The sequence below is a fragment of the Paenibacillus sp. NPDC055715 genome (assembly GCF_053617595.1).
In genome coordinates, this window is record NZ_JBSHGA010000001.1 from 288,358 (window position 1) to 346,028 (window position 57,671).

Here is a 57,671-nt window from a genome sequence, read left to right on the forward strand (position 1 = left end):
TGCCGGATCTTATTGTTCGTCTGGAATCCTTCAATACATTCGGCTAGATACAAGTAAGGTGTGGCATCTTCATAAAAGAGCTTCGTTTGATCCAACTTCTCCACCGTCTGTCTGCAAATCTCCGCCCAGTGCGGCGGAAGCTTGGCATTGTCCATAAAGTTTAAGACGTAGCTTGGATCCCCGAACAGTTGACGATATAACAACGGAATATTGACGTAACGGAATTGTGTAATTTCTTTTCTGAGCGGCTTGAAATACAAGTCCACGATCTTTTTGGCAAGAATCGTTCTTTCGGTTTGAAAATCATCGAACGTATTGCCTGCATTGCGCTCTCGCTTTTGAAGCTCCTTGAAGGCCCAGTTGTATTCATCCTTGTCAAGCAGCTCAATTTCCTCTTCCACCCATAATTTAGCCATCTCTTGATCAGCCTTTTTCTTCAGCTCCTTTAGGAGCCATTCCGACAGAAGTCCCAATCGGTTGGGCATCCGAAGGCTGGAATCATACCCGTAGAACTGCTCATGGATCTGAGCAGCAGAGATCAGAACCTTGTCACGAAACGTAATATCCTTAAATATCATATCTTTGCTGCCCAAGAAAGACACGTACTGCTCAATCCAATCCATGAACTCTCCCGAAGCTTTGAATTGAATCCCCTCAATCCGCTCGGTATATCTCTCTTTCCCCATCGCCGACAGAATGAACTCCATTTGGCTGAATGGATCTTCAACCTGGAACACCTCTCCCAAACGATGCTCCAAATATTCCTGGAAAGTGGTTTGTTCCATATTTTCTTCACCTAACTCAGGTAGGACGGTAGCAACATAACTGTTGAACATTGCATTTGGAGAGAACAATACGATCTGGTCTGCACTCAGCGTGTCCCGGAAACGGTACAGCAAGTAAGCCACCCGCTGCAAGGCGGCTGAAGTTTTACCGCTGCCTGCAGCCCCCTGAACAACAAGCATTTGACTTTTCACATTGCGTATAATCAAGTTTTGTTCCTTTTGAATGGTCGCCACGATGCTTTTCATTTGCGAATTGGACTGCTTGCCAAGAACCTCTTGCAGCAATTCGTCGCCTATGGTCACACTGGCATCAAACATGCTTTCAATCACGGCATCCCGAATCATGTACTGTCTTTTTAGGGTCATTTCCCCAGTAATGGTACCGCTGGGCGTATTGTACTGGGCTGGTCCGGGAGAAAAATCGTAGTACAGATTGGATACAGGCGCACGCCAATCATAGACAAGAAAATTGATGCCGTCTTCATCGACCAAAGAAGCAATCCCCAAATAAATTTCCTGAACCTGTTTATCGTACTCATCATAAAAATCAATGCGCCCGAAATAAGGAGATTGCTTCAAGCGAGACAAGGTTTTCATTTTCTTTTTCGCATGCTGATAAGTACGCTCGTTCTCGGACAAAACCTCGGCCTGCTGTTTCAGGCTCGCATAGGTGCCTGCGTCTTCAAAATTTAAAGACACATCCTCCCAGAAGTTTTTCCGGAATTCCAAGATATCCGTTTTTTTGTCGTCGATGTCTCCCGCAATCCCTGCGAGCTGTCGGTCAATCTCGGACACGACAAGGTTTACTCGTTGCTGCTCTTCTTCCCAGATCTCAAATTTAATACTCATTTCAACACTCCCCATCCAGACTGTAGTTCAGCTTCTAAACCCAATATCAATCACTGGAATCTGAGGCCTCATGCGGCCTCATGCGGACGATAAATTTATGTGAGACAGTAATTGACAACGAGATAATATTGTGATACAATCAAATTGTAAAGCTGTAATATGTTTTTTATTTTATAAAATATTAACTCGTCGATGATTTTAGCATATAAGTATTCACATATCAAGCTTTATTCCCCAATGCTTTCTACGCTTGTAGAGGTTATTGGTTATTTTCGTTGTAGAGATAACATTTAGAGCAAACAGAAGTACAGACTAAAGAACAAATAATGTTAAAACAAGCCGGCTTTGGTTAAATCCAAAAGTGGCATTATCCCCTGCGAGAAAACACTCAAGAAACTAGCCAAACTAGAACAACGCGCACCGATTGAGCATCGATGCGCGTTGGCAGTTTAGCTTTTTTTATTTGTCTGCTTGACAGGGGTATGACCACCAAAGCCGGCTTTTTTGGGCATCTCTTATGCTCGCGATACGACCCTCATCTGAACACCGTTTTTAGGTCGAAGGGTAATTAAAGGCATAGGAATCAAAGGCTCATTATCCAGCATTTCCAGACGGTAATGTTGACCGATGGTGGCAAGCACCAGGGTCACTTCCATCATTCCCATATGATTTCCTATGCAGGAACGCGCTCCGCCTCCGAAAGGAAAATAAGCAAATTGCGGGAGTTGCTGAATAAATTCCTCTGTCCAGCGCTCCGGAATAAACTCCTCTACCCGATCAAAATATTTGGGATTCCGATGCATCAGATACTGACTCATAAGAAATCCATCGCCAGGCTCGAACTCCCACTTTCCGATTTGCACCTTATTTACGGCATCATACCCAATGGTCCAAGCAGCAGGGAATTTGCGCATCGACTCCATAATAATTTGCCGCAAATATGTCAAAGACGATATGTCGGACAATTCCGGATCTCGCCCTTGCAGCACCCTGTCCAGTTCTTCATGAAACTTCGCTTCGACCTCGGGATGGGTCGCCAGCAAATACCAAGTCCATCCTAAGGTGCTCGCCGTTGTTCCCTGGCCTGATACAAATATATTCATGACTTGATTACGCAATTGTTCGTCCGTTACTCCCTTACCGCTTGTATCATGGTTCGCCTTCATCAGAATGGAAAGCAAATCCCCGCGCCGGTCATCCCCATGTTGTGCGCGCCGGGTGTCAATGATCCGATATACGATTTCATCGAGCACGCCCTTGGCTTCATGGAATATTTTTTTTCTGCGCGTTGGAATGAATGCCGGTACGAAAGAGGTCATACGATACGTAATGTACTCCAGCAACTGCTCAATAGATTTGCCGATCTTTTCCGTATCCTCCACCCTCTCATAACCAAACATCGTTTCGGAAATGATGCCTAGTGCTAGCCCCATCATATCGCTCGAGATCATGCGTGTTTCTCCGTTTGACCAATTGGCTATTAAACGATGCGTGTGCCGAACCATGGTGCCGGCATGTTCATCCACGCTGTCTTTGCGGAATGCAGGCTGCATGGTGCGCCGATGCTGCAGGTGCAGCTGGCCTTCGCTTGTCAGCAGTCCGTCGCCCAACACGGATCTGGATAACTGCAACGCCTTTCCTTTATGAAAATTGTCGGCCTTCTCCACAAGAATCTCCCGAATATATTCCGGCTGATTGGTCAAATACATATTTTTTCTTCCGAACCGCATTCGGGCAACATCCCCGTATTCATGGACAACAGACTGCAAATATCCAAGCGGGTTTTCGCCAAATTGTTTGATATTCCCAAAAAACAAATCCCCCCGTGGACCGGGTATCGTTTTAGCACTTACCATGCTTTCCCTCCGTTCAATGGGTGAAATAGACTTCAGAAATCATATTTTGATCGACTAAAAAATCGGCCAAATCTCGCAGCGTTCTGTTATTCATGATCATAAGCGGATCTATGTTTTGGCCAAACAACTCTTGCAGCTTGTGATGCAAAAACATGATATTGATCGAATTTAATCCGTAATCGCTAATATCCGCATCCGGATCAATAACGACCGGCTCTGTTCCCATAATTTCTGATACGATGCCTAAGATTTTCTCAAGAACCTCGCCTTTGGGAGAGTTACCGCCTGCTTGATCCAACTGCAGCCCATCCCCACCGGACAAATGAACTTGTTCACCAGCACAAGCGGTCTTCAATGATCCCAGATATACGGTAAGTTCATGGATCGTTTTGTGGTTCAAAATGACGAGCGGATCTACTTCTTGTCCGAACTCGTGCGTTGCCTTCATAATCAGTTTCATACTGTCGAAGTGATCCAGCTCCAACTGTTGGTCTGTTAGCATCTGATCCGGACTTTTTCGTAAAATGTCAGCCAATATCAGAGTGATTCTGCTCTCGATATCGGCGATGGCGTCGATGTTGTCATCCCGAACCTCTGCCATCGCCGAGTTTGCTTCGGTCGTACTTTTTGCTTCCTTCCGTTGAACCGTCTTCATCCAGTACCTGTTTTTGGCATAGGGGTACGTCGGTGCCGGAATAACCGTTCTCGGCTTTTCTTTGTGCAGCAGTTCCCAGTCCACTGCTTCTCCCGCAACCCATAGCTGCGCCAACATATCCAGATTTCCGGCCTGTAATGCATGGACGACGGCTTCTCTGTTGTCTCCATTCCGAGTTGACAACGGTGCCTGATCCCTGCCGGCTTTTCTGATGTTCCCCGTGAACACCCGGTCTATCGTCAGGTTTCCCTGGATAAACATATTGATCTTATGCAAAAGTTCATCCGCATTCTTTGCAATAACCGCCAGACGCTCAGCCATGTTTTCCCGCCCTGTCTGCAATGTGTATGCAAGGTTGGCCATCGACAGCGAGCTGTCCGAGTCCATATGCTTCTTCAGATATAAGGCCAATTTCCCTGCATATTCCTTGAGTCTGTCCTTATCCATGGCGGATAGGATGAATAGATCCTCGCTTCGCCCTATCGTTTCCGTTTCCGTACCTGCTGGCATTACTATAGGAGCGTCATATTCCTCAATGAGCACATGAGCATTTGCACCGCCGGCGCCAAAAGAACTGATCCCCGCCCTCCTTGGATAACGGGTCTCCTTGCCATTCTCCGAAACGACGGGCTGAGTCCATTCTTTCAATTGATGCTGTACATAAAATGGCGTATCTTCAAACGCGATCTTCGGATTTAAGACGTCGGAATGCAGGGAAGGAACGATTTGTTTATGCTTCATTTGCAAAATAACTTTGGTTAATCCGGCAATGCCCGCGGCCGATTCCAAATGTCCGATATTGGATTTGACCGAGCCTACCGAACAATAACCCGTATCTTGGGTATATGCCCGATACGCCTTGGTCAATCCTGCTATCTCGATCGGATCACCGAGGGAAGTTCCCGTCCCATGAGCCTCCACATAACTGATCGTGCGAGGATGTATTCCCGACTTCTCCATGACCTTGGCGACTACCTTGGCCTGCGCAGTTGGATTTGGGACCGTGAATCCGCTTGTTTTGCCGCCTGCATTCACGGCCGAGCCTTTAATAACGGCATGGATATGATCCTGATCCGCTATAGCCTGGCGAAGTGGCTTCAGGATCACCGCGCCTGCGCCTTCGCCGTCGACAAATCCATCTGCTTCGTCGCCAAAGCTCTTGCAGGCATCCCCTTTGGTTATCATGTTCATGGATGCCAATCTGTGGTAATGCATCGGGTGCAAAATCAAATTCACGCCGCCGGCAACGGCCATCTTGCACTCTCCCCGCTTCAAGCTTTCACAAGCCAGATGTATGACCGTAAGAGAAGAAGAACATGCCGTATCAACCGTCAGACTTGGACCGAACAGATTAAAGCGGTATGAAATCCGATTCGCAATCGACCAATGGGAGGCATGGGCCAAGGTCATACGCCCTTCGCCATATGCTTCACCGCTCATAAATTCATAGTCAGCGTTCATAACGCCGACAAACACACCAACCTCGTTGTCCATTCTTTCGAACTTATCGCTCGTATAACTCGCATCCTCGAAAGCGCTCCAGGCCGTCTCCATGAATAACCGGGCCTGAGGGTCCATATTTTCCGAGTCTTCCGGCGTCATGTGGAAGAATAATGGATCGAATGTATCGACATCATCAATAAAGCCGCCCCATCTGCTCTGTCCTTCCGCAGTTTGCGCTTTCCAGTCCCAGCGGTCATCCGGAACTTGACCAATGCAGTTTTTCCCGTTTATCAGATTGTCCCAGAACTCGTCCAGTTGCTCCGCTCCCGGATAGCGTCCGCTCATTCCGATAATCGCAATGTCTTCCGCACAAGCGGTTTCTGCATCCGCTTTTACAGGGTCTATGGACAACGCATGGTGCAATGTTCTGTCATTCGAAGGAGCGACCAGGTTAAACAGTGTGTTCAACTGACTTGATTTTTCCGCAGTAAAATAATCCGTCAGCTTGCCCGCGGTCATATATTCAAACAGCAGCGTCGATGACAGGTTGCCCAAATCATCTTCGAATCGTTTCACGATCTGCAGGCTGATCAGCGAATCCACGCCGTATCGTTCAAACGTTTCCTGTTCCGTCATTTGCGATGGATCGATGTTCAGAATCTCCGCAAAGACCTGTTTGACATAGTCCACCGTTCGTTCCCGCAGCTCCTCTTGAGAAGCGGATGCTCCCTCCACCTCCGCCTTCGTCTCCTCTTCTTTGCCGGCTGCAACAAAAGCATTCTTCGGCCGGAATGCCAGCGGCTGATGGACCCGGCCGGGCTCGATTACGGCAGTCCTCGCCCGAGTGACTCCATTGCTTTCCCCAATGATCAGGCATTGGGTGGACTCAGGATCTGTATCCGGAGAACCAAGCGTCTGCACGCTGCGCATTCCGCTCTGCTGCATAGCTTTCCTCCATAACGAAGCGCTCAACAAAGGGGAAGATGGCAGTCTCTTGTGTCCATCATCAAACCGCCACCAGCCTTCCGTTAATCCAAAAGTGAAGTTGGCAAAATTCATCACCCGCGCAGCTTCGTTTGCAAGAAACACGCCATTTGTTTTTAAAAGGCGTTTCAGTTGATTTAGCGTGGCAGCAATATCTTTGGTTGCATGGATGACGTTGGCACTGATGACCATGTCGATACTCGCCGGCGCAAATCCCTGCTCCTCAACGGGCTGCTCAATATCGAGCGTCTGAAAGTGGACAAATGGATAATCGCTTCCGTACACCTTTTCACCGTATCGGATAAATCCGGAAGAAATGTCCGTGTATACATACCGGATATGCTCTTTGAAATCTTTTACAGCCTCGAGAACAGGCCCGCTCGTCCCGCCAGTACCGGCCCCAAGCTCAAGGATGCATATCTTGTCATCGGGGCTGCGTTCAAGCCGCTGCTGCACATAATGCCTGACACTCTGTGCAGTTAACAAGTTGAAGTAATCCCCTATCGGAAATCCGTGATATACACCCTCAACCAGAGACATGGAGCCGCCCGGAAACATAACTTCCATGACATTTTTCCGTCCCGTAAGCAATGCAGGATAATGAGTCTTGCAGGCCCACACCAGGTTCACATGCGGCATGATCGAAGGAAAATCGTTAACCAGCCGGTCTTTGCTTGCCTCGAGAGATTGAAGCTCCAGTCTCAGTTCTTCCGTGTCCAATACGAGAGCAGCTTTAAGCATCGTCGTGTGATCCATAGTCTCCACTTCAATAAATCCTGCTTCGTCCAGCGCATGGATCAGCACTTCAAACAATCCGAGATGCTGGTCGGAGACTCCCGTCCGCTTCAGGAGGACATCATACGTGTAGCGCTCTGTTCCGCTCTGAAATACACCCATGCTGCGGAAAATATCCAGAACGGCATACTGCACCCATCGCTCCAACTGACGGAAAGCCTCCAAATTACGTGCAAGCTCCTGCCGGTCAACATGCGGGACTTCCAAGGGCGCTTGTAGAAGCCCCTCGGGCAGCGCCTCCCTGAAAATCTCTATTTGATGCGTCGAATCGATCGGAAGCATGGCCCTAAGATCCCGTCTCTCCCCTTTTACAACGAAGAACTGGTTCAGTGAATGATCCAAAGCCAACACCTGTTCTACGGCCTGCATTCCTTCATGAGGCTCGATGGAATGAACGCCCATTTTGACCATTCGCTCTCTGTACTCTTCCTCGGCTACGATGCCTACGCTTCCCCAATATCCCCAGTTAATGACGCTGACCGGGTAAGGAACATGCTGACGGACATAGCCGGCATAGGCGTCCATAAATGTCGATGCCGCAGCGTAATTGCTCTGGCCTGCCTGGCACAGCAACGATTCCGCCGATGAGAAATACAACATAAAGTCCAAAGGCTCCTGTCGCAGCACTTCATGCAATACGACGCTCCCCTTCACTTTTGGTCCAAGAACGTCTCTAAGCATGCTCTCATCCATATTGGCAACGGTTTTATCTTGAAGAATCATCGCAGAATGAATCGCGCCGTTAATTTCGCCGAATCGCGCCGTGGCCTGCTCAACCGCATGCCGCATACTGTTGTAATCGCAAATATCCGCCTGGAGATAAAGCACTTCCGCTCCAAGAGCTTCCACCCGGGAAATTCTCTGCTTGCGCTTGTCATCAAGCATCCTTCGTCCAATCAGCACCAATCGTGCCTTTGCCGTCCTGGCGAGATATTCGCATAATTCCATCCCGATTCCGCCGGTTCCCCCTGCAATCAGGTACACGCCGCGATGCTTGAAGCGGCTGGCCGGCAATGAAACAGCAGGGCTGATGACCTGTTCCAAACGGCGTTCATATCGCTTTCCATTCCGAATCGCAACATCCTTATCGCATCCTGAAGTCTCCATTGCAATCTGACGAACGAGGGTAGAGGAAGAGTTATGCTGAAGGTCATGTTCAGAAACATCCAGACAATTGACCTTCCAATGACGGAACTCCTTCGCAAGAGATCTGGCAAAACCATGCAAGCTTGCTCCGGCGGGCTGAATGGCTTCTCCGGGAACGACTTCACAGGCGTTGCATGTAACGACGCTTAGCTTCAACGATTGATCGCCAAAGCCGCGCTGTTGCAGCGCTTGTACAAGCCGGAACAGCGACAGCACGCCTGTCTCCTCGCTATCCTCCAGGAAACGCAGCCGATGTTGGACCGTCGTGTTTTCTTCAGGCGCAACAGCAAAACGAGCCAGGAAATAAATTTGATCAATCATCTCGAACTGCTGGATACAATGGAAAAGCTCCGTCGTTTTACGGATATCAACGTTCCAATCCGTATCGGAAAGCTTCTCGCTCTCCGTTCCCAATTCGATGCAGACGACATGATCTCCTGACTCCGCATGCGCCTTCAGAAGCGCCTCTTTCAGATTTGCAGATTGCTGAGAATGAATAACAAGCACCCTGTCCTTGCAGGTTTTTGCAACAGCCGGCGTTAACTGTGACTCCTCGATCGGGCGCTGATCCCAAAAAGGTACGTATACCAGCGGCCCCTCAGGGTCTTCCATCGGCCGGAGAGTAACATCATGCAGGCGTGCGGCAACATGCCCGTCTTCATTCATGACAGTGATGTGGAACCGTTCCTGATCGGCGTCCTTGCGTGTCACATAGGCATATCCTTTGCACGGCATCGGCCCTGATACCTCCGCTTTTCCCACCGCGTACGGAATACGTCTGATACGCTTTTGTTCAGACCAGACAAGTGCAGCTATACATTGCAGCGCATTATCGAGTACAGCGGGATGAAGCCTGTTCGAGTATGACGCTTCATCTGTGATGGATAAGTCTATGCGTCCGAGAGCCTCACCAGTCCCCGCCCATGCTTCCTGCACGCCGCGAAAATATGGCCCGTAATGGATGCCCAGCATCTCACTATGATCGTATATTTCGTCTTGACCAAGATAACCGCTGCAGCGCCGCTGAATCTCTCCGATGGACATGCGCTCTGGGTCTGCGGATGATCCCGCCTGCGACTTAACGACAGCACATTCGCCTTGAGCATGAACAATATATTGTTCTCCGTGCTCGTCCAGACGCTGAATGCTGAAATCCAGACCTTCCTCTTGTAAACGAACAAGAACCCTCAAGTCTGCGTTGTTCTGATTTACCCACAACGGCTGCTGCCATACCATCCGCTGCAATTGCATATCTGCGCCCGCAGCTTTCGAGCATATCTCCATCACAAGGCTCATGAGACCCATTCCCGGAAAGAGCGGGAGGCCAGCAATCCGATGATGCTGAAAGAGGGCAGCCTGTTCATGAATCCTGATAGCATACACAAGCCCGTGCTCAGCAATGTTGAGCGCAGGAGTCGTGTCCAGGCTCCATGGCTTTAATGAACCTGCCCCGTTTGCCTTTCCGCTTCTGACCCAGCAGCGTTGTCTGTGGAAGGGATACGTCGGCAGGGACAGACGCTTGAATAAGCCGGGAGGACGCTGATGATACAGCGGCGCCCAATCGATCGTTTCCCCACGTACCCACAAGGCCGCGATTTCCTCATAGTTTCGCGCTTGCAGTAATCTTTCCGTATATTCGCTGTTTTCTTGTGCAAAGGCTTGGCCGTGCCCATCGGCAGATTCACGGAATAAGCCAGGTTCATGGTCTCCAGCAGTACCTTCACAGAATGAGATTAATCTGTCTCTAAGCTGCTTGACGGATGAAGCCACGATGGCCAGACGTTTTTCGAACGCGGTTCGTCCCAACTGTAATGTATATGCCACATCGTCCAGAGAAAGCTCTTCATTTTGATTCAGGTAAGCAACAAGCTGTTCCGCCACCGCCCGAAGTTGTTCGCTGCTTCGTGCCGACAAAGGAACCAGATGTGAAGAGAATCGCAATCTGTCTTGCCGATGATCTTGGATAGGGGCGTACTCTTCCACCACCAGATGTGCGTTCGTCCCGCCGAATCCGAATGAGCTTATGGCTGCGCGGCGCAGTGTATCGCTCGTCCATGGAGTAAGCCTGGTGTTCACATAAAAAGGAGTGAGACCAAACCCGATAAGCTCATTCTCCTTCGCAAAATGCAAGGAAGGCGGTATCTGCCGATGTTTAAAGGACAAGAGCACCTTGATCAGACTTGCTACGCCAGCCGCTGCCGAGGTATGCCCAATGTTTGTTTTGACTGAACCGATGCCGCAGAACTGATCTTTATCCGTATAAACACGGAAGGCGTCCGTTAACGCCTGCACTTCGATCGGATCTCCTAGCTTGGTACCTGTACCATGCGCTTCAATGTAACTGATGCTCTCCGGGTGAATCCCGTATTTTTGATAAATGCCAAGCTCCAGCGATTTTTGTGACTCGATGCTTGGCGCCGTAATGCCGTTCGTTTTGCCGTCCTGATTGATCCCTGAACCTTTGATAACCCCATATATATGGTCGTTGTCTCTGATGGCGTGTTCCAGCAGCTTGAGCACAACCACGCCTACGCCTTCGCCTGGAACAAAACCATCCGCCTCTTGGTCAAAAGCTTTGCATTTGCCTTCGGCAGACAGCATTCCCGCATTGCTCATTTGGATATATGGGTTTTCCGTAATATAAAGCGTCACTCCGCCTGCAAGCATCATTTCCGCTTCTCCGTTAATGAGGCTTTGGCAAGCCATATGAATGGCAACCAGAGCGGAGGAACAGGCAGTATCGAGTTGGATTGCCGGACCTTTCAGATTCAGCAAGTAGGCAATCCGGGAGGCCAATATGGAGTGGGCATTGCCCGTCATGGCCTGTGCATGCCGGGATGATATTCCAGCGTTTTCCAATATGTCTTGATAATCATGGTTCATCGCACCGACATATACGCCGCATTTTACGCAATCTAATGCTTCCGCCGAATAACCTGCCTCTTCTAGCGCGCACCAAGCCTGTTCCAAGAATAAGCGTTGCTGCGGGTCCATGACCTCCGCTTCGCTTGGGGAAATATTGAAAAATAACGGATCAAATTGATCAATATCTTCCAGGAAACCTCCCCATTTGGAATGAGTTTTATCCTGCTGACTCGGATCGGCATCATAAAAATCATTCATGCTCCAGCGGTCTGCCGGAATTTCTGTTATCGAAGAAACACCTGTTTTCAAGTTCTCCCAAAATTTCGTCAGGTCCGCTGCCCCCGGAAACCTCCCCGACATGCCTATGATCGCTACGTCGCTGCTCCAGCCTTCGCTCACGGGATTCCCGACCCGGTCCGAAGAAGATGACCTCACTTCGGAGTCAGGGCAGGAAATAAGCTTTTTTTCTTCAATCTCCTCCTGAACCATGTGTTCCTCAGGCGGAATAATCGTGGCCAAATATTCGCTGAGCGAATGGACGCTGGCGTAATCATAAATTTTGACCGCTTTGATATCCGTGCGAAACGCCCTGTTTATTTTCTTGACGAGCTCTATCACAAGAATCGAGTCAAGCCCCATATCCGTGAAGGTTTGCTTATCCTGAATCGTATCCTCTTCCACATGTAGTGTGTCGGCAAGCATAGCTCTCAGCTTCAATTGAACTTCTTTTTTGTCAGGTAAATGGATTGTTCCTCTTTGAGCTGATGTTTCCGCAGGCTTCAAGGTATCTTGCTCCCGAGAGGTTGCAGGCTGATAAACCGCTCCTTGTGACGGAGACGCTGCTGCAGCTAGATCTATCGAACCCGTGTTATCTACAGGCGGCATGTCCAGCTTGATTGGCGCTTGAGAACGCTGCCTGCTTGGATGCGCTTTTGTAAGTGGGGATTCCACTTCGGAAAGAGGTAAACGGTTCTCCATTCCCCTCTGTTTGAGCTTAAGCTTCGGGATGTCGGGCTGCTGGAGATGGAGCTGATTGACTTTGTCGTTTTCACGACGGCTTCCAATTTCCACATTAGGGCGCACTCCTGCGATATCTGCTTGTTCTGTTTCCTGAGCATTCGCTTCCAAAGCTTTGGTATTGCTCTCGATCTCCCTGTGCCCAGCAGGTTCAGAGCTACCTCGCGAATCCAGCCAGTACCTAGTTCTCTCAAAAGGATATCCCGGCAACGAAACAAGCCGCGGGGCATTCCTTCCCTCATAAAGCAAACGCCAATCCACCTGGATACCTAAGGTCCATAATTGACCAAGCTTCTCTAGCTTAACATTCCGAATAAGCATATCCACAAATTGTTGACCTTCCGGCCCCTCAACCAACAACGAGGCACCTTGCCGTTCCTGAGAGGAATAACTGTTCCACAGCCCTTCGACGTTATCTTCACCTGACTCACCTGACAGGTATTCCCGCAGCTTGGTCATCATGTCCTGCAGGCTGTCTGCTGCAAAAGCGAGTCTCGCTTCCATTGACTCACGCCCCACCTGCAAGGTATACGCAATCTGTGCCAGCATTTCTTGTGTAGTGTGCGTATCCAAAGCAGTTGCAAACTTCAGCAATTGTTCGGCTCTGGCTCTCAGGCTCTCTTCTGTTTTGGCTGACAGAACGATAAGCTGCGGGCCGCTGCTGACTGAAGACAAAGACTCCGGTGTCATGTATTCCTCAATCACAACATGCGCATTAACGCCTCCGAAGCCGAAGGAGCTTACTCCTGCCACCCGCGGCAGTTCCGCGCCATTCTGATCTTGCATCGGCTTCCATGCTTGCAGCTCACTGGCAATATAAAAAGGCGAGCCCTCCAGCTTAATGAACGGATTCAGCTTCTTGAAGTTGGCATTTCCGGGGATCTTTTTATGCTCCATCATTAGCAGCACCTTAATCATGCCTGCTATGCCGGCCGCAGCCTCCAGATGTCCAATATTGGTCTTCACGGATCCAATGGCACAGCTTGGCCGCTGATCAACAGGCATGTCGCCTGCGCTGTAAAGCTCCTCAAATGCTTTTTTCAATCCGTTGATTTCTACCGGATCCCCAAGGCTTGTTCCTGTTCCATGAGCTTCGATATATCCAACTCGCGAAGGCAGCATGTTTGCAATCGTGTATGCGTCCACCAGCAGCTCGGCCTGCGAATTCGGATTGGGAGCTGTCAATGAATTGGAGCGGCCCTGATGATTTATCGAACTTCCCTTGATAACCCCGTATATGCGATTCTTGTCGGCTATCGCCTTGCTCAAAGGCTTAAGCAGCAGGGCACCGCAGCCCTCTCCCCGAACATAGCCGTCCGCTCTTTCATCAAACGTCTTACAGCTTCCGTCCGGGCTGAGCATACCCGCCTTGTTAAAAGAAATATACAAGGAAGGGCTTAGCAGCACATTGACCCCGCCAACGATGGCCTGTTCGCATGAGCCATTGCGAATCGCCTCCATCGCCCTGTGAACAGCTACCAATGAGCTGGAGCATGCGGTATCAACAGGCTCGCTTGGACCACGAAGATTAAACAAATACGAAATACGGTTGGCAAGCATGGAATGGGATAAGCCAGTTGATGTATGAGCATCTATAGCCACGCCTTCATCCCGGATTACCTCTCCGTAATCCGATGTAGAGACTCCTACAAACAACCCTGTTTTACTTCCCCACAAATCGGATGTTTTGTAGCCTGCATCTTCGATCGTATTCCAGACGATCTCCAAAAATATTCTGGCTTGCGGGTCCATCATTTCCGCTTCTCGCGGGGAAATGCCAAAGAAGGAAGCGTCAAACTTGTCCACTTCTTTCATGAATCCGCCCCACTTGATATTGGTTTTGCCGGGTTCCAGCAGCGGATCTCCATAAATTTTGCTAAAGTCCCAGCGATCTGCCGGTATTTCCCGAATCAATTCACGGCCATTTTCTAAATTATCCCAAAACTCTCCGATATCTTCGGATTCGGGGAATTTTGCGCTTAAGCCTATCACCGCAATGGGCTCTTGTTGTCCAGATTTATCATAATGCGTGGATTCCTCATGTCTCTGTCCAGTTTCTTGCCTGTTCGTCACATCGCCAGAGGACGGCTTCACCTCACTGGCTTGCTGACTGCCCGATAACTGTTCCTGCCGAATATGCGTTACAGGTGCTTCTTTTGCTTCCCGCAGCTCCACGGAAGGCGTTTGCACAGCATGCTGTGCAGCAGCAAGTGAAGGCACTTCCGCCTTTAGAGGCGGCTGCTGCTGGTAGCTCGCCGCAATATGCCCGGCAAATTCCCGGATCAAATACCGGGAGAAGGAGCTGATGCTTGAATGCTCAAAAAAGATGGGCGGCAAAATGTCCAAATCATACTTCGCATTGATCCGGTTCGCCAATTCCGTCAACAGAACGGAATCGAATCCATAATCCCGCATGTCATCCTCCATGTTGATTTCGGACTGACTAATTCTTAGCACATCCGCAATTTCAAGGGTGAGCCAGCCTTCCAGCTTCTTGCGTGCTGCTTCGCTCCCGTGCCCTTCACGAATCGAACCAATCTGCGCCGCAGGCTGAATTTCACTGCGCCGATTCAAGAATAAATGAATATCCCTTCCATGCTCATCTACAAGAATCTGATGCCCGCCATACTTCAGCGCAGCGGAAAAAGCCTCTATGCCTGTTGCGCTGTCAATCGCCTTCATGCCAAGCCTTTGTTCCAATTTTTCCTGAGCTTTCTGATCCACCTTCATTCCCCCACCCTTCCATAATGGCCAGTTGATCGACAAGGTTTTACCGCGACGTAGCCCTTCCTTACGCAGCCGCTCCCTGTATGAAGCAAAATGATCCATATAACTGTTGGCATAAGCATAATCGCACTGCCCCGCATTGCCGGTAAGCGCCACGATGGAAGAAAATAAAACAAAAAAGTCCAGATTCTCCGTCTGCGTCGCCGTATCCAGCAAGGACAATCCATAAATTTTAGCGGAGAACACCTCTTCCATGTCCTCGCGCTGCTTGCCTGGAATATAGCCATCCCTGAGCGAACCGGCACTGTGAATTACTCCGTTAATCGTTCCAAATGCATGATGGATGTTTGCAAGGAGCCCTGTAACGTTCTCCTGATTCGACACATCGCAAGGGACAAACATAAGGTCCCCGTCGAGTGACTGCAGTTCACGAATTTGATCTTCATTTAATTCTGAACGGCCGGCGAGTACAACTCGCGCCTGATACCGCTGCAGCAAGTAACGGGCGAATACCATGCCGAGCCCCCCGGTGCCGCCAGTAATGAGATACACGCCACCTTGTTTAGGTTCGATTCCATCGGCATCAAAGTCATGGCTCCTGCAAGGAGTTAACATGCGGGCAAAACGGCTGTTGCCCTGAAGGAGCAGCTCGTCTTCCTCGGCGGAGTCGTTTACATTCAGCTCATTGTACACATGCTCCAGCAAAAAACCGATTTGGAATGAATCCAGACCGATGCTTTTACCTGTGAGATGCCGGCTTTCTTGCTTCAACGTCTTCAGAAAGGCCGCTACTGCTCCGTATACTGGATGAATCATGTTAGATTCCAAAGGATAAAAGTACAGAAGCTTGGTATTCGCAGCCAGCTTTTCGTTCATCCACGCTTTACTTATATAGAACAGGGAATCGTAGCTATGCACCATTTGCTCCCGAACGGCTGTGACACGGGAATCATAGTCCTCCGTTGACCATAAATGTACAATATGGCTCGGCTTAATGCCGTCACGGCGCCATAGGCTCAACAAATCGCTGTAGCTTTCTTCCGAACCAGGCAAAACCTCATAGATGCGGTCGTGAACGCGCCTGCATTTCTCCCCCTGCCGCACCCTAATTACACGGCCGTCGTGACTTGTTGTCCGCGATTCAAGCTTCTCTTCCAAGCCTTCATCGTTACTGAAAATGACAATATCTTCGAAAACGCTTTGATTTTCGCCTGCATATGCTGCCGATTCTCGCCATTCATGATGCCAGTATAAGATATCCGTCGACTTGGGCTCAGTCAGACTCCCCCCTGTTCCAGCTATCGTAAAATCCTTTATTTTGACGAGAGGCTGGCCCCATTCATCCGTAATATCAATATCAAAAGCTCTTAAATTTCCGCCCTCTGCTACTCGTGCATACGCGTATCCTGTCTCCGTCATAGGAGCGAGCAGCTCCACTTCCCCCATCGAGAACGGAAGATACGCTTGCTTGCTCCCGTTTCCGCCAACTAGCGCCAATACACTTTGCAAAGCGCCATCCATATGGGAAGGGAACAGGACATAGCCGGCAAAAACGCCTTGCAGCGCTGCCGGAAGTCTCAGGGCAGACAATGCTTCCCGGGAATTATAGTGCATCATTTCGATCGTTTGAAAGCTAGGTCCGTAATTAAGGCCATATTCCTGAAACTCCTGATAACAGGCTTCTCCGTGTTTATAGCTGTTACAGCGCTGCCTGATGGCTTCAATATCCCAGGCTGCCAGGCCGGACGGGACGTCTGTTGCCTCTGTTAACATTAGCGTGCCCTGCGAATGAATGACGTTCTCCTGCAATGGATCATCGGATACCGATACAACCTGGTAATTCACGCCTTGCTGGGCCATTGATAAAAGAACATTGATCTTTTTGACTTCGCCGCCTGCGACGACCGGTTTCATCCACACGATATTTTTTATTTTTTGCACCTGTTTTGCGGGAAGAGACAACGCTCCGGCTGCTCTTGACATCTCCAAATAGACCACAGCTGGCAAGACGTGATCCTGACCTACCATATGATCCCGCAAATAAAATGCCTCGGGATATATTAGCTTGCTAAAACGTTGCTGTTCTAGTGTCGACACATTGCTGTCGATCAGAGGATGAAGCACATCTTGCTGTTTGACAGAGGCTGCGTCTGCCGCCTGGTCGCCGCTTGTTCCTTTAAACCAATGTGGTTTGCGGTCAAAGGCATAGGTCGGCAGCATCACGGAACAATAATGCGCTTTATTGTACAACTCACTCCATTCGAGCTCACAGCCCTTCACAAATAACTCGGCTAGTTCCTTCAGCTTTTCGACGTACTGAGCCTCGGACTCATTCGTACCTTCTCGCAGTTCTCCAAGCATCTGATTGCCGAATTGTTTATAGAACGCTTTCATGTCCTTCTGCCTTTTATCCACCTGATTTGAAAAGACGCCCTCAGATACACCTCTGTCCAGCAAAGATTGCAGTCTTTGCTGCAGCTCTTGCTTGCTCCCGGCGATTACGGCTTGGCGGATATCAAAATGAGTTTTTCGGACAAGTAGCGTATGAGCGATATCTCCCAATGCCGCTTGTTTTCCGTCATCGGATGACAGCCATCGCATAAATTTTGCAATGTACTTCCTCAGCGAAATTTCGGTCTGGGCAGTAAAAGCGAACAAATACGCAGGTTGTGCAGGTGCGGATGCTCCCTTTTCAGACACGGGATATTCCTCGATGACAACGTGGGCGTTAACTCCGCCTACGCCAAAAGAGCTGACTCCGGCAACCCGGGGATGGACGGTGCCTGTCTCATCCTGAGATGCAACCCACTCGCTGGTCTCGGTTGCCAGGCGAAACGGACTGTTTTCCAGGTGAATGTATGGATTCACTCGGTTAAAATGCAGGTTGGACGGGATTTTTTGATGCTTCAGACACATTAGCACCTTCAGAAGTCCCGCCATGCCGGCAGCCGCTTCAAGATGCCCGATGTTTGTTTTGACCGCTCCCAGCACACAATGCGCTTCTTCCACGCTTTTGATACCCGCAAGATCATTTAATTCTTGAAACGCTTTTTTCAGACTATTGATCTCAATCGGATCGCCCAGGCTTGTTCCCGTTCCATGCGTCTCGATATATCTGACTCGTCCCGGGTGTATATCGGCCATCCGATATGCAGAAACGATTAGATCAGTCTGGGCATTCGGATTGGGGGCAGTCAGCGAATTCGAACGCCCTCCATGATTCACGCTGTATCCGCGGATCACGCCATAGATACGGTCTTTGTCCTGTAACGCCTTGCGAAGCGGTTTCAGCAAAACTGCTCCGCTCCCTTCGCCACGGACGTAACCATTAGCCTGGTCGTCAAACGTTCTGCATCTTCCTTCTGGGCTAAGCATACCCGCCTTGTTAAAGGAAATGTATAAGGTAGGGCTTAATAGTACATTGACACCACCTGCTATAGCCAGGTCACATCTCCCATTTTTCAGAGATTCAACCGCGCGCGAAACGGCGACAAGCGATGCAGAACAGGCAGTATCCACCGGTTCGCTTGGTCCATGGAAGTTGAAGTAGTAAGAAATACGGTTCGCAAGAATGGAGTGGAACAGCCCCGTGGAGGTATGCGCCTCGACAGGAACCCTGTTTTCCTTGAGCAGCTCAATATAATCCGAAGTTGTTGCTCCTACAAATACCCCTGTTTTGCTTCCCCATAACTCTGACGGTTTGTATCCCGAGTCTTCTATCGTCTCCCATACCGTCTCCATAAACAGTCGCTGCTGCGGGTCCATCAATTCTGCCTCACGAGGAGAAATGCCAAAAAAGGCAGCATCAAAATGATGCACGTCTTTTATAAATCCGCCCCATTTGATATTCGTTTTCCCTGTTTCCTTAACCGGATCGCCGTACAGCTTCCTCCAGTCCCAACGATCCTCTGGTATTTGGCTGATCATGTCTTTGCCTGCCAGAAGGTTATCCCAATATTCCTGCAAATTCTCGGACTCGGGGAACCTGCAGCTCATGCCAATGATGGCGACTGCGTCTTCGTCCCTTCCAGCTATACCATCAGAAGTAGAATTATCCGGGCCTTTAACCCGATAAAGCTGAAGATTCGCCTGACTTACGCTGTCAGTAGCGGGAACAGATGTTATGGCAATCCCTTCGCCTCGATCGGTCGTTACCGGAGCCTCGTCGTTAAAGTCCAACTTGTCTCCGTATTCACGGCATACATAACAAGCGAAGCTGTGAATAGACGGATGCTCGAAAAATACGGTAGGCGTCAAACTCAGTTGATACGTTTGATTGATTCTCTCGGTTAGATCCGTATAGCTCATGGAATCAAAGCCGTACTCGCTGATGTCATCCTCGACATCAATATCCCCGGCCGAAATTTTGATTAATTCGGACACTTCGCCAATCAGCCAGCCTTCAAACTGCTCGAGCTGACCTGGATTGTTTTCCAATGAACCGTTCTGTACAGGGATGCTGTGCAATGGGCTATCAAGCTCTGAACTGTTCTGTACAATTGGATCAGGCATAGCTACTTCCGTCCCGGTTTTCATCCGTCTTTCCCCTTTGTGGTCCAGCCAGTATCTCTTACGTTCAAAAGGATATGTCGGCAATGGAACCCTTCGGCAGCCATGCTGTCGCATCAGTTGATGCCAATCAAACTTCATTCCCTGTATCCAAAGTACAGCCAGACGCTCCAAACGCGCCATCTCCGATGATGCGTCCTTAACAAAAGACTCCGGATTCTGCACAGGCTCCTGTCGCCCGCTTGCTCTTCCTCGGAAAACGTGGATTCCTTGGGTGTCCCCCCGAACAATGGCTCCAAGCTTCTCAATAAGCTCCTCGGTATGACAAGCAATGACTGCAATCCGTTCCTCGAGCATCTTTCTTCCTGTTTGCAGTGTGAAGGCGATATCCTTCAGAGCGTGGCTGCGCCCCGTACCGCTCAGATAAGAGTACATATCAATCAGATACTGCTCCAGTCGGTCTTTGCTTTTGGCTGACAACATAAAGAGCTGTGGAGCATTCTCTTCAAACTCTTCCGCCAGACAACTGCTTTCCGAATACTCTTCAACGATTAGATGGGCATTAGCCCCTCCCGCGCCAAATGAGCTGATTCCCGCAATTCTTGTTTTGCCGTCAGAGGGATGCCAATCCAAGGTTTCTTTGGCAACAAAAAACGGGCTTTCCTTGAAATTAATTTTCGGGTTTGGCAAATCGCTGTGCAAGCTTCTCGGAATTTGCTTATGCTTCATGGCGAGAAGCACCTTGATTAGCGCTGCGGAACCGCCTGCAGCTTCCAAATGGCCGATATTCGACTTGACCGATCCTATCGGACAAAACTGCTGCTTGTCCGTGTATTGTCTGAATGCCTGACTTAACCCGTTAATCTCGATCGGATCTCCCAGCGCCGTCCCCGTTCCCTGGCATTCCACATAACTAATATCCTCGGGAGAAAGTTCTGCCCTCCGAAGCGCCTTGCCAATCAGATCGGCATGCGCCTCCGAGCTGGGAATCGTAAATCCTGGCGCTTGGCCGCCATGATTGATCGACGAGCCGCGAATGATTCCATAAATATGGTCGCGGTCTTGCACCGCCTGCTGCAATGGCTTAAGCAGAACGGTCCCCACGCCTTCTCCCGGCACATACCCGGTGGCAGCATCGCCAAAACTTCGGCATTTTCCGTCTACGGAGAGGAAGCCGGCTTGGGCAAGGTAGATATATTTCGCAGGATGAATTGATAAATTAATGCCCCCTGCAACCGCCATATCGCAATCCCCATGCAAAATACCCTGACAGGCCAAATGAATTGCCGACAATGAAGAGGAACAAGCCGTATCAATTGCCATGCTGGGCCCTTTGAAATCCATCAAATAGGAGACTCTGTTCGCAATCGCCCAGTAAATCGAACCCGGCCCGGCATATTCATGGTGCAAGAAACCCTCCTCGGCAGCAATATGCGAATACTCGTTCCACATCACCCCTGTGTAATGACCGATGATCTGCTGGGCATAGGCCTCCTTGCTTCCATATCCTGCATCCTCCATCGTTTTCCAGACCGATTCCAGCAGTAGACGCTGCTGCGGGTCCATCTCTTCCGCTTCTTTGGGAGAAATTTTGAAGAATAGCGGATCGAATTTATCCACGTCCTCGATGAAACCGCCCCATCTTCCGTACGTGGTATTCTTATGTCGCGGATTCTCGTTATAATATTGACGGTTATCCCATCTCTCCGGTGGAATTTCCTGTATACAGTCGCGTCCATGAATTAAATTCTCCCAATATGCCTGCAAATCCGGCGACTGAGGAAACCGGCCATTCATGCCTATGATGGCGATATCATAGCCGTTACCTTGACGATGGCTTTGACTCCGGTCCCCTCTCTCCAATTTATTATGCGCCTGCGTCCTCTCCAACGCGGTTCGTGATTCCTGAACAGACTCTGCTTGTACTAAAGGCTGATTCACTGGCGATGGACTGATATCCGCAGGACCAAATACCATTTCCCCTTTTCCTATACGTTCACGGAAATAGTCCAGCACCTTGTACATCGTTGGATAATCATATAACAGTGTGGGCGGCAAATGGTCGAACCTCTCATTTAACTTGGCCATCACCTCCATCAGAACAACGGAATCCAGTCCAAGCGTAAAGAACGATTCATCCCATTCCAGCTCCTCGGGCGGCATACCCAGATGGGAAGAAATTAGACCGGTAATAAAAGATTCCAATGGGTTAAACCTACAATCCTCATCGCCAGTACGATGAATTTCGGTGTTAGACATAGTTTGGCTCATACTCCCATCTTTCTCAGGCATGACAAGAATTTGGTTTGGGATGGAGACACACGACAACAAGTTGCTGAATATACGTTTTCCCGCCTCATTACTTATAGGAAACAACTTCCGGGACACAAAATTATCGTAGGCTTTTGGATCAAGTCCCATGCCGGATTCCGCCCATAATGGCCAGTTGATGCTGATCGTCTCCCCGGGGTATCCGTGTGTGCTGCGGTAAAAAGCAAATTGATCCAAGAAGCTGTTCGAGGCTGCATAATCCGTCTGGCCTCTATTGCCGAATACCGACACCACGGAAGAAAACATGATGAACCAGTCCAGTGGCTCGCTCCGGGTATAGTGATTCAGCAGCAGTGTACCATCCCATTTGGGCCTAATCGTCGACCGGAAGGATTCCCATGATTTGGTGAAAAGCAATTCATCCTTTAATACACCGCCAAGGTGAAGGATGCCATGGATGTGGCCATAGATTTCCTTTACCGATGCGACCAAAGACTTAACCTCTTGTGCCTGGGTAATATCGTTACGGTAATAGCTGACTCTGTATCCCTTGGCTTGATAAGCACTCAATTGGGATCTTTTTTGATCGTCCAAAGGCGATCTTCCGACAATAATGACCTGACACGCCGCTTCAGCGTTCATTTGTTCGATCACCTGTGTGCCGATGCCCCCAAATCCCCCGATAACCAAGTAAACCCCATCTTGCTTTAACCTTGAGAAATGGGGCTGCGGCGACAGGTGGAGGTCATGATACTGCTGCACAAACCTTTGGCCATCACGGTATGCCAGCAGATGATCGCCTGCATTCCATAGACTCTCATGGACAAGCGTTTCAATCATATCCTCTTGTGGTTTCCGGAAATCTGCAAAGGTGATCTCCAGCCGCGGATTTTCTCGCATGACTGCCTTGGCCAAACCGGTGATCAAGCCGTTCAGCACGCCGTCCCCCGAATCAGCGGGCAGCACCGCAAAAGAGTCATAACCCGAGATAACAATGCTTGTGCTTGCTTTAAACCGGTGACTTTCCAATGAGACGGATTTCAAAAAATAAAATATTTCCTGAAGCAACGGTTCATAGCTTTTTGGAAATGGCTCGGCCTCTATACCATCGTATGGCACGGGAATAGGTTCGTCGGTTAACCGCAAATAGAACAGATGCAGCTCCCTCTCCTTGCCATTTTCCAGTTCTCTCCACAGTGCACTGTAGTCCTCCAGGTTCCCTCCATTTATTTCCCAATGCTCTCCCTCTACAGAAAAACATTGGCCCATCTTGACGGTAATCATCTGGTCAAATGGTTCAGGGAAAGCCTTGCGCAGCATAACCGCTGCGGATTGATTGGTAAATATAACGGCCGTTCTGCCTTGGAAGCGTTCATCGAAGCGTTGGTTTACTGGCTGCAAACCTTTTTCGATCCATTTCGGCGTGCTTAGTTTGGCCTGCTCCGGTTCCCGCGGTCCGCCAAACACCTCTTGATTCACGCTCACGAACTGCACATCTTCCATCGACATCACCCCGGCACCGGATGAGCTATACACTTCAAGGTTGAGCTGAAGCCTGCCGTCTGGATTGCGGATAAGGCCGTTTTTATTAATGACTACATAGGAAATATCGGAAAATGGTGCAGATAACATCATAGCCCCGACTTTGTAAGGCACATCCATGTCATTTTTCCACAAGACGATTCCCTTCGCATAAGCCGCTGCGAGTACAGCCTGAAACACACCGTCCAATACATGGCTGTTGCAGCCAGCCTCACCTTCAGGCTGCTTAATCGCAATAGCGAAGCAATCGTCGTGATCATATACACCCTCTATCACCTGCAGACTTGTTCCATAACGATATCCGGCCGGAGCAAAAATATCACCATAAAGTACGGCTTTACTCATGATCTCCGATCGCATATCTACAGAGGGAAAGCCTCCATAAGCAGCATGGTCAGCAGTCTCTTCGTACTGGCCCGTGCAAAGTATTTGTTGACCGGATGAAATCTGCCATGTTCGATTCCCGGGATTGACCGTGCTCTTGAGCCTGATGGCATCCGAGACGATGCCCGGCTTATGTACCCTCACATTCAGCAGCTTGTGAACCGATGGCACGGAAGCAGCATTGACGGCTTCAAGACCATGTACAAGCATACAGGCTCCCGGAACAATATGCTGCGACCCGATGATATGATCCTGAATAATGGCCTCCCTTACGGTCAGCTTCCTCTCAGACGATTCTTGCGCGGCTGGTTTAGCTTGAATGGCAGGACTTTCGTCTACTTTGAACCAAAAGCGCTTGTGTTCAAACACATAACCAGGCAAGCTTTCCTTAACGTAGGAATCAACAGGATACAGATGCTCCCATCGTACATCAGCTCCTTCCTGCCACATTGAAAAGACCGTGTGCTGAAAAAGCTCACCCAGTGTTGAAACATGGGGTTTTGCGATGGCGTCGCCCTCCACGATTGCCGTATCACCCAGCACAATCAGCTTCATCGCCTTGGGCTGGAGCCTGATCGGGCACTCAAGCGCCGTCATTAGCCAGGAAAATGACTCAGGAAGTATATCGTTCATTTTCTGCAGCAGTGGATACGCTTCGATGGTCTTCCCCTGGACCTGGTGGGCATTCATCGCCAGAACGCTGCCCTCATAATCCGGTGAAGCATCCAATAGAAGTCCTGCAACCCTTTCTTTATCCAGCACACCGTCCACAATCAAATTGACCAACTCATCAATCCGTGGATCTGAGAGATGTTCCTGCTCCGTCAGATTCCACTTTTCATGAAGCCTCTTCAGCGAGCTGGTCACCATAATCAACAACAGGCTACCTTTGCCATCAAGCTCTCTCTCCGTAAATAACGATTCGTCCGCAAGCAGGAAATCCAGCTCCAAGCATCTGGCTTGCAGAGGGTTCGTCCATTCCTGCATATACTTTTTGAAGGTAAACTGCGAATGGATCAGCAGGCGTGCTTTACGAATGATTAGCCTGCTAGCCTCTACATGGACGTTGATGTTTGCAGTCAACTGGCGCAAATACTCTTCAGAAAATTGTATCGGTAAAATTTCCGCATCGCGCACCGGATCAAACATGACCTGGGAAGGTCTGCGCAGCGTGATGTCTTGCATTTGATCAGGGTAGAGCAATATCATCAACGCTTCCTTGACTTGAATCACGCCGCTTAGAGCCAAGCAAATCAGGAATCCGTGGCTTTCACCATAGAACACCTCCGGATTCAAACCTATCTCCAGTAATGCTTCCACAAAGCCGTACGCGGCAATGAAGGAAAAGGAGTCCACCAATGCAGGGTCCCAATTCTGTTCAAAAAAGCCCCGTTTCAACTTTTTCAAATAGGGGTCCCCGCTCAAGGAAGCGATGACATTATCCGTTTTCTTTTTGAACAAAGGCAGACTACGGTACAATTTTTCCATATCCGTGAAGCCTTCCCACCGCATTCCCCCGATAGCCACGTGAATCGGATTGCTGCTCGGCTTACGGATTGAATAGGCATCCTCCTCCAGGCGGCGAAGCAATTCCTCGCGGGATGCAACAATGCCACCTGCCCGATACGGATAGCTTGCTCTTGTATGAGCCAGCGCTTTACTGACATTTGACAACTGCTGATCGTTGGTTATGACATGCGCCGCAGCTTGCTTCCACTTGCCGAGCAGTGCTTTGAGGCTGTTTTCCGATTTGGCGGAAAGAACAAAAAAGCGCCCCTCCTCTGACGGCCCTGGCGGGTCAAGCTGGTTCAAATCTTCCGCCTGGGAATACGACTCCACTAAACAATGCGAATTCACGCCTCCGATTCCAAACGAACTAATACCCGCACGCAGCGGAATTCCCTCTTGCTTAGGCAGCCATGGAAGGTGCTCGGTTGCGATTCGAAATGCGGAATCCTCTAGTTGAATCATGGGGTTGGTCTCACGAACATGCAGAGTTTTGGGAATCTTCCGATGCTTCATCATTAACAGAACTTTGATCAAGCCTGCGATTCCGGCAGCCGCCTCCAAATGCCCGATATTGGTCTTTACCGACCCGATCGTGCAGAATTGACGATCTTGAGTTGATCGGCCAAACACTTGCTTTAGCGCCTCTATCTCAATCGGATCGCCAAGTGAGGTGCCTGTCCCGTGTGCCTCCACATAAGTTACGGTATCCGGATTTAGATCAGCATCCTTGTACGCCGTATCTATTACGTCCATTTGGGCTTCCACGCTAGGAACGGTCATCGACAAGGCGCTGCCGACATGATTGACGGCCGAACCTCGAATCAGCCCGTAAACGTGACTGCGCATGCGAATGGCGTCCTGCTTTCGTTGGAGCAAAATGACGCCAACTCCATCTCCAGGCACATAGCCGTTGGCGTCTTTATCAAACGTTTTGCACCGCCCGTCAGGACTGAGCATGCGTGATTTGGACCAGGTGATATACTTCCAGGGATGGATATTCAGATTGACACCGCCTACGATGGCAAAATCACACTCGCCGCTGAGCAGCGATTTCTTGGCTTCGTGCAAAGCAACAAGCGAGGATGCGCAAGCGGCATCAAGTGTAAAGCTGCTTCCGTTAAAACCAAAATAATGGGATATCCGATTGGCGAGAATGCATTCGTAATTACCGGTTCCGGCATAATTCTCAATGGTTGTAGCCGTGCTCACGGCTTCCAGCAAATAATCGATAGCCATGACACCGATAAAGACGGAAGTTCTTTTTCGTTTCAACACGCTCATAGGAATCCCGGAGTCTTCTATACAATGCAATGTTTCTTCCAGCACAAGCCGCTGCTGTGGGTCCATGTTGTTTGCTTCCCTTGGAGATATATCAAAAAAACGGTGGTCAAACTGGTCGATATCATCGACCAGTCCGCACCACTTGCTTATGCTTTTGTTAGGTTCATCGATATCGGGTGAATAAAACTTGTGCGAATCCCAGCGGCTTGACGGAATTTCCTGAATTGAATCAACGCCCTGGCTCAGATTGTCCCAATACTCGCCATGATTGTCGGCACCGGGAAATCGGCAGGCCATACCAACGACAGCGACTTGTCCCTTGTTTTTCGATCTGGCATAGCTGGTTGTGCTCCTTTTTTGTCCGTTCTCGTTTGCCACTCCGTCTTCCCTCCTAAGTTCATGATCATCCGACCTTCACCTTGTATGAGAGACCACCATGCCTTGCGTTTAATACGTCAGCACCATGCCGGCAAATGTAATTCCAGAGCCTGAGCCCGTGATCACCGCCAAATCACCGCGGACCAAACGATTCTGCTTAATCGCTTCATAGAGCGCAAGAGGTGTGGAAGCGGCCACACAGTTTCCATAACGCTCGAGGTTGCGCACAATCTTTTCTTCCGGGTACAGCAAGCTCAAGAAATCCAGCACCACTCGGCTAGGCTGATGCGGAATGACCAGCTTCAAGTCGTCCAGCGAGACGTAATCCTTGCACATGCCCCACAGCTTTTTTATAAAATTGGGTTGATACGTGAAGCCCACCTTCATCAGCTCGCTGCCATCCATTTTGAGATAATAATCTTCCGGCCTTGCATCCTTGCGGTTTGGGTTCATTCTTGTTCCGCCACCATGGACGGCACTGAAATCAGCAGCGTACCCATACGTCTCGAAAAGTGTGGCATAGACGCGGGAAGACTCTCCCTCCTTCGGCAGCGTGACGACAGCAGCAGTAGCTGCATCACCAAACATCGTGAAGTTTTCCGGTTTGGAAAAGTCCAGCGCACATGATGTGATATCGGAGGATACAATTAAAATATTGGTGTGCCGTCCCAAGTTCAGATAACTCAGACTTGTATCCAGCGCAAGCAAGAAGCTGAGGCACGAAGCGCTGACGCTCACAGCAGGAATGCCTGACTGGCCCAGCCCCAGCTCGCGCTGGAGAAGCGGTCCTCCATCGGGTACGATTTGATCGGGAGTGCCGGAGGCATTAATAATCAAGTCGATATCCTCCAATGTCAGACCGGCATCGGCGATCGCCTCTTTAGCCGCCTCTGCCCCCATATAAGCGGCGGTTTCATTATCAATCCAGCGGCGTTCACGGATGCCCTGCTTCTCTTCGCACCATCCCGGCGCAAGTCCGTATTGTTCTTCCAGCTCGCTGCTTAGTACCACACGCTTGGGCAAATAACGGCCGATCCCGGCAATTCGTAAACCTAAGGGCTTTCTGCTTGCTTCATTCAAAATGACTGACATAGTAAACCTCCTTGAAATATCTTTGTGTGGTTAACGTACATGCACTTGTTCATCTATTGAAGAGTCAATCTGCGAAGTAATCCATTCAGATAATTGCTGCAATGAAGGATATTCAAATAGCTTCATCGGATTGAGTTGCAATCCGAACTCCCGGTTCACGGCCTTGACCAGTTGAAGAGACAGAATGGAATCGAGGCCCAGCGTTGCAAATGCTGCACTCTCATCCATCTCCGTCTGTTCCATCGCAAGAATTTGAGACAGCATCGCTTTCAGATTTTGCTTAACCATTTTTGCAGCATCATTTGCACCATCATTTGCACCATCATTTGCACCATCAGGCGATGGACTCTCTGTTTGAACCTGTGTCTGCGGTTGATCGACGGATTTCTCCTCATAGTTCACAGTTGAGGAAATACAAGCAGACATCTGTTCCACCGTCGGAAATTCGATAATGGTCATCGGACTAAGCTGCAATCCGAATTGCTGGTTAAAGTGCTTGACCAATTTGATGCCAAGGATGGAATCGAGCCCCATTGCGGTAAATGGAACGTCATCCCTCATATCCGATTTTTCTAGAGACAATACGTCAGACAAAATCGTCCTTACCTGATCACGGGCCCACGCGGTTGTATTCTCCGCACCGGGTTCCTCGGTAACTGCGGACGCCACTTCATTGCCTGCAGATAACGACAAATCGTCAGCATACGGGGAATCCCCCATATCCTTCGCAATGTCCGGGGGAATGCGGGAATCGGCATCCTCAAGCTCATGCTGGCGCTGTCCCGTAATCCAGTATCTTTTCCGCTCCAGCGGGGATGTTGGCAGAGCCAATCGCTTGCGAGGTCCATCGACATGCAGCAGCCTCCAGTCGATTTCTGTTCCATTTACCCATGACTGGGCAAGCTCGGCTACCCTTCTCTCAGCAGCCAACCGCTGCAGATCATTGTTTTGAACGTTCTTCTCTGGCATCGGCTCGCTGTCTGATGTATGGATTCCAGCTTCATCACGAATCAGCCCATTGGTCTCCCCGGAACGATTCACATACTGGGTTAACCTCGCAATCAATTCATTCATATTGGCAGCAACGATCGCCAGTCTGCTCTTCATCGGCTCGCGGCCCGTTTGCAACGTATAACACAGATCACTAAGAGAGATCCCTTCAACCAGACCATCCTTCCTCGCGCATGACACGATTTCGCCTTTACCTCCAGTAAATCCCAACTCTGTTAATGGTGTCGGGTAGGTACTAGACAGATACTCAGCCGTTAATTTCAAAGATGGATTGGCCAATAAATCATTTAACTGAATATCAACGCTCAGCTCATTCTGAATGTGATCAGCCAATTGTGCCAAGGTCGTGATCGTTAAGCCGCAATCGGAAAAGTCGTCCGCGACGAGCAATTCGCCTGGATCAATCATCAGAACATCCGATGTCAGCTCCGCCAATTTTCCTTTCACCTTGGTTACGAGCATCTTGGATGAACTCTGCTCCGGTGCTCCTTCCGGAATCGCTTGCTGTAAAAACGACAGCATCTGCCCGGCATATTGCTGCAGGCCTGCTTCGTTTCTGGCCGAGAGTACAAAAATCTCGTCCTGGTCATGATTAGATTCGCCGCAAGGCACGTCGGAATTCACATATTCCTCTACAATGAGGTGTGCATTCACGCCTCCGAAGCCAAAGGAACTAATGCCGGCGATTCTCGCCTTTTCCTGTCCCGATTCATCCACCAATCGTTGCCACGGCCTAGTTTCTGTTAGCATATAAAAAGGAGAGTGCTGCAAATCAATATAAGGGTTGAGCTGCTGCAAATGCACGTTTTGCGGCAACTGCCCATGCTTCATCGCAAGTAGCACTTTAAAGAGCCCGGCGATTCCCGCCGCCGATTCCAAATGGCCGATATTGGTTTTCACCGATCCGACCGCACAAAAAGGCTCCTTCGGAGCCGATTCCCCGCGCCTGCGGAACACTTCGGCGAACGCCTTTTTTAATCCGTTGATCTCGATGGGATCTCCAAGGCTTGTGCCTGTTCCATGAGCCTCAATGTAGGTGATGCTCGCAGGATCGACCTTTGCATTCTCAATCGCATTCACAATAACCTCCGCCTGTGCATTCGGACTTGGAGCGGTCAGGGAATGGGTTCTGCCGCAGTGATTGATCGCCGAGCTTCTAATCACGGCATAGATGTGATCCCCGTCGGCTTCAGCCTGACTCAAAGATTTTAAAAGTACAGCACCGACGCCCTCTCCCCTGACATACCCGTCTGCACGTTTATCAAATGTTTTGCAGCGACCGTCAGGACTCAGCATTCCAGCCTTTTCGAATGCAATATAAAGCTTAGGACTTATGATTGCATTAACCCCGCCGGCAATGGCCGCTTGGCATGCTCCCGACCTAATCGCTTCCACCGCCCGATGAATCGCGACAAGACTGCTCGAGCAAGCAGTATTCACCGGTTCGCTCGGTCCGTGAATATTCAGCAGAAACGATATCCGGTTAGCCAATATTGAATGTGAATTGCCAGTAGGTATATGCGCCTCCAATGTATGCCCGCAATCATTTAACAGCTCGTAGTAGTCCATGTTGGAGACACCGACAAACACACCTGTATTCGTACCGGCAAAGTCGGAGATTTTGTAACCGGCGTCCCCTATGGTCTTCCAGACCGATTCCATGAACAATCGCTGTTGAGGGTCCATCAAGTTGGCCTCATGAGGAGAAATGCCGAATAGCGCCGCATCGAATTTATCGATTTCCTCCATAAATCCGCCCCATTTGATGGTCGTCCGATTTGCTCCCTCTGTGGCGTCGCCGTAATACTTCCTCCAATCCCAACGATCCGCCGGAATATCGGTAATCAGATCGTGCCCCTGTCCCAGATGTTCCCAGAAGACATCCAGATCCTTGGACTGCGCCATCACGCCGCTCATTCCGATAATAGCAACTGGTTCATGCATTCCATGGTTGCCCGCCGGCTCATCAGCCGCTTGACCCTGGTTGCGAGACCTTTCTGTGTTGTGATGAACCTTTGCTTCACCTTGGTTCACTTCGTTCAGGTTACCTAACTGAGCCTGGAAATAGTGCATGAAAAGAGTTTGATTCTCTTCGTATACACCCTTGGAAAAGCTCTCTACCGTTGAATATTCGTAAAAATGCGCCGGAGTGAGCGTTACGCGAAACTTCTCATTCATTAGATTGACGACTTCCGTAATACTTACCGAATCAAATCCCAGTTGATCGAATTCCTCATCCTTCTCGATATCCATCTTGCTGATTTTGAGGACTTGGCCTATCAATCTGATGATTTCCCGCTCCAGCAGCGGTATGATCTGTTCTTTGGCTCCGTCAGCAGCAGTCGTTGTGTTGGACTGTTGTACCTTTGCCAAGTGAAGTCCGAACTTTTCCTTGATCACGGCCGGATCGCCTTTGAGTACAACAAGCTGGGTTTCATTCATGGACAGCGCCGACTCGAATGCCGCAAGTCCGCTTTCTGTATCCAAAGCGCCAGTGCCCATCGTCCGGGTCAACAACTGTCTCGTTTGGTCATCAACGCTCATTCCGCCCTCTTCCCAGAGCGGCCAGTTGATCGACACGGTTTTGCCTTGGACTAGTCCCCGTTTTCTGAGCTGCTCCCTCGCCACCGCAAAATGATCCAAAAATGCATTGGCGTAGGCATAATCGGATTGCCCAAAATTCCCGAGCACTCCCGTTATGGAGGAAAAGAGAACAAAAAAATCAAGCTGTTCACTGGCCGTTATTTTACTCAGGACCGACGATCCATAGACCTTTGCCCGTTCAACCTGCTCCATCTCTTCCATTGTTTTATGCAAAATCAACGAATCGCGAACAACTCCGGCGCTGTGGATCACCCCATGGATCACGCCGAATTTCTTCTTCACGGCCTGGACCATATCTGTCATCGAGGATTCGTCGAATACATTACCCTGCACATACATGATTTCTGAGCCGATGCCTTCTAAATATTTGATTTTTTTCTTTTTCTCATCGGTAAGGCCTGACCTGCCGATCAGCACTAATCTGGCACGGGCCTTTCTCGCTAAATACTCGGCAAAAATCAACCCTAATTCTCCCGTTCCGCCGGTAATCAGATACACGCCGCGCTCCCTTAATACGGCTGAGCGATTAATGATGCCTGATGCATCTGCGACCTCTTGCAGCACAGCGATCCATCGTTCCCCCGTCCAGTAATCAACGGTAACTTCGACCTCATCCTTGAAAAGAAGTTCCCGCAGCAGGAGATCCGCCCACTCGCTTGCGGTTACTTGGTTCCAATCCGGAACGACAAGATTAAAGGTTCTGCCTGTTAATCTTCTGTATTCCTGGGAAACACTCTTGAAAAAACCGCTGACACCCGCATACTCGGCAATTTCGTGATCCTTCTTGCTCTCATAGGCAAAAAGCATCTGTATTTGCTGCTCATGCTTTTGCTCAATCAGTGCTTTGGAAAGATGGAACACGGAATGAATGCCCGCATCCAGCTTCTCCTTTAAAGGATGTCCGTCCGTGCCAGGCAGGTTGTACAACATGTGCACCAATTGCTGAGGGAGTCCCCGATGCGCTTGCCAATCCGCCACGAGACGGCGATAATCCTCAAGGCTGCAAATATCAATTTCATAACGTGTATCCGAGTATTTACGATAAACATTCCCCGGTCTTACCCACACGATTGCGGAGGCATCCCGCCCTGCAGACTGCCATCTTGCCTGTATTTCCTGATATACATCCTCCTCCGCGACGAATACAGCCATTGTGGACGGAGCGAGCGTTGCCGGATCAGCAGCAGATTGGGAGGATGCCTGCAAAACCTTGCGAAGATACATCAATGGTTCGTTGTTCCGCCTGTGAAACCCAACATTTTCACGGCTTCCTCTTCTTTCAAACTGCATATCCTTCATAGTGACCAGCAATGCTCCCTTGTCGTCCGTAATCTGAATTTGTACGCGTACGCTGCCGCTGTCTGGGTTTCTGCTTGTCAGCGATGCATGAACATAGAAGCGATCTTGCTGCAGCGGTCGGAAAATGTCGATTTGTCCAAGTGCGTAAGGTATATAAACCGCTTCAGTCCGTTCTCCCAGGATGATGCCCGCGCTCTGGAACGCCCCGTCGATGACGGCAGGATGCAGAACATATTGATCCATATCCCCGGACATATGGCGCGGAACGTTCAACATCGAGATCGCTTCTGTGTCGCTAAAGTCTATGGCTTCAATGATCCGGAGGCTTGGACCGTAGGCAATTCCGTTCCGTTCCAGCCTCATATACACGTCCTCGCGCTCCAAATGCTTCGAACATCTCGATCTGATCCGGCTTGCATCCATTGCTGGCATCGGTTCTGGACGCATTTCATGTTCCGGCTCCCCATCGTCTTCAAACAGTAGTTTGCCATACGAATACTTCACGGAAGCTTTATCCTCATTCATTGTCGTTACTTCATAACGAATAAGGCCATGTTCAGAAATGATCTCCGTATATGCCATGATGGACGAATGATCGGCAGACAACGGGCGGCTCCAGTAAATATCGCGTATTTGGCGGACCTTTCTGCCTTCGGCCAACTCCCCCGCTACCCGTGCCATCTCCAGATACACCGCCCCTGGCAGCAGCTCCTGTCCCTGAACACGATGATCAGCAAGCCAGTAATCCCGGCTGTTCAGACTGGTAGAGAATCGGATTCCCCGAAATGACGATATATTCGCGTGAATGACAGGGTGAAGCTGCTGGGCACCTGTCTCGTTCTTCACCGGCTCATACAGCGGGGTATTCTCATCGTCGTGAATCCAGCAGCGCTCCTGAAGAAACGGATATACCGGCAAGGAGACTTTTCGCGGCTTGTGATCATGACGATAAACGGCTTGCCAATCAAAATCCGCCCCCATAGCCCATAACTGCGCCAGGAATACATCATCACTTGCGTCGTTTAATCGGAATAATAACGCTTCCTCATCCTCATGTCCGATGATCGACTCCAATTGCCCGCGATGCTTTTTCGCGTTTCCCCGGAAGATCCCTTCGACCTCCTGCTTGACATCGCAAAAATCCTTTAATTTGGTAAGTAAATCCTCTTTATTGTACACGACTATTGCCAGACGCTCATTCATTGGCTCGCGGCCGGTTTGCAGCGTATATGCGATATCCGACAGATCCAGTTCCTCTTGATGATGCCGGACCAGAAAAGTGAGCAGATTCCGGGCATAGACGTTCAGCCTATCCTCGTTTTTGCCCGAAAGAACAATAATCCGTGTAGGCGAACCATGTGCTGTATATGGAGACCGCAGGTCCTCGGCCTCCTGCAGAATCATATGCGAATTCGCCCCTCCCGCACCAAATGCACTAATTCCGGCAATTCGGGGATATTCGGTATCCCTGCCGTTCTCACGGAGCACAGGCTTATTCCAGGCCGACAGCTCCCGCTGCACATAGAACGGGATGTTGTCGAAATCAATATTGCTGTTGGGCACATCCGAATGGATGGATGGAACCAACTGCTTATGCTTCATCTGAAGCAGAACTTTGGTCAAGCCTGCGATTCCTGCAGCCGATTCGAGGTGACCGATATTCGACTTGATCGAACCAATGGAGCAGAATTGGGTTTCATCCGTCTGCTCATGAAAAGCATTGGTCAGTGCTGTAATCTCAATGGGATCGCCCAAAGACGTTCCGGTGCCATGGGCCTCCAAATAACTGATAGCTTTCGGGTGAATTTGCGCTTTCTTTAACGTCTCCGAGATCAAGCTCGCCTGTGCCTTCGGATTCGGAACGGTATAACCGTTGGTTTTGCCGCCATGGTTCACCGAGATGCCTTTGATGACAGCATAGACGTGGTCGCCGTCCTTCAGCGCCTGTTTATACGGCTTTAACAAGACGGCTCCGACGCCTTCTCCAGGCACGTATCCGTCGCCACCTTCACCAAAGCTGCGGCAACGCCCGTCGCTGGAGACAAATTTCGTTCTGCTCAAGTTAATGTATTTGTTCGGATGAATCGTCAGATTCACTCCTCCTGCAACCGCTGTTTCGCACTCGCCTCTATAAATGCTCTCGCAAGCCAAGTGTATGGCGACAAGTGAGGACGAGCACATCGTGTCTAACGTAATGCTTGGTCCCTGAAAGTTAAACAGATAGGAGACCCGGTTCGCAATCGAAGCATAAAAGGAATCGCCAAAAAGCGCATTGCCGTTTACATTGCGCTGCATCAATTGATATTGGCCGTACATCACGCCGACGAAAACCCCCACTTTGCTGCGGCCAAGCGTTTCCCTTGTGTAACCGGCATCTTCCAAGGTATGCCATACTGTTGACAAAAACAGCCGTTCCTGCGGGTCCATAAACTCCGCTTCCTTTGGCGAAATATTAAAGAACCGCGGATCGAACTTATCCACATCGTCAATAAAGCTTCCCCACTTGCTGTACGTTTTTCCAGGCTTATTCGGGTCCGGGTCGTAAAACTGGCGGTGATCCCATCTCTCTGCAGGTATTTCTACAATGCAGTCCTTTCCCGCCTTCAAATTATCCCAAAATTGCTCCAAATTCTCTGCCATCGGATACTTGCCGCTTAGACCAATGATGGCAATATCCCGATCCTCGTCGGGTTTATTAATTTTGTCCGCCTCCTCTCTCCTCGATCCTTCTGTCGCCTGAGAGGCCATGTCAGCTTGATTCGGAGCCCCGCTGGAGTTGGAATTCACCGCAGAAACTTGTTTTTTTCTAATGATCGTGTCCGAGTGCTTTTCCAGAAAATAAGTGCCCAGCTCATCCAAGGTCTGATATTCAAAGAACAAGGTTTTGGACAATGGCCCAAAGTCCCTCTCCAGTTCTTTGTTCAGATCAAGAATCATCAACGAATCAATTCCGTACTTTTCCAGTGCAACGCGCGGCTTAATTCTGGAAACCGGAATCTTGGCTACCCGAGACAGCACCTCTTTTAAATAATCAATAATCGCTGCTCTCATATCAAGATCGGTATCCACCGCCTGCTCGGATGCGCCGTTCGATCGCTTCATGGCTGCCATTGCCGCTGTAGTTGCCGCCGGCTGTGCTTCCGTTAAAGCGGCAGCTTCATTTCCGTATGCATGATCAGACGCTTGGCCCGCATTTTCTGTAACAATAATCAGGTTGGAAGAATCCAGCCGAAGTCCGTCCTCAAATGCCTGAATCCCTTGTGTGCTTTCGATCATCTCTAGGCCTAGCGTATCGCGCATCCAGCTCGACGTTTCCGCTGTCACTGTCATGCCCGCATCTTTCCATTTAGGCCAGTTAATCGAGAGCGTTTTGCCTTGCCGACTGCCGCTTGCACGGTAACGATTCCTTAATTGCGCAAAATAATCCATGAAGGCATTGGCATACGTATAATCGCATTGTCCCAGATTGCCGCTCACCGCTGCATAAGAGGAGAATAAAACAAAGAAATCAAGCGGCTCATCTTTGAGCGCATCGTCCAGATACCAAGTCCCCTGGATTTTAGGGGCAAGCACCTCTGCCGCTTCCTGTTCCCGTTTTCTCAAAATAAATGAATCTCGTACGGTGCCGGCTGCATGAAGAACCCCGTCGATCCTGCCAAATGAGGATTTCACTTGCTGCACCAGGTTTCGGACGCTCTCCTTATCGCCCATATCCGCCTGCATATAGGTGATCATTGCGCCCGATTCCCGCATATTGGTCAGTCTCGCCGCCTGTTCTTCGCTCAGCATTGAACGTCCAGCCAGAATAACGTTAGCCTGATAGGTGTTCTGAAGATGCTCGGCAAAAATAAAGCCCAGCCCGCCAGCGCCGCCTGTAATCAAATAAGTTCCCTTAGGTTTGATGCGAACAACATCCGCACTTCGCTCTTGAGCACTAATTTCTCTCATCGTGCGCGAATACCTAGAGCCATTTCTATAGCGAACGTCCGCATCCTGCCGGGCCTCCGGCTCAAGCTCCTGAGCCAAAATGTCCGAAAGTCCGTTGCCTTGATGGGTTAGCACAAGCTCGTCTACACCCAGCGTGCCATATAACAGATTGGGATTTTCCAGCCGTGCTGTTTTGGCAAATGCGCCTATCGCCGCATATGCCGGGATCAGCTCATGCGGATGATCCGGGTAGACATAAATTACATGCAGCTCCTCTTTCAGTCTTTGAGCAAGCAAGGCTTGCGTAATATGCAGCAAAGAGTAGAAGCTTGCATTTAGCTGTTCCTCCAATTCGTTGATGCCGGATGGCCTATGCATTGAATACGCATGGATGATCGCAGATGGGAAGATATTTTCTGAAGACAAGGCGATTAGGACCTGCTCATAATCTGTCTTGTTTCCTGGATTAATCTCATATACGTCTTTGCCCAGATGGCGATACCTTAGGCCCGGTTTCACCAGAATCATTCTGGATTGAGAATGGAGCCTGCGCTGCAAGGCATGCCACACTTCAGCCTCTTCGCCGAATACCAGAACATTTCCCCGGTAACCGTCCGTTACAGGTCCTGCCCATTTTATTGGTTGGCTCATCCATTCCTGCCTCGCATAGGAGATAAGCGGCTCTTTTCGTTCCGTATGAATCGCTCGTATCGTAAAATCCTTCAGTTGTGCCAATAACCGCCCTTCATGATCCAGCAGCTCAATATGAAACTTTTGGATCTGCGCTTCCGCTTTGATACGATCGCCTGAGAATGCCACGTAGACGTAGCACTCCTCCGTCAGGGAGTGGAACATTTCCAGCTCTCCCACAGCATAGGGCATGAAGGAAGCGTTATCTACTTTGACCGACATGCCCAGCAACTCTACAGAAGCTTGCAAGGCTCCGTCAATCAGGGAAGGATGTAAGCCGAACGCCTCGAAATGCTCCCGGCATTCTGTCGGCAGTTCCAGCCGGCCCAGACACTCGTGATGGTTCAGCATCAATTCTTGAATCGGCTGAAAGGATGGTCCATAACGGAATCCGCGTTCCTCGAAATCGTCATAGATGTCATGCTTGCTCCGAACGTATGGACAAGCCTGGCGAATGGATTCGATATCCGTCATTGTGTTGTCCGGAACCTTTTCCATGATGTTTGCATCCTGATAGACCAGTTCTCCTTGCGCATGCAGCCTTCGCTCTTGCTCTGTGCTCACCGAATGGATCTCAAAATCCACGTTGCCCGCTGCGGGACGAAGGGTGATCTCGGTCCGCACATTCCCGCTGTCAGCAACAAGAGGTCTTGCCCAAACGACATTGCGGAGCTTTCCGACCTTTTGTTCTCCAACGATCTCGCCGGACGCTTTAGCCATTTCCAGATATGCTGCACCAGGGAATACCAGCTTTCCTCCCACGATATGATCTTTCACAAAAAATTCATCCCCCGAAAAATCGGAGATGCATTTGATATCCGTTAGCGTAGAGCCGTTCCAATGGACCAACGGATGAAGCTGATTCACAGGAGGCCTGGATTTCTTCGTCCGTACCCAATGTCTCTCACGTTCAAAAGAATAGGTTGGCAGCGAAATCCGGCGCGGTATACGGCCATGATAGAGAAGCTTCCAATCCATCGACGCGCCCTCGGCCCACAGCTCGGCAAGTTTTGGGTAATCGGCAGCGGCCACGGCAGCCTGAATGGACGCTTCCAGATTTGCATGGTTTCGGGGGATGCTTTCATCATCCAAGCTGCCCCTATACATGACTTGTGCCCCGCCCGTTCCATGAAGCACTTGTCTCAAGCCATGCCGCAATTCCTGGATGGAGGATACGACGAAAACCAGCCTCTCTTCCATAGGCTCTCTCCCCAATTGGAGCGTTGCTGCTACCTGATCCAGTTGGAGATGACTTGACCCGTCCTCTGCAATAGAACGCTCCATATAATCCAGTAGAGATCCAGCGTATCGTTGCAGGGAAGCTGTGCTTTTCGCGGAGATCGGCACAATCCATGTCCCTTCATGTGCTTGCTTGGGGAACGATGGCAAAGAGATCACTTCCTCTAAAATGATATGTGCATTGGAACCGCCGGCACCAAAAGAACTGACGCCAGCAATCCGCGGGATGCTATCGCCCTGTTCATCCGTTAATCTTGTCCATTCTTGTGTCCTATCCACAATATAGAAAGGACTTCCCTTGAGATCGATGTACGGATTGATCTGGTTCACATGCAGACTGGCTGGAATCTGGTTATGCTTCATCCCCATAATTAATTTTAGAATGCCGGCTATGCCCGCGGCCGCCTCCAAATGACCTATATTGGATTTCACCGAACCTAGCCCACAGTAAGCCTGCTTCATCCGATGCTTCCCTGTCTTCTCCGTCATCTTTTGAAATGCCGCCTTAAGTCCGTTAATCTCCACCGGGTCGCCAAGAATCGTTCCTGTTCCATGTGTTTCGATGTAGCTGACCTGATCAGGAGAAATATTTGCTGTTTCGTAAGCTTTCACAAGAAGCTCGGCCTGTGCTCTGGCATTCGGCGCTGTCAACGAATTGGATCGGCCGCCATGATTGACCGCGCTCCCCCGAATAATGGCGTGTACCGGGTCACCATCGGCGATCGCCTTACGCAGCGGCTTCAATAGGATTGCTCCGGCACCCTCCCCGCGCACAAAGCCATCAGCTTTATGATCAAAGGTTTTGCATCGGCCTTCTTTGCTCAGCATGCTGGCTCTGCTAAAAGCAATATTCATGCGCGGGCTGGCGATTACACTTACTCCGCCCGCAATGGCCATATCACAATGACCATGCTTGATATCCTCTACAGCATGATGGATGGCAACCAGCGAGCTGGAACATAACGTATCAATAGGCTCGCTAGGGCCATGCAAATTCAGCAGGAAGGATATCCGGTTAGGCAAAAACGCATGCGTATTGCCAAAAACGCCCTGGGTTTCAATCGCTTCCATGGACTCATTCAAAACGTCGGCGTAATCCCTGTTGGTCATCCCTACGTAAACTCCGGTGTTGCTTCCCGACAGATCCGACGATTTATAACCGGCATCTTCAATCGCTTTCCAGACAACTTGCAGGAAAATGCGCTGCTGCGGGTCCATCAATTCCGCTTCCTTCGGAGATATGCCAAAAAAGAAGGCGTCGAATCTATCGACCTCTGTCATGAAGCCGCCCCACCTGGAATCCGTTTTATTCGGTTCGTCCGGGGAATCACTGTAAAACTTTTTCCAATCAAAACGGTCCGGCGGAACCTCGGTGATCAAATCCCGCTCATCCTCCAGATTTCTCCAAAAGGTCTCCAGATCGTTGGATTGGGGCATCACCGCACTCATGCCGATGATCGCAATTAATTCATCTGCGGAGGATTCTGCCTCCATGCCCTCATTGCCGGGATCAGCGGCAGTATACGGTCTTCGAAATATGGAGGTCTCCTTCGAAACATCCATTGATGTTCCGCTATCCCCCGCTGCTTCGGCACCCCCGGCAGGCCCAAGGTCAGTGGCATAATATTGTTCAACAGAGCTTCGATATCGTTCAAGCAGCAGCCGGCTGAACGTAACTAATGTAGGCTCCTCCAATTCGAAAAAGATGGCCGGGGTCAGATCGGATGCATACAAATCATTGATGTGATTGGTAAATTCAGTGAAACTGATGGAATCGAATCCGTACAAGTTCATGTTTCTGTTTACATCTATCTTGTCCGCGGACATCTTCAGAACGGCCGAAGCCTGCTGCACCACCTCCACCTGAACCAACGAGAAGAGCTTCTCTTGCAGCATATCCTCCTCTTCTGTCGCGGCAATCTCCGCTACCTCCACATGAGGCTCGGAATGATCTTGCCCAGCCGATGCTTCAGCTAAGCGGCGTTTGATCTTGTCCGAATCCTTTTCCAGAACCAATAGCTGGCTATAGCTGCTTCGCAACGATGCTTCAAAGGCCGCTACGCCCGTTCTTTTTTCCAGGGGCTGCACACCGAAATAATTCGTGATGAACGTTTGTACCGCATCCGATACCTGCATGCCTCCTTCTCTCCAGAAGCTCCAATTTATCGCCAGCGTTTTGCCCTTTCGCAGCTCCCGGTTACGTAGCGAATCGCGATAAGCAGCAAACGCGTCTAAAAAACTGTTTGCATAAGCATAATCGCTCTGCCCTGCATTGCCTAATACCGATGATATGGACGAAAACAGCACGAAAAATTCCAGAGGTTCCTTTTGGAAGACAAGATCCAGATGAAGCGTCCCCGGCACCTTGGCAGCGATCACTGCCTTGAAGTCGTCCACATGCTTATGAATCAGCATATCATCGCGTAATTCGCCGGCAGCATGCACAATGCCGTTTAATGGTCCGTACCCGCTTCGAATTTGTTCAGCCAGTGCTTCCACTTCTTCAAGCTTGGTTATGTCCGCCCGGATGTAATGGATCTCGCATCCCTTCTGGCGCAGGCGATTCAGCGTGTCTTCCTTCTCCTTCGTTAGTTCGGATCTTCCTGTCAGCACGACACGAGCTTTCGTGACATACGCCAAATGTTCGGCAAAAATAAGGCCAAGACCGCCAAGACCGCCTGTGACTAAAACCAATTGGTCTTCTCTTACCTCGAACCTCCCTGGCTCAGGCAATTCAAGCATTGCCTGCTCATAAGTCTCCACCAAGCGTAAATCACCCCGATAGCTCACAAACGGCTCGTAAGAAACCGTGCTGGACAGTTCTCTCAGAGCAATATCAGCCAAACGCCCCAAGGCGACTGCTTTTGACAGCCCGGATGGGACCGCGTATTCAATCAGTTTGGGATACACCTTGGAATTTTCAAGGCGAATCGTTTTGAACATACCCTTGAGCGCAGCGAAGAAAGGCCGCGCCTGCCGCTCATCCGATAAAGTACAGCAGCCTACTTGTATTGCATGCCCAAATTTATGCTCCGTCACGGATTTGCATAAATGAAAGAGAGGATACACTCCAAGATCCAACTGCGAACTCCGATCATGCTCCATATTATCGGCATCGCTTTGTGAAGGCCATAGGTAGATGATTTGGGCAGGCTCTTGCCCTCTGTTGCTTAAATCGAGCAGAAGCCGCTGATAATCTCCATATTCGCCGGGACGAATTGTGTACCCCTGTCCGCCCAGTGATTCAAACCGTTCACCGGGCATCACCAAGATCGGCGCTGGTACGCCGCTCTGGTCCGCATGCAAATTCAACCGCAAATAATGGGCGAAAGAAACATCGTTATCAAAAACCAACACGGGACCCGATACTCTCCGAACACTGTCTGGCAATTCCATAGGCGTTAACACAGGGCTGTAAAAAACAGGTTCGATCCGATCGGCTTCAGCCCCCCGCTTGTCCGCATCCTGCTGTACCGACCTAGTCGAGTATCCTCTAAGCCGGGCAACGATTTGCCCGGTCTCATCCGTCAAGGTGATATCATAGCGCTGTCCGGCCTTCCCTGCAGCTTGTTGATCTGCGCTTAATGCCAAATACGAGTAGCAAATCTGTGGCAATGGACTCCAAATTTCCAGTTCATTCAAAGAGAATGGCAAAAACGGAATATTATCCGAACGATCTTTCTTGAAAGATAGCCCTGCCAGCGTTTGCAATGCTCCTTCCAAAATCGAAGGATGAAGTACGAAATCGAAAGACCCTTCTTCCATTCCCGCTGGAAGCGCAATGACGGCCAAGGCTTCACTATCTGAATAATATAGCTCTCTGATCGGCTGAAAGGCGGGGCCATATTGATAACCCAACTGCCGGAACTGATCGTAGAATTCTTGGTGTGTTCTTTTCCCGCCGCATCGCTGCTTAATAGCGCTTAAGTCCAAATAGCCAGCCTCGGATAACGCCGCTGCCGGATCTTCGTACACCATGCTTCCTTGGGCATGGAGAGTGTCCGCTTCATCCCCGCTTTGTCCGGTCCGAACGCTGAAATCTACTTCTTGGGCTCTTGGTGACAGGTGGATATAGACATCCTCACCGTCCGCCTTGACTTCAATGGGCCTGATCCACACCAAATTCCGCATCTTGCGAATTTTGGCTCCTCGGTTGGCTAAGCTGCCCGCCATTCTGGTCATCTCAAGATTGACCACGGCCGGCAAGATTTTGCTGCCCATTACGACATGTTCACCAATCAGCTGCTCTTGATCACTGAAATGCTTTTTATAACGGACTTCGTATAAATCCGATTCGTTACTGTCAATAAGCGGCGTTAACGGCTTTGAATGGCTACTCGTAGTTGCGCGAGATGGCGGGCGATAAGAAGATACCCAGTATCTCTCCTTGGCGAACGGATATGTCGGCAGGCTTGCTTTCTTCGGCATTCCGTCCGGATATAGAATGTTCCATTGCATATTCACTCCAGCAGTCCACAGTCTTGCCAGTTTGTGCAGATCATTCTGGTTAAACAATATCGTGAAATATTCGACTCCGGCCTCACCGTCAAACATGCCCCGATAAAAATCTCCACCCTGACTTGAATTGCCGCTATAAATTCCGTCCGCTGGCTGCTGATTCAGATACTGCTGTAGCTTCTCTCCCAGTTCATCCACCGTTCGAACGATAAAAGCAAGCCTTTCTTCCATTTCCTCTCTGCCCGATTGCAGCGTACAGGCGATTTCTTGAAGAGATGGCTGCGGTAAGCTTTTGTCGATGTTCATTCTCACAATAAACTCATGCAAATTCTTGGCATACGCAGCGAGTCTGTCCTTGTTTCTGGCGGATAACGGAATGATTTGCAGTTCCTCGCGCACCCTATTACTCTCCGGGTAAATATATTCTTCAAGCACAATATGGGCATTGGCACCACCAAAGCCAAGGGAGCTGACTCCCGCTCTTCTAGGAATTTGCCGGTTCTGCTTATCTGTAAGCCGTGTCCAGTCTCGATTCTTACTGACAAGATCGAAGCAGGAATCGTCCAGGCTGATATAAGGATTCATTTCTTCGAGATGCAAGTTAGCCGGGATACGTCCCGCCTTCATAGCCAGCACAACTTTCAGGACGCCCGCGATGCCTGCTGCCGCTTCCAGATGGCCAATATTCGTTTTCACCGCTCCCAAACCGCAGTGTATTTGCTCCGTACTTCCTTTACCCCATTGCTCGTATAACTCGGCAAATGCCGTTTTTAATGCTTCCACCTCAATGGGGTCGCCCAGCTTTGTGCCGGTTCCATGCGTCTCCATAAACGTGACCGTTGAAGGATCAATGCCCGCTTTCCGGTATACATCGCACAGCAGTTCCGTCTGGGCCTCCGGATTCGGAGCAGTCAAAGAATTGGATTTGCCGCCGTGGTTAACGCCGGTACCTTTAATCACCGCATGAATCACGTCTCCGTCGCGAATGGCTTTGCTAAGCGGCTTCAACAGAATGGTTCCGATCCCCTCGCCCCGTACATAACCGTTAGCCGACTTGTCAAATGTTTTACATTTGCCGTCCGGGCTAAGCATTCCGTTCTTGCTCAGCGCCAGATACAGATAAGGGCTTAAGATCAAATTCACCCCTCCGGCAATAGCCGTCTCGCAGTCTCCGTTATGAATGGCTTTAACGGCTCTGTCTATTGCAGTGATGGAACTGGAGCAAGCCGTATCGACAACTTCGCTCGGCCCGTTCAGATTAAACAAATAAGAAATCCGATTCGATAACATCGAGTTGGCGAATCCAGACAGCGTATATCCATCCGAGATTACTTCATGGTCACGTATCAAATCCCAGTAGTCCGAGTTGATCGCGCCTATGAACAAACCCGTTTTTGTTCCCGAAAAATCGCTCGGCTTGTAGCCGCTATCCTCGAATGTTTTATACACGGCTTCGAGAAGAAGCCTCTGGCGAGGGTCCATGTATTCGGCTTCCCTTGGAGAAATGCCAAAAAAACCAGCGTCGAAACCAGCGACGTCGGTCAAGAATCCACCCCATTTGGAATCCGATTTATTGTCCTCCTTGCGCGGGTTGCCATAATATTCGCGATAATCCCAGCGCTCTTCAGGAATTTCGGTAATCATGTTTTTGTTGTTCATCAGATTATCCCAGAATGAAGCTAGATCAGGAGACTCAGGCATCCTGCCATACATTCCGATAATTGCAATCGGCTCCTTCACTTGGGAGTTGCTCTGATCTTGTTCTGCATTCTCCACAGACTTTGCTGCCTGCTCACGTTCAAACGAAGCCTCATGCGCTCTTAAAATTCGTTCCGGAGCTTGGCTGACCAAATACTCCGCAATCATGGAAACCGTGTAAAATTTGTAGAAAATGACCGCCGGAATGTCCATTTCCAACTTGGCGTTCAGGAGCATGGCCAAATTCGTGAACAAGACAGAATTGAAACCGTACGCGCCAAGATTCATGCCGGAGTTGATCCCGTCCTCGTTACTGTTCAGCACTTCCGCCGCCGTCTTGAGAACCAGCTGCTCTGCAAGTTCTTTCAAGCCGCTTGGCTGCGGTACGTTAACTTCCTGCATCCGTGCTGAAGAGCCAGATGACACACTCAAATGTCTTGACTGCTGCTCTGCCGACTGCCTTGCTGAGCCGTAATCCATCCCATACGTCGTTTGAATTTGTTCCATATCCATGAGAGACAATTGTTTACGGTCAACCTTCAAATTCGGCGTCATCGGGAACGCGCGCAGTCCTATAAAAGTAACTGGAATCATATACGCGGGCAAGCGCTCCAGCAATCTCGTCCGCATCATGTTTTCATCAAGGAGCGAATAACCACTTTGCAAGCTATAATAGGCGACAAGTTGAAGCAGGTCCGGTTGGTCTTCCCGCAGAGCCACGATCGCTCTGTCTATGCCCGGAATCGTCTGCAGCAAGGCTTCGACTTCTTCTGGCTCTATGCGGTAGCCTCTAAGCTTGATCTGGTTGTCCATCCGTCCAATAATCGCAATTTTGCCATCCTCATGGCGTACAGCTAAATCACCTGTCCGGTACATAAGCTTTCCCTGCTCAAATGGATCGGGCACAAACTTCTGTATGGTCAAATCGGGGCGATTCAAATATCCCTTGGCCAATCCATCCCCGCCGATGCATAATTCACCTGCTACACCCTCAGGCACCGTATTCAGCTGCTCATCCAGAATATACAACTGCGTATTGAGCACAGGCCGGCCGATGCTAACCCGTTCCCCTTGTCGCAGCCTGAAGACGGCAGACCAGATGGTCGTCTCTGTCGGCCCATACAAGTTCCATACCTCATCGCACCGGGAAAGGAGCTCCCCAGCCATATTTTGACTCAAATTCTCTCCACCGCACAAAATTCGGAATCCTTGTTTGCCAAGCCAGCCTGCCGCCAGCAGCATCTGCCACATAGCAGGCGTCGCCTGCATCACAGTTGCTGTGCTGCGTTCGATTTTCTCTCTCAGTTTAACGCCATCTTTCGTAATCGTTTCAGGCAATATCTCGACCTTTCCACCGCACACGAGCGGCAGGAACAGCTCCAATCCCGCGATATCGAAACAGAGGGTCGTGACCGCAAGTAGATGATCGTTCCTATTCATTCCCGGCTCTGCAGCCATCGAAAGCAGGAAATTGGTCAAACTGCGATGAGTAATCTGCACACCTTTGGGCCGGCCAGAAGACCCGGATGTGTAAATGACATATGCGATACGCTCTTCGTCGTCCCCAGGTTGAGACGGCCATATTTCATGCTCGGTTTTGTTCAAAGACATCTCATGAACGTTGAAAATTTCCCCAATAAAATAAGGTAATTTATCTTTATTCTCGGTATCGCTCCATATATAAGATAACTTCGTATCTTCGATGATATATTCAATCCGTTCCCGTGGGAATAGCGGATCAAGCGGAATATAGGAAGCCCCGGCTTTTAATACGGCAAGCACCGTCACCAGCATTTCGATGGACCGATTGAGAAAAATTCCGACGTAATCCTCTGGTTGAACCCCCTTGCGTCTCAGGTATTGCGCCGAATGATCAACCTCGTCCATAAGCTCACGATATGTGAGCACCGACTGGCCAAAGATCAATGCTTCCTGATCCGGCGTTCTGGCTGCTTGCTCCTCGATCAAACGTATCACGTTGTGATAACGGGGTAGCTGGCCGGAGAAATGATGCATATTGTCTTGTCTATCGCTGAATTCTCCGGAAAGTTCCGGTTCTGCCTTATGCAGCTCGGATTTATTCACGGCGATGTCCGGCTGCTTGAACGTCTTGAACCAGAAGCTGCGCTTGTTGAACGGATAGGTGGGCAGCGATATTCGGTTCGGCAGTTGCGCCCCGTACAGTCGCTCCCACTGGACATTTGCTCCCTGAACCCACTGCCGGGCAACCGTTACCGTGTCATAAGCATCAACGGCATGCTTTCCTGCTGTGGTATGTGCAGAGCCTCTATATCTATGGACCGCATCCATTGTTGAACGGTTAATATATCCTTCAAGAAGTGTCCGGAGCTCTTCCTGATCATGTACAATCATTGCAAGGCGCTCGTTCATTTCCTCACGGCCCACTTGCAAAGTAAAAGCCAGATCCGCCATGGATAATTGACCGTGAAGAGGCTTCTTCACATAGTCAAGCAGTTTGACCGCGTACTGATCCAATGTGTGACCATCCCTGGCCGACAGCACAATCACATAATCATTCATAGTTACCTCGCTTTGCGGGCGAACATATTCCTCCAATACCAGATGGGAATTGGTCCCGCCAAAGCCAAAAGAGCTGACGCCTGCTCTGCGCGGGATCGCCGCACCGCCTGCAGGACGGGTACGAGGCCACTCGATCGTTTCCTTCACGATGTAGAACGGACTCGCTTCCAGAGAAATATAGGGATTGAGCTCGCGGACATGCAGGCTGCCCGGGAGCTTGTTATATTTCATCCCCATCAGTACCTTGAACAGACTTGCCATACCGGCAGCTTCCTCCGCATGTCCGGCATTCGATTTTACCGATCCGATCCCGCAATAAGGCGTCTCAGGCATCGGCTTATTGTGAGACATTCTCTTAAAAGCGCCATCCAATGCCATCACTTCGATAGAATCTCCAAGCGGGGTAGCCGTGCCGTGAGTCTCCACATAACTGACAGTATGCGACTCTACTCCGGCCCGCCGATAAGCATCAACCAGCAGCTCCTCCTGAGCCGTCGGATTCGGTGATGTCATGGAGTTGGAGCGCCCTCCGTGGTTGACCGAGCTGCCACGAATGACCGCATAGATCTGATCGTGATCGGCTATCGCTTTAGCCAGCGATTTGAGCAAAACAACGCCTACGCCCTCGCTTCGAACATAGCCATTGGCCTCCTTGTCAAACGTCCGGCAGACCCCATCCGGCGACAAGACTTTGCCTTTATTAAAAGAAATATGCATATCCGGTGAAAGGATCAGATGCACCCCACCTGCCAGCACCAATTCGCATTCCCCATGCCGGATCAGGCTCGCCGCTTTGTGAATGGCAACAAGGGAACTGGCACAAGCGGCATCTACGACTTCGCTTGGACCAAGGAAATTGAACAGAAAAGAAATACGGTTAGCCAGTATAGCATTGGAACTGGCTGTCGAGCTTTGTTCTTCGATCTTCACATTATGCTTGTTCATAAGTCGATAATATTCGGATGAGCCTGCTCCAATAAATACGGCTGTTGACGAGCCGGATAAATCGGATACTTTATATCCTGCATCTTCGATCGCTCTCCAGGCTGCTTCAAGCGTCAACCGCTGCCTGGGGTCCATCATGTTGGCCTCATGCTCGGAAATCCCGAAGAAATCCGGATCAAATTGATCAATATCTTCGATGAATCCCCCCCATTTTATATTGGTCTTATTTCTCTCCGCATATGGATCGCCATAGTATTCCCGCCAGTTCCAACGCTCAGAAGGAATTTCGGATGTCAACTGACGCCCTGCCTCCAGATGATCCCAGAACGTCTCCACATCGGGAGACCCGGGAAAAGCGCCACTGATTCCAATAATGGCAACGGCATGGTTATCGTCATGATTCGAAGGATGGTTTGGCTTTTTCTCGTTCAGCCAATTCCAATCCAGCAGCGAAGGGGCAGCTTCAGGCTGAGCCTGCTGATCGGATCCTTTATCATCGCCCGCTTGTACATCTGCGAGAGAAGCTGTCTCGATTTTCGTAGCCGACTCGTGCTCCAGCGTTGCGGCTTGATCCGAATAAGCCTCTGCCTCCAGCTCCAACTGATGGAACCGGAAAATTTCCTCATACTGTTTACTGAACAAATAGTCAACCAGTCCTGTTAGCGTCCTATACCTGAAAAAGACGACTGGTGTAATTTGGATGCCGTATTTGGAACTGATTTTATCCGCAAATATCGTCAGAGAGATGGAATCAAACTGAATGCCTGAAGCCGAATCCAGACTAAGCGAGAAATCCGGAGCAATTTCCTGCTCATCAATGCTTAACGTTTCCGCAACCTGGTTCTTGATTCCTTTCTGTAACAGGCTCCAAACCTTCTGTTTCACAGCCTCATCCGCCGCGACAAGCTTTCGTCCCAGCGGACCGCCCGCTTTTTCCTTTCGAATGTTCAACGATTGCAATAATGTATTGGGATCTCCGCTGTTGCCAAGCAGCATACAGGTAATTCCGAACCTTCTGGACTGATGTACAAGAAGCTGTCTTAATGCCAGAAAACTGCCGCTGAAAGCATGATTTTCCGCCTGTTGCCGTGCCCGCTCCGTATCGTCCCGGTCCTCTGTTTCCGGACTTAGCACCATATAGAAATCCAAAGGAATATTCCCCGTAGCGTCCTCCAGCAACAATAGCCCCTCCAAATTTTGTTCGGAGGACAAATCATCCGTTGAATCCAAAAAGTGAAAAACCCCATGGATGCCATAGAATTTCTCCTTTATTTGCTCTATTAACGCATGCGCCTCTTCATGGTTGCCTATTTGTATGGATGAGCTTTGCAGTCGACCCTCGTCAACCCATACCTGCTGCTCCGGAAGCGGATTTCTGCCGCCAATAACCATGAGTTTGCCTTCTATTTTTTCCATCAACCGAGCAGCCAGCCTCCACCCATCGCCCGCTTCATTATTCGCAATCAAATATACACCGTTGTTTCTCACAAAGACCTGATCCGTAGAAGAAGACGGCTGCACAAGCTGCAATATTTCCCGCTGTCCAAGATCGTTGTAGTGGTAGCTGCCCGGGGTGCTGTCCCCTTCCATTGCAAGCGCGTCCATAAAAATATGGCAGGCCTGCGATTTATTTTCTAATTGATGTGAGAGATGAATGCTGTAAAAGGGGTACTGCGACTGTGCTTCAGGAAGATGAGCATACCTGCCGTAAGCCAAAAGATTGTGAGGTTGCACATCCAATTGTTCACCGTGGTGCGCATAATAAATGGAGGTTTGACAATCGCATTTTAATAACACCATGGATTGCGTGAGTGCGTCGATCGAGCCAATGCCGAGCACTAGACCTCGCTTTAGAAGTTTAAGAAACCGGTTAATATTTCCGTGATATTTATAGTCAAGTGTTGAGCACTCGTAGTTCCACAAATGCAAAATCTTCTTAACATTTCCGAATCTGTAAATAATATCAGATAACAAACGAACATAATCGCCTTGATCGAAAGGGTTGATTTGATAAATCATGTTACCGAGCTGATTGTATATGTCGCCTGGCTTTACCAATATGAATAGGCTGCGGCTGGAGCATTGGCTCATTGAATTCTGCACCAATAACTCATAAATATCATCTCTTCTGGCAAATACGAGAATAACTTCTTTCACAGTTCTCACCTCTTAACGGAATTATTGATTAAAAATAGAGATGTAATAGTCGTCGAATAATTGGGCATCCACATGAAAATCCATGCCGATTTTATTCGCATAATGCGCAATCAAGAAATTTTCCTTAACGCCTAAGCCCACTTCTTTCGCCAATTTCGTTATATCATTAAACCCGGTATTCCATGGTGCGCCGATCTGACTGAACCCGTTCAACAACTCATTAGACCGCTCAAATCCGGTAGAACGCGTAATCAGTTTTTCGGTTAAATAATCAAAAGCAAGCTCAAACTTAGGTATACCCCGCTTCAGGCATTCCAGTACATAGAGAATGTTATCGTATTTCAAATAAAATATATTTCCCTCCCATAAAAAGAATGTTTCCAGCGAAGGTTCAAATCCCAGCTCCACCAACTTGTCTATAAAATCAACGCTCGTATATTCATAAGGAACAAAAACGCTATTTTGAGCATATCCGTACTTTTGAAATTGCCGAGCTTTAAATTCCAACACATGCGCCTGCTCAACCTCATAGAACTTAACATCCTTATGGGCAAGCCGAATAGGACGTGTATCAAGACCTGAACCGAGAATGACGAATTGCCGGACGCCCTGTTTGATTTTCTCTAATATTTTGTCGTCGAAGTAACGTGTACGATAACGCACTAAAAATCGTGTCGAAGGGGAAAATTTGGATATTAATGACGCTGCTCTCTCAGTTTCGTTATTAAGGAATATATTCGATATATTATCAAAAAAAAGCGGAGCAGCATGCTCGCTTTCTTCCGCTCGCCATTCACAAATTACAAATGCCGTTCTTCCTACTTTTTCGTAGACGGAATCCATACTTTTCTCCTCCTTTAGTTCCCGAATCCGTTATAAATTCTATGGAGCACCTCGGGTTGCCCAAAGGTCAGCCGGTGCATGTCATTTTCTCTTGCGATGACATCTTGAAGCTCCTCTTTGATACCACGGTTTAAATGTGCCTTGAGCGCTTTAAGCGTCAGTAAAGGTTTATCCGCAAGCTCCAATGCCATATCCATCGCCACTTGCAGTACGTACTGCTTTTTGACGATCTTCACCGGAGCTCCTCTTTCTTTTAATTCACTTCCATAGTAGTTTTGAGCGGTGTATAACATTTCATTTCCAAGGGCTTCGCCCAGTTTTTTTGGTATGATATACGTTGCTCCCATTCCAGGTGTAAAACCATATTTCATAAAAATGGAATTGTATATACTTTCTTCACCCATCACTAACAAATCAGCGAAGCATCCCAGTGCCAAACCGCCGCCTATGGCGTGTCCCTGCATGGCAGCGATAACGGGGATTTCACACCGAAGAAACGTATCAAAAAAATTTAATACATCCAGTACGCGAGCCTCGTCTTTATTTCTGGAAATCGCTTCGCTAAGTCCTATTAATTCATCCTTTGTTCCCCCGCAACAGAAATAGTTATCGAACCCATGTACAATTATTACTTTCAGGGAAGGTTGGCGCGCAATTTGCATAAACATTTCTTTTAGCTCATAAATAAATCTGTCTGTAAAAGTATTCCTGTGTTCCTTGTCTTCCATAGCCACGAACCCTATTGGCCCTTGCTGAGTGAATGTAATGACTTTATTCATGAAGCGCACCTCTCTCTGAAATTTGACTTCATGTTGCCATCCAATACGGTTATGCTCCGAGTCATTCTAACTCCAGCCATATTCCCGATGATATTCATTTACTCCCTTGAGTACCAACAATCCACGACCTGCAAAGAAATGTTCATAAATCCGGGAAAATGATGAAAAGTTAACCGATTTATTCTTAATACCAAACATCCACTCCGTATTCAAATCAATAATATGTTCATATTCCTCCATGTTCAGCTTATATCGTTCGGATAGTTTTTGTTGAATCCGCATCTCTCTCAACACTACTTTGGAATGCCGCCTCACGATGCCACTAAAAAACTCTGAGGAACATCCCGAGCCATAAGAAAACAAGCCAATCCTGTTAAATTGGCCTAGCTCCGCATTATCAATTAAACTGCATAATCCCATATACAACGTAGCGGAATAGATGTTTCCTACCTGAGAACAATAATGAAGCGCTGGAGAGAGTCTTTTTTCGAAATCAGAATCTATTTCCTGGGTATTAAAATCGGACAGGTCTCGCATCATTTTACGATGCGCCCCCTTCACCATCCCAGGAAACGGAGTATGAAACGCCAAATAATCAAAAGTATGATAGAAATCTGCATCCTCTACCTTGTTGCAATAATTTTGAAAACTGTTATCCAGGCAATCTAAGTAGGATAACAAGGATAGATCAGGATCTCCTGTTTCCACATCAGGCAAGGGCCTGCACGTATCCATAACTTCGTAGCTATAAAGCCCGTTTGCTCCCAGATCCAGCTCCATAATCTCGCAATTATTGCTCAACAGCATTGCTATGGCTCCTGTAGCCTGAGTGGGCTCAGCATACGTTCTTTTAGCTGCTGTGCGAGCAACATCTGTTGCAATAACAAGGACTTTGGCACCTGGAGATACACCAGAAGCAATATAGGTCGCCGCCATTTGCAGAGCTGCCGTTCCTCCATAACAAGCCTGCTTGACTTCGAAAAGTCTGCAATGGCGACTCAACCCAAGGTAATCGTGGATATAGGTACTTAGTGATTTACCAAAATCAACTCCCGACTCACTGGAGGTAATGACCATTTCAATCCGCTGTTTGTCACTCTCGCTCAATTGATCCACTATGGGCTTAGCAGCATTTACTCCATTGGTTACGGAATCCTCACAAGGGAGTCCGACTGATTTTATGTCCATCATCAAGTTTGCCGATCTGCTAATGTCAAGATTTCTGGCACTAAAAATATCCCGGACGTTAATACAGGATGATCCACCATAAAAATTTATCTTTTCAATTCCTACATTCACTCTGAAACCACCTTTTTTAATATTATGCTTGTGTTAAAGCCCCCGAACCCAAACGAATTACTCGCGGCAATATCAATATTGGCATTGACATATGAGGAACCGACGAACTTGCATTCATTATCGATGGCATGATTAAGATTCAGATTGGGGTGAACAAATCCTTCATGAATTTGAATAATTGTTGCAATAGCCTCAACCACACCTGCCGAGTACAAGCAATGTCCTATCAGGCTTTTCGTCGAGTTAATCCACAGGTTCGGGACGTGTTCTTTAAACACATTCCGGATTGCCTTGACCTCCGTTGTATCGCCAAGTGGCGAAGAAGAACCATGGGCATTGAGGTAATCCACTTCATGGGCATCAACCTTCGCACGTTCCAAGGCTAACATCATGGCTCTGGTTTCACCTTCTACGCTTGGGTTCGAAAATCTATTTCCGTCAAGTACAATTGAACCGCCCAGAAGCTCAGCCCTTATGGGAGCCTCCCTTTTTAGAGCTGAGTCCAGGCTTTCCAAAATCAGACATCCTGCCGCCTGACCATAAATAAATCCTTCATGATCCAAATCAAAAGGTCGACACACCATCTTTGGTTGTTTATCAAATTTTTTCCCACCCATGGCTCCTACATTATAAAATCCTTGCAAATCCATAGGCAGCAGTTCAGTTAACGGCCCCACCACCATACAGGCATCCGTAAGACCAGACTGCACGAGTTGATATCCTTTGATGATACCTACATTGCCGCTGGCTGAAGCCCCGCCAACCGTCATCCCTTCTCCTTGAATTCGGAAAAATTCACTTAAAACCCCTACGAAATCTGTATCCATAAAATGAAGAGCATAACTCGGCGACAAGTAATCCGGATCCTTCTGATATTGCTGATAAGATTCATATTGAAAACGCCTTGTCAGATTGTGTCCAGACACAATCATGCTAAAGCGCTCTGAAGAAATGTTGTTTTTATTGCACAACTGGGCATGTGCCCATGCTTCTATGGCAGGAATCATTGTGGCACGTACAGTATATGGTAGTCTTCGGGCATAACGCACCGCCTGCTCTGCAACGGATTCATCTAGCGCTACACTAGTTTGAAGCGCTCTGATAGCTGACTCAAAGTCAAAATCACGAATAAGGGCCCCTAAATTAACACTAGAAGGATGTTCATCAGCATCATGAATATAATCAATTCCGGTTCTACCTTCAATCAATGAACCTCGGAACTCGTCCAAATTTCTCCCGATAGAATTGTGGGTGCCCATACCTGTGATAACTACCCGATGGCCTTCCATTCTCATAACAGGGATTTCTCCTGTTTATATTTATTAAACAAGTCAACCAGATCGCCTATGTTAAGCGCTTGAGTCGTTTCCAAAAGAGGAACTTTAATCTTAAGATCTTGCATAGTGCTTACAATAACTTCCATGCGATCAATTGAATTAGCACCAAGTTGTTTTAGACTTTCCTCTGGTCTGATTAATTCTTCCGATATTTCAGGAATCAGTTCTATAATTTTTACTTTCATCAACTGAAAAATCTCATCTTTTGACAATTAGATAACCTCCTATTTTTATTGCATATTTCACTGCCAGAATATAATGTAAATACTCATCTAAATATTTGCCTTAATTTGAAAATCAACCCCCATTTTGAAACACAGCTACGCGTCGGTTAATAAACTCTGCAGTTTCAATCATAAGTTTTATGCCAATTCGATCCACATGCCGCATCCTCCAGTTCTCCAGTTCTGTGCCCCTGACCCATTGATTAAATGAACCTAATGCAGGTCCACAATGAATCTGAAAATCAACTTTGTAATCCTCGTCGCCGTTCATTGCCAAATGAGTTGAACGACCAAAATACCACTTGAATATTAAAGCCATTTTATGCTTTGGATTGTTCTCAACCTTTTCAATTTCATGTAGAGGCTGGTGATTCTTTACTTCCTGATAGACTTCTTCAAATGTACGATTAAAATACTTTTCCTGTAGCATCCTTCTGTTCTTCTCATCTATCTCTTCAATCGAATTGTATTGCTTGTAGAACTGATAAAGTTTATTTGCTCTTATGGGGAAAAGCAGCCCCTTCTTCAATACTTGTACCTTTGCGCCAATCTCAAACATATCACCTGCTGGTGCATACTCCGTATCTTGAACATTAGCCTGCTGCAACAAATCTTTTACTACATCGCTTGTATTGGCTTCTACCGTACATTGATTGATAGATCCGGTTACTATGAAATCTGCACCAAGCATGAAGGCGGCAGCGGCAGCAGCTGGTGTACCAATGCCTCCTGCAGCTCCAATTCTGATCTTTTTTTGATAACCATATTTTTGGGTCATCTGATCACGAAGCCCAGTGAATACTGGCATTAATGCATACGCCACACCCGAATCTGTATGCCCCCCCGAATCTGCTTCTACGCACAGATCATCGGCCATGGGTACTCTGCTTAGCAGTTCTGCCTCGGATGATGTTATTTGATTTTTCTCAATCAACTTATTGATCAGGCGCTCGGGAGCTGGTTTCAGAAAAGCTTCAGCAACCTCCGGCCTTGATAATTTTGCTATAATTTTATTGTGAATGGTGATTCTTCTATCCGATGATTCCTTTAATCCCTTGGCTCGATATAGAACTAACGCCGGAGTAACTCCCAAGAAGGCAGACGCTTCTATGTTACGTATCCCATATTTTAAATATAAGGCTACCGTTTGTTCCTCTTTAGAAGGGTCCGATGGATTATGAAGAAGGTTCATTCCGTACGCCTCTCCATGATTAAGCGCATGCTGGATTTTTTTTATGGCATCTTCAATCCTGTCCAGACTTAGCCCCCCCGCTCCAAAGAAAGCCATCATTCCTGCCTTGCCAACCTGGATGACCAAATTCTCAGAAGCGATTCCGCGATACATTGCACCGGTAACATATGCGTATTTAACTCCATAATCCTGTTTAAATTGTTCATCTCCAAGAGTCTGCAACGATACGCAGCCTGCTTTAGATTTATTTCCATTAAATTCTCTTTGTACATCTTTATGGTAATCATCCAGCATTCTCGGATTAGAAGCGCTCCTTTCTCCCCTACGTATGTAGCTAACCAATTTAGTTAACACGTTGCCTGGACCTACCTCTATAAATTCCTCTTCACCAATATCCAGCAAATAGAGGATGCTATCTCTCCACTTCACAGTGCTTACAATTTGTCTAACTAAATTGCTGCTGACATCTTCATTCCGATATGGTAATGCCGTTACATTGGATATAACAGGAATTGAAAGGTTTGAAAAATCAAACCTGGCAATATACTGTTCAAATTGCTGTTGGGCATCACGCATATAACGTGAATGAAAAGCACCGCTTACATTAAGTGGTATATACATGCTGGCTCCCGCTTTTTCAAAAATGCTCTGAGCTGCTTCAATATCTGTCTTGGCGCCCGATATAACGACTTGAACAGGGGCATTATGATTGGCAATATCCAGCCCTTCTAAATTATAGGAGTTCAGGATATTCTGTACTTGTTCAATATTCAAACCAATCACTGCTGCCATTCCGCCGACAGGTACTTGGCTCATCAATTCTCCACGTTTTTTGACCAGCTTTAAACCAGTCTCAAAGTCAAATGCACCCGCAGCAAGCAGTGCATTATATTCTCCCAAGCTATGACCGGCCACATAATCAGGACGTTGATTCATTTGCTCTAACTTTTTGTAATAACTAAACGCTGATACAACATAGAGGGCGACTTGGGTGAACTGGGTATTCCCTAAATTATGGTTAGGATCCAACAAACAAAGTTCCTTGATTGAATACCCTAATAGATGATCTGCTTTGGTGGTCAGTTCTCTATAATGGTCAAATAGATCGCCTCCCATGCCTTTATGTTGAGAACCCTGACCAGGAAAAATATATACACTCATTTGTATCTGTCCCTTCTATATTTAAGGTGTAGTACAAATTAATCAATAAAAAGAAGCGTACACCGACACACCTTCTCCAGGTCGTCTGTAAGCTTCTTATACACTACATTTATGATAAACTCTGACCAACCTTATATCCAACATGTCTAAACACCGATTAAACAAAATGGATTTTTTTT

The 57,671-nt window shown here is 48.8% G+C and carries 11 protein-coding genes (1 of these 11 running past the window's edge); all 11 read right to left on the reverse strand.

Annotation, left to right across the window (positions count from 1 at the left end; all coding sequences use genetic code 11):
• Positions 1 to 1,634, reverse strand: partial view of an RNA polymerase recycling motor HelD gene (gene helD, locus ACWGOO_RS01455; RefSeq protein ID WP_452480869.1) — the 5' portion only. It extends 706 nt beyond the left edge of the window; 1,634 of the gene's 2,340 nt are visible here — the first part of the coding sequence; the start codon lies at positions 1,632 to 1,634; the stop codon falls past the left edge of the window.
• Positions 1,635 to 2,149: 515 nt separating this feature from the next.
• Positions 2,150 to 3,490, reverse strand: coding sequence for a cytochrome P450 (locus ACWGOO_RS01460; protein ID WP_452480871.1), 1,341 nt, complete (start codon positions 3,488 to 3,490; stop codon positions 2,150 to 2,152).
• A gap of 13 nt (positions 3,491 to 3,503) precedes the next feature.
• Positions 3,504 to 26,996 carry an SDR family NAD(P)-dependent oxidoreductase gene (locus tag ACWGOO_RS01465; RefSeq protein ID WP_452480873.1) on the reverse strand — a complete coding sequence of 7,831 codons (23,493 nt, stop codon included), beginning with the start codon at positions 26,994 to 26,996 and terminating at the stop codon, positions 3,504 to 3,506.
• 69 nt (positions 26,997 to 27,065) lie between these two features.
• Positions 27,066 to 28,088: a 3-oxoacyl-[acyl-carrier-protein] synthase III C-terminal domain-containing protein gene (locus tag ACWGOO_RS01470; RefSeq protein ID WP_452480875.1), complete on the reverse strand. Its 1,023-nt coding sequence runs from the start codon at positions 28,086 to 28,088 to the stop codon at positions 27,066 to 27,068.
• 30 nt (positions 28,089 to 28,118) lie between these two features.
• Complete coding sequence (locus ACWGOO_RS01475) at positions 28,119 to 50,657, reverse strand: amino acid adenylation domain-containing protein (protein WP_452480877.1); 22,539 nt, start codon at positions 50,655 to 50,657, stop codon at positions 28,119 to 28,121.
• Between the two features lie 21 nt (positions 50,658 to 50,678).
• Complete coding sequence (locus ACWGOO_RS01480; protein ID WP_452480879.1) at positions 50,679 to 51,500, reverse strand: class I SAM-dependent methyltransferase; 822 nt, start codon at positions 51,498 to 51,500, stop codon at positions 50,679 to 50,681.
• 14 nt (positions 51,501 to 51,514) lie between these two features.
• On the reverse strand, positions 51,515 to 52,279 hold the full coding sequence (locus ACWGOO_RS01485) for a polyketide synthase (protein ID WP_452480881.1): 765 nt from the start codon (positions 52,277 to 52,279) through the stop codon (positions 51,515 to 51,517).
• A 66-nt stretch (positions 52,280 to 52,345) separates the two neighbouring features.
• A complete protein-coding gene (locus tag ACWGOO_RS01490; RefSeq protein WP_452480883.1) occupies positions 52,346 to 53,578 on the reverse strand; it encodes a hydroxymethylglutaryl-CoA synthase family protein in 1,233 nt (410 codons plus the stop codon).
• Complete coding sequence (locus ACWGOO_RS01495) at positions 53,575 to 54,873, reverse strand: beta-ketoacyl synthase N-terminal-like domain-containing protein (protein ID WP_452480885.1); 1,299 nt, start codon at positions 54,871 to 54,873, stop codon at positions 53,575 to 53,577. The genes ACWGOO_RS01490 and ACWGOO_RS01495 overlap by 4 nt, the downstream gene beginning before the upstream one ends.
• Positions 54,870 to 55,127: an acyl carrier protein gene (locus ACWGOO_RS01500; protein WP_452480887.1), complete on the reverse strand. Its 258-nt coding sequence runs from the start codon at positions 55,125 to 55,127 to the stop codon at positions 54,870 to 54,872. The genes ACWGOO_RS01495 and ACWGOO_RS01500 overlap by 4 nt, the downstream gene beginning before the upstream one ends.
• A gap of 85 nt (positions 55,128 to 55,212) precedes the next feature.
• The gene (gene fabD / locus ACWGOO_RS01505; RefSeq protein WP_452480889.1) at positions 55,213 to 57,492 is read right to left on the reverse strand and encodes an ACP S-malonyltransferase; all 2,280 of its coding nucleotides are present in this window, start codon (positions 57,490 to 57,492) and stop codon (positions 55,213 to 55,215) included.
• Positions 57,493 to 57,671 lie beyond the last annotated feature (179 nt).

Coding starts and splice junctions, on each gene's coding strand:
- fabD (WP_452480889.1), bottom strand. CDS start 57,492: ATGAGTGTATATATTTTTCCTGGTCAGGGTTCTCAACATAAAGGCATG.
- ACWGOO_RS01470 (WP_452480875.1), bottom strand. CDS start 28,088: ATGTCAGTCATTTTGAATGAAGCAAGCAGAAAGCCCTTAGGTTTACGA.
- ACWGOO_RS01480 (WP_452480879.1), bottom strand. CDS start 51,500: ATGGATTCCGTCTACGAAAAAGTAGGAAGAACGGCATTTGTAATTTGT.
- ACWGOO_RS01460 (WP_452480871.1), bottom strand. CDS start 3,490: ATGGTAAGTGCTAAAACGATACCCGGTCCACGGGGGGATTTGTTTTTT.
- ACWGOO_RS01485 (WP_452480881.1), bottom strand. CDS start 52,279: ATGAATAAAGTCATTACATTCACTCAGCAAGGGCCAATAGGGTTCGTG.
- ACWGOO_RS01495 (WP_452480885.1), bottom strand. CDS start 54,873: ATGAGAATGGAAGGCCATCGGGTAGTTATCACAGGTATGGGCACCCAC.